A 57,003-nucleotide genomic window follows, 5' to 3' on the forward strand; every position below is an offset into this window, starting at 1 on the left:
TCATCAGATGGATGCGCAGTGTGTGGCGGCTGAATTCCAGCAGGAAGTGCTTGCCCCAACTGCGGACCGCCTTGACCCTTCGGCCCTGCAGCGGCGACAGGTCGATGCGGCTGTTTCCGGAAACGGTGCGGACCACGTGCCCTTTGAAATGGCTAGTGGCTTCGCGCAGCAGTACGATGGAAGGTCCTTCAGGCATGGGCGTTCTCCTGCAGCAGCGCCTGCAGGCGCAGTGCGTTGCCGGTGGCATGGCCCAGTGCTGTATTGTCCAGTACGAACCAGGCCGGCCGTTGCGCATCAGCTTCGCGCCGCAGCCCTTGCGCCAGTTCCGCCAGGGCCTGCTCGCTGTACGCACTGCGATAGATCTGCGGCTGGCCGTGCCAGCGCCAGTAGCTCCACGCACGATCACCGCCGGGAACCGCTGCCGCCGGCACACGTGCCGGATCTGCGGCTACCCGTGCAACACCATGCGCGCTCAGCAGCGCATCCACGTCCGCCGTGAACCAACTCGGATGCCGCGGCTCGCACGCTACATCGGCCTGCGTGCGCGCGCGCAGGCCCCGCAGGAAGGCTTCGGCCGTGGCCGTGTCGTACACCAGGCTGGGCGGCAACTGCAGCAGCAACGGACCGAGCTTTCCACCCAGCTGCAGCACGCCCTCAAGGAACTGTTCGAGCGGCTGCATTGCATCGCGCAGCCGACGCTCATGGCTGATCTCGCGCGGGAGTTTCACCGCGAACCGGAAGCCCTCCGGAACGCTCGCCGCCCATCGCGCGTAAGTCCTGGGCTGGTGCGGTCGATAGAAGGAAGAGTTGATCTCCACCATCGACAGGCGTGTGGCATAGCGCTGCAGTAGGCTGTCGCCCGCGCCGAACGCTTCCTGATCCGCCCGCGGCAGCGACCATCCCGCACAACCGACGCGTGGTGGGCCGGACGCAACCGGGGCGGCTGTGGCCTTCATCGTGCCAGCTGCCCGTCTGGTTCGATGATGCCACCCGCGCTTGCTTCCGTCTGCGATTGCGAAACCGACAGTAGTCGATCCAGGGCACTGGTGCCCGACTGCAGCGCCGACGCGCTGCGCACGAATCCGGTCCAGTCGGAAATGGCGATCTTTCCCAGCGCGAGCTCATCCACCCGCACGCTGCGCATCCGCCAGCGCGGAAACTGTCGGCGACCCACCCTGCCCCGGTTCAGTTCGACGATTCCGCTGTGGCTGCTTGCAGCCAGAATGCGCGTGTACACCGCCTTGACCCCTGCCTCCGGGCCTTCCAGGTACTGCAGGAAGCGCGAGCCATCGAACAGCAATGTGCCGGTGACATCGGCGGACTCGTTGAACTGCACCGCCTCCGCCACGAGTTGCTGCAGCCGCTGTTCCGTCAGGTTGCGGGAGGCTTCACTTACATAGGCAATCGCTCTGAAGGGCATGGCACCACCGGTTGTTGCAGACCGCTCTACCTTAGCCACACCGATCGTACGCGCGGTGAGACCGGTGTGGAGGCTGCGTCGAACTGTGGCGTGTACCTTCCGCATCGCGTTGACGCACGGTTGGGCCGCCGAACGTGTGTCTGCCACTGTGCGCACGCGTGCAGGGATGTTCGTGGAGGCCGGATGAGGAATCAGAGCCTTCCGGATGACGCGACGTTGGCGGTCGTGCCACCGCCGTCTAGCGCCGGATCTGGAAGATGGTCGCTGCCGCCAATGAGGCGGCTGAACCCAAGGAGACTTTCCATGGCCAACCAGAACCAGAACCAGGGCACCAGCAACCGCGGTTTCGCTTCGATGGACGAGGACAAGCAGCGCGAGATCGCCGCCAAGGGTGGACGTGCCGCGCACGAGTCAGGCAACGCCCATGAATTCAGCTCGGAAGAAGCACGCGAAGCCGGCCGCAAGGGCGGCGAAGCAGTGAGCCAGGACCGCCAGCACATGGCTGACATCGGCCGCGAAGGCGGCCAGAACAGTCGCGGTGGTGGCAACCAGGGCGGCAACCAGGGCGGCGGGCAGCAACAGCAGGAACGCGGCGGCGGCAACAACCGCGGTGGCCAGCAGCGCTGATCGGCGCTGAAACCCGTTGCATCCCTTCGTGGGCGGACGTGATGTCCGCCCACTTTTGTACGCCCCACGCGGCTCAGGGGCGTTGCAACCGGAGCGCCGCGAACGGGCGCCCCGGCTTCTTTCACGGCTCGCGTGGCGGCAGGTCCAGTGCACCTGCACCCGGGCCTGCCCCCAGCTCGGCCCCGGTGGCCGGCCGCGCTTCCGGGTCGGAGAGCGTGCGCAGGGTCATGGCCTGCACCGCCGCTTGTTCGCGCGGGTCCAGGTCCACCGTGCCGCCGCCGTCGCCACCATCCACAGCGGCCTGTGCGTCGCGGTCGCTGACCCGCTCCCAGAGCTCGCCGCTGTTCCAGCTGCCCTGCAGATCGTCGGCGCCGTCACCCTGCGACATGTCCATGTACAGGTCGGTGAACGCCGGATCCCCCGGCAGCTTGCCCGGTGGGAAGTTGGGCTGGATGCTGTGCAGCGCTTTCTCGAACGACTTCATGTGCGCGATCTCGCGGGTCATCAGGAAGCGCAGCGCATCCTTGATGCCCGGGTCGTCGGTAACGTTGATCAGGCGCTCATACACCAGCTTGGCGCGCGCTTCGGCCGCGATGTTCGAGCGCAGGTCGGCGGTGGGGTCGCCGATCGAGTCAATGTAGGCGGCTGTCCACGGCACCCCGCTGGAATTGACCAGCGCGGGGCCGCCGCCGTACAGGATCTGTTCGGTGTGGCTGGTGCTGTTCTGGCCCAGCAGCCGCATGTCCTCGGCCTCGGCAAGCCCTTCGGACTGGATCGCCTTGGGCCCGCGGTTGAGCATGGCGATGATGGTGCCGATGATCTCCAGATGACTGATCTCCTCGGTGGCGATGTCCATCAACAGGTCCTTGCGCCCGGGATCGCATTCGCCAAGTCCCTGAGTGAAGTAGCGCATCGCGGCGGCCAACTCGCCCTGTGGGCCGCCGAACTGTTCAAGCATGAGGCTGGCGAGCTGCGGGTTGGATTCGCGGACGCGCACGGTATACATCAGTTTCTTGTGATGAAAGAACATGAGGGCTTCTCCGGTGGCTGGTGTGGGCTGGCTTAGGGGTCAACGCTTGGCTTGGGCGCCGGGCGTTTCGTCACGGTTGAGGAACGCTCCGACCAGCCCGTCCTGGTGGTCCTCCAGCCAGCGCGCCATGGCAACCTCTTCCTGCAGGATCTGGCCGCACACCGCCGCAATGTCGGGCGCGCCGGCGCGCTCGGCAGCGATCACCAGCGCCCTGTACGTGGCGATCTCGGTGTTCTCGAAGCCAAATGAAAGGCCCACGCTCTTGACCACCTCGTCCTCCATCAGCGTGTTGCCGGCGGCGTGGATGGCGGCGGTCATGCTCGCGAACAATCCCTTCGCGGTGGGCACGCTTCCTCCCAGCGCCTCAATGCACTGCCGCAGTGAGGCAGCCTGCCCCTGCGTCTCCTGGACGTGCTGGCTGATGCGTGCGGCAAGCTGGGGATAGTTCTCGATCCGCGAAGCCATGGCCTTCATCATGGTCTCCGCTTCCTGTTCCATGGCGTAGGCGTCCTGCAGCCACTTCAGCAGGCGCTCGCTTCGGGCGGTGTTCTGGTCTGCCATCTCGATCTCCGGTGCGGGGCGACATGCCTCCGGAGACCATCGTGGAGCGAGCGCAATCACCGCGTTGTCGGGCGATGTGAGCCGCCGCAGGTTGGCGTTGCACGCGGCGCTGATGCAGCGATAACATCCGCACCCCGGACTGGACCCGGGGCGCCCTCAGGTCGCCAGGGCGCTCGATGCGACCGCGCCCGCCCTGGGGCCCCGGGGGCGGGTGTTCGAAGCGCCCCCGCCGTCCGCCGCCATCACGGCCTGCATCACGCGGTGTTGAGCGCGGTGCCCACCCCCGTCCACGCCCACGACATAGACAAAACGGCCATCAAATTTGGCCTGTGCGCCTTCAAGGGCATCGTCGGCCTGCAATGCCCGCTTCAGCGACTTCATCCATGTCCGTTCAGGCGTACGGTCCAGTTCCACGACAATGGCGGCGCCGCCACAATCGAGCGGCATGCACTCGATACGCAGCACGCCTGGAGAGGCCGCTTCGTTTCCGGATAGAGGCATGACAGAAACTCCGATACAGGGGTCGGCGGCAGTATCCACAGCGCATGCCAAGAAGCCGTCAACGAGATCCATAAGGCCCTCCACGCCTCCTCCACGAGGTTGGCACGCGCGCAAGGCTTCGCGCCGGACTGACAATGTGCACGCAGGATCTTGATGCAGCACAGCAGAAACTCGTGTTCCCAGGACAACACAGGCATGTACGCATGCAATCCGCAATGAGCCAGCGCAGGTGCAACCTGCTGCTGGTGGAAGACCAACTCGACCTGGCCACACTCATGGAGCACGCCCTTGAGGACGTGGGTGATCAGGTGACGCATGCCTACAGCGTGTTCGACGCTCTCGGGCTGCTGGACACCCAGCGATTCGACGGCGCCGTGCTCGATGTCGAACTTCGCGACGGTGTGGTCTTTCCCGTCGCTGATCGCCTGGCAGAACTCGGCATCCCCTACCTGTTCGTATCTGCGGTCTACGACCAGCTGGTGCCGCAGCGCCACCGGCGCGCAGCCTTCGTTGCCAAACCGTTCCATGTGAGTCAATTGCAGGACACGGTTCGGCGCGTGCTGGGCGATACCTGCGCGCAGCCGCCCCCGCATTGAATCCATGCAACCGTCACCCCAGGTGCGGGGCTACCACCAGGCCCAGCTGGCGCAGCGCGCCACCACGGGAGAGGCCATCCCAGTTGCCGTGCGCGACGCTACGGATCTCGGAGGCCTCAACCCACAGCAACCGCATCGACCAATAGGGAAAGAACCTGCCGGAAACCCTGCCGCGGCCCAGTTCGATCAGCTCGCGATGGCTGCGGGCACTGAGAATGCGGCTGTACACCACGTTGATGCTGTCTTCCGGCCCCTCGATGTACTGCAGGAAGCGGAGCCCGTCATAAAGAAGCACACCCGTAACGCCGGCTTCAAGGTTGAAGCGGGCGGCGGCCCTGGCGAGGTCATCCACATGGTCCATGGAAAGCCCCGATGTCGCCTCACTTGCGTAGGCGACTGCACGGAGGGGCACATTCGTTCCTTCTGGCGCAGGAAATTTCCTGCACTTCAATGATCGCCGCGCTGATGTAGGCAGAGATGAGGTGTTCAATCGCCGGGCTACCAGTGCCCTCCCCCGAGCTGCACGCTGCGATAACGCGTCGGCAGGCGGGAGCTTCTGCGCTCCCGGCCGAGCGGTTCAGCGCCAACAGCGTTCACGGCTGTTGATGGTAATGGGCGCAGGCGCCGGCGGCCACATCACTCGGCTGGAAGCGTGGCGTGCCCATGAATACCCTGTGCGGTGATCCTCACCCGGTCAGCGCGGGCGCCTCGCTCTCGCCCTCACGCACTGGAGAAGCTCCCACAGCCAAGGCAGCACCACCAGGCCAGACGCCGGCAGCAGGACCCACCACCAGATCCCGGGTGCTGCCGGTTCCACACTGAGCGACCATCGAGGATGGGCCTGCCAGGCCACCCAGGCCAACAGGACCCACGGCGCGGCATCCAGCACACTGTGCACATGCTGCTCCGCCGGACTGATGCGTCTGCGGCCGTCTGCGCTGACGGTGTCCAGGTAGCCGGCGATTGCGTGAGCAATGACCAGAAGCGCCAGGAGCGTGACCAGCGACAACGTGTTTTCCAGCAGCAGCCACGCCAGCACGCCGCTGCCGATCAGAAGCAGCTGCACCCCATGCAACAGGCTTTCGCGCATCGCGGAGGTGTGTGGAAGGTCGGTCCGGCGGTGAAAATGGAAGTCCAGCGAACCGGCCAACAACCACAGTGCGTACACACAGCCCACGACAATCGCACTCATGGCGCCACGCTCACGGTGTCAGAACGATCTTGCGGCAGTCGTCATCCTTGGCATCAAACATCGCATAGCCCTGCGCTGCATCGGCCAGGCGCATCCGGTGCGAGATGATGTCACCCGGATCCAGCTTTCCTTCCAAGATGGCGTCGAGCAGCTCCGGCATCAGTCCCTGCACGTGGGTCTGCCCCATCTTGAACGTCAAGCCCTTGTCGAACGCGTCACCCAGCAGGAAACCGTGGATGAAGCCGGCATAGACACCGGGGATGCTGACAACGCCGCCGCGGCGGGCCGCGGCGATGCACTGCCGGATCGCCACCCCGCTGCTGCCTTCCAGTTTCACGGCGGTCAGCGCTGACTCCAGCGCACTCCCTTCGGCCTCGAAGCCTACGGCCTCGATGCAGGCGTCTGCGCCCCGCCCGCTGGTCTGGGTCAGGATGTAATCGGCCGGGTCCTCGATCTCCCTGAAGTCGATGGGGGTCACCCCGTAGGCGCGACGCGCGTAGTCAAGGCGGTAGCGAAGATGGTCCACCATGAAGATGGTCTCGGCCCCCAGCAGCCGGCAGCAGGCTGCGCTCATCAGCCCCACCGGCCCGGCACCGAAGATGGCCACCGTCGAGCCGGGCTTGACCCCAGCGTTCAGCGCGGCCTGGTAGCCGGTGGGCAGGATGTCTGAAAGGAACAGAACCTGCTCGTCGGCCACGCCTTCCGGGATGCGCAGCGGGCCTACATTCGCCTTCGGCACGCGTACGAATTCGGCCTGCCCGCCGGCCACGCCGCCATACAGATGGCTGTAGCCGAACAATGCGGCCGGAGGCAGTATGCCCTTCTGGTTCAGTGCGGCGCCCTTGCCCGGATTGGTGGTCTCGCAGGCGGCATACTCGGCCAGCCGGCAGTGGAAGCACTCGCCACAGGCAATCACAAACGGGATCACCACGCGATCACCGGGTTTCACCTGGGTCACGCCGCTGCCGACCTCTTCCACCACGCCCATGAATTCGTGGCCCAGCACATCGCCATCGTGCAGGTCAGGAATCTTGCCCCGATACAGGTGCAGGTCCGAACCACAGATGGCGGTGGCGGTCACCCTCAGGATCAGATCATCCTCGGCCGCCAGCACCGGGTCCGGCACGGTCTCGACGCGCACATCCCTGCGGCCGTGATAGGTCAATGCCTGCATCGCGGTTCTCCAGAAAGATCGGAACATCAGCATCGCAGGGCTGTCCCCCTGCTGCGGTGACATCCGGGTGTGCGCGGCGTTCATTCCGCGGCGTCGTGGCGTTAACCCGGCGCGGTGCAGGCTTCAGGTTCTCGCCGCAGGAGCTGCTCATGAACGACAAGTTGCCTTTCAATCCAACCACGGACGTGGACGATCAGTCGAAGGCCCACACGCCGGACAAGCGTCGCAACGACCAGGCCAGGTGGAAGGACCACGACATGCCCGACGATGGGGACGGCCCCAAGGCGGTACCTGAAGACTACGAGCGCCCGGATCCTGACCCGACAGGCAAGCGTTGAGCCCGCCTCACATCCTCGATGCGCAGTGATCACGAGCCCTGCCCTCTTGCCCGCGCATGCTTCCGCACGGTCTCTGGAACAGCTGATCGAGGTGTTGCATGTGGAAACGCAACGGTCTCTCGCTGGTGCTGCTTGCACTCACCGTCGTGTTCATCGTTGGGCAGGCAGTTGCGGGGCACCATGTCCACAACCAGGAGTTGACGCAGCACGGGCGCGCGCCGATCGATCTATGGCACTACCTGGCGACCGGCCACTTCGTCAGCGCCACATTCGAGAACTGGGAGAGCGAATTCCTGCAGATGGGCATGTATGTTCTCCTGACCGTCACCCTTCGCCAGCGTGGCTCGGCTGAATCGCGGCCGCTGGATCCTGCACAGGAGCAGAGCCGCGTCGAGCCAGGACCTACGCCCTGGCCGGTGAGGCGTGGCGGCGTCTGGAAGGTGCTGTACGGTCATTCGCTTGCAATCGCCTTCGGGCTATTGTTCCTGTTGAGCTTCACGCTGCATGCGTTGGGAAGCTGGCGAGCCGAGCAGGCCGAGCAGCTGTTGCGGGGCCTGCCCGCACCCGGCTTCCTGCAGCACCTGGCCAGCAGCACATTCTGGTTTGAATCGATGCAGAACTGGCAGAGCGAATTTCTCGCCGTGCTGTCCCTGGTTGTACTGACGATCTTCCTGCGCCAGAAGGATTCACCGCAGTCCAAGCCGGTCGAGGCCCCGCACGCACAGACAGGTGATTGAGCCATGGGACAGGATCCATCGACGGCCTTGCTGATCATCGACATGTTCAGCCGTTTCGACTTCCCCGGCGCGCAGGATCTTGCGCCCGTTGCGGAGCGGGCGGCCAGACAGATCCGGCGTTTGAGAGACCACTTCGATGACCGCAGGTGGCCGGTCATCTATGCCAATGACAATTTCTCCGACTGGAAGCGTGACTTCCGACAACAGGTTGCGCAATGCAGGCGGGACGGGGGCGCAGCCGGGCGGATAGCCGAGCTGCTCTCGCCCCTGCCCGATCACTACTTTGTACTCAAGCCCAAGCACTCGGCGTTCCTCGCCACCCCGCTGCCGGTCCTGCTGGCCAAGTTGGGCGTGCGCCGACTTTGGCTCAGCGGGATGACAGCCGATTCGTGTGTGCTGGCAACCGCGTTGGACGCCAACGCCAGGGAGTTCGACGTCGTCCTGGCAAGGGAGGCCGTGGCGGGCATGCCGTCACAGAAACAGCGGGCAATGGCGCTGCTCGCCGATTCGGGAGCAGCCCGGGTGGCACGAATTGCTTCTCTGGTGCCGGCATGACCAGCGGGATGGAGCAGTATCCGGCTCAAGCCCGGTCTGCGACACCCTTTACACCGGCATGACCGGCGCAATGTGCGCAGCAGAAAATCTGGCCGTTTCCCTCGACACCGTGTCCGATGACGGCGCAATCGCAGTGGGCGCAGCGCGGGGCGAACGCATGGATCGCGCATTCGAACGAATCGAACGTGCCGCTACGCCCGCCTTGCTGTACGGTGAAGCTCTTGTCGTAGTCGTTGCCGCAGACATCACAGGTAGCCATCGGGCACCTCCTGCTCTGGAAGGAGCCTGCAGTGTGGCCATCACGGATGTCGGCGGCAGTGAAAGGACCGTGTCACGACTGTGCAGGATCTTCACGCGGAGAGCGGCATGGCACCTGCCCTGCATCGTCCGTCCGGACCCGTCCAATGAACCGGCACGCCAGCATGATCTGCACGATGCAGTGAGCGCGGGCAGTGCGGGTTGACTGGAACTGCAGGAGATGACTGCTCGCCCGTAGCGTACGTTGGCAATCCCCTTGCGTTATGCGGCAAGGGCGTACGGCTCCACCAGTCCCACCAGCAGATCCATTGCCGATTGCCCACCGGCCGACGTATCGCCACGCTGCACGAAGCCGACCCAGTCCGCGTGGGCCAGCGACTTCAACTGCCCGGGATCTACCGGAAGCCAGCGCATCGGCCAGAACGGCAGGCGCCGGTTGCCCACCCTGCCCCGCTGCAGCTCCACCAGCCCTGCGTGGCTGGTTGCGCCCAGCACACGCGCGTACGCCACCCGCAACCCATCCTCCGGTCCCTCCATGTACTGGAGAAACCGCCCGCCATCAAAGAGAAGCACCCCGGTAACGCCGGCGTCCCGGTTGAAACGTGCGGCGTCGTCGACCAGCTGGTCCAGCCTGTTGCCCTCTTTGCGCCCGTTGTCGCCCACAACAGTTGGGCTGGCTTCGCTGACGTATACCACTGCCCTGATAGGCATCGGTTGCTCCTGTGACGAATCCCCCCAGATTCCGATGGCCTCACCGTAGCCCATCCGAGGACCTGGGATGTTCCCATCGTGTGTATTCCGTGATCCGATCGCCACTATCCGACCAGCGGTGCACCTTTCCTCGGCGTGTTCAGGATCCGCAGCCGGTCGTCCTCCTGTGCCGGCACCGCAGGTTCGGGGAGACGCATGCCAGTGCCAGGCTCACGCCCTGTCCGATGCCCACGCCAGGTCGAACTTCAACGCGAGGCGCTGGCCGGGCTCCAGCCGGTGCGGCGCCAGCGTGAAGCCGTCCGGCGGACCGCTCTGGGGCTCCACACAGGTGGCGTGCGGCGTGCCGTCGTAGACCACCCAATGGTCGTGGTCCGAGCGCAGCCGCAGGCGCTGGCCTCCGCGTATCAGCGTGATGTCACTGTCGGCGATGAAGCAGTCATCCCAGGGACCGGTAGTGGGATCCACACAGGGCAACATGGCAATACCTTCCCCGTCCCGCGGGTACATCGCACGAGGCGTGAACAGCAGCCCGTCAGGCTTCCGGAACCAGGGATGCCAGCCCAGCACCGCCGGCATCGCCTGCTCGCCGGCCTGTACCGAAAGGCGCATCTGCAGGGCGTGAGCCTGCAGCTGCAGGTCCAGCATGGCGATGCCACCGAAGGGCCAGTAGCCGTCGCGCGGTAACGCCAGCGACAACCTGGCTGCCGCCGCATCCAGCCGGTCGATCTGCCACGGTCGCGAGAAGCCCAACCCATGAATGGCATGCCCGTCGAAGTTGAGCGGCAGCCGATGCGGCCTGCCGTCAAAGCAGAACGTTCCATGGCGGATGCGCCCGGCCCAGGGCACCATCGGGTAGCAGCCCCAGGCGATCGCAGCCGCCCCGCCCTCCTGTGGATCCGCCAGCCACTCCACGCCCCGGTAACGCAGGTGCGCCACGCGCCCGCCCGCCCCTGCGGCGAGCGCAACCTCCAGTTCGCCGCATCTCAGCCAGTGCAGTTCACCGGCCGGCAGCGGGGCCAGCGCATCATCCACCGGCAGCATGCGCTCAGGCCCCATACGGATTGATCGTGCGGATGCTTCCGTCCGGCTCCATGTGCAGCGGTGTGCACTTGGCCGAGCGCAGGTGGGTGATGCCGCCGGACATCAGTGCATCGTGATAGAACAGGTACCACTGCCCTTCGAACTGGCAGATGGAGTGGTGGGTGGTCCAACCGACCACGGGGGTGAGGATCACGCCGGCGTAGGTGAACGGGCCATACGGGCTGTCGCCGATGGCGTAGCACAGCTGATGGGTGTTGCCAGTGGAGTACGACAGATAGTAGCGACCCTGGTACCTGTGCAGCCACGGGCCTTCGAAGAAGCGGCGCGCATGGTCGTCCGCACGCAGCGGCTGGCCATGCTCATCCAGGATCTGCACTTCGCGGGTGGGTTCGGCCAGCTCGGTCATGCAGGCGTCCAGGCGGCCCACGCGCGGCCCCAGGGCCGGCGCGCTGCCCTCGGGTTCCTCGTGGGCCTCGCTGTACTGGTTGTCACGATACTTCTGCAGCTGCCCGCCCCAGATGCCGCCGAAGTACAGGTAGTGGCTGCCATCCTCGTCTTCGAACACGGCAGGGTCGATCGAGTACGCGCCCTTGATCGGCTCCGGCTGGGGCACGAACGGGCCCTCCGGCCGCGTGCCGATCGCCGCGCCGATGCGGAACCGGCCCTCGGCGTCCTTGGCCGGGAAGTACAGGTAGTAGCGGCCATCGCGGCAGGCGGCATCGGGGGCCCACATCTGTTTCCGCGCCCAGGGCACGTCGCGCACGTGCAGCGCCATGCCGCAATCCACGGCCGTGCTGTCGGGCGTATCCATCTTCAGCACATGATAATCCTGCATGCCGAAGTGGCCACCTTCGTCGTCGAACGGCTGGCCACCGTCGATGTCGTGCGACGGATAGATGTACAGGCGCCCCTCGAACACGTGCGCCGAAGGGTCGGCGGTGTAGATGTGGGTCACCAGCGGTTGCGAAATGGCGTGTGCGGTGAGCTGCGCAAGACGGGCTTCGCTGGCCTGGCCGTCTTCGCCGGCATGGAGGTCGATCATGGTTGTCATCTTGGCCTTACGCGGAAGCGTCGGCGGAACGGCGACGCAGGTGGAGGTCCTGCTCGATGCGGGTCTCGGTGCGCTTGTCGATCCTGTAGAAGAACAGCAGCGCCACGGCGAGCAGGAAAGGAAGGGAGCAGTAGACGCTTACGGTCAAGCGGATGCCCTGCACCACGCCCTCAGGCTGCTGCGCCAGTCCTGCCTGGTAGCCGTAGTGCGCAAGGATGGCCGCGACCAGCGCGCCTCCGACGCTGAGGCCGATCTTCAGTCCGCACAGCATCGCCGAGAAGATGATCGCGGTCGCCCGCCGATGGTTCTTCCACTCCGAGTAGTCCGCGACGTCGGCGATCATCGCCCACAGCAACGGGATGGTGATGCCATAGCAGAAGCCATGCAGCATGAAGGCAGCGAAGGCCACCGCCACGCCCGTGGGTGGAAACAGGTAGAAGGCAAGCAGGAACAGGGTCGAGACAAACAGGGCGCCACCGAAGACGTCGCGCTTGCCGAAGCGATCCGCCAGCCGTCGTGATGCGCCGATGCCCAGGATCATGCAGAGGATGCCGCACGCGTTGAACAGGCTGAACGCCGAGGTGGCCGCGTCCTTCGGCCAGGTGAACGCCGCGAAGCCGGCGCTGGCCAGGGCAGCATTCAAGGCGCTGATCAGGCCGTTGAAGCCTGAGCCGTCCAGGAAGCCGGCCAGCGCGGCTTCACTCATGTAGTACTGGAAGTAATAGATGTAGGTGCCGCCCTTCAGCGCCAGGTTGATGAATACCAGCACGGTCAGGGCCAGCATCACCTGCCACGGGCGGTTGTGCAGCAGGTCCGACAGGTCCTGCAGTACGCCCCCGGTCTGCTCGCGCGTCGGCACGATGCGTTCGCGGGTGGTGGCGAAGGTGATCAGGAAGAACACCGTGCCGATGATGGCGAATGCGGTCATGACCTGCTCGAAGCCGCGCACCCGGTCGCCATCGCCCAGGATCAGCACCAGCGGCATCAGCAGCACCTGGATGATGAACTGCGCGACCATCACAGCCACGAAGCGGTAGGCCGAGAGGCTGTTGCGCTGGGCCATGCTGCCGGTCAGCACGCCGCTCAGCGCCGAGTACGGCAGGTTGTTCGCGGCGTAGACGCAGACCAGCAGCGCGTAGGTGGCCAGTGCATAGATCACTTTTCCGCGCTCGCCCAGGTCCGGGGTGCTGAACGCCAGCAGTGACAGTACGCCAAAGGGAATGGCTGTCCACAGGATCCATGGGCGGAAGCGGCCCCAGCGGGTGGACGTTCGGTCAGCCGCGATGCCGATCAACGGCGTGAACACGAACGCACCCAGCAGGCCGACCACGAAGATGATCGTGGCCGCGGTGGCAGCTGGCAGGCGGTAGACGTCGGTGTAGAAGAACGCCAGGTACGTGATCAGGGTCTGGAAGATCAGGTTGGCGGCGAGATCGCCCAGGCTGTAGCCGAGCTTCTCGCGTACCGATAGCGCGTGTTCAGTGCTTGCCATGCAGCGGACATCCTTGAAAAGGAATCTGGTCGAAGGGGAATCGATGCCGGCGGGTGCGATCAGTCATGCGCGGGCACCACGGTGAACCTGCCCCGCGCACGTATATCGGCACTGGACGCCCCCACCCTGACCTCGTAGGCACCGGGCTGCACTGCGTACGCCGCACGCGCCTCGTCATAGTGGCGCAGGGCCTGCGCCGCCTCCAGGGTGAACGTCACCGTGCGGCGTTCGCCCGGGGCCAGCTGGACGCGCTGGAAGCCACGCAGTTCCTGCACGGCGTCGCCGCTGCCAGCGTGCTCGCGCCGCACGTACAGCTGTACCACTTCGTCACCGCTGCGCGTGCCCGCGTTGGTCACATCCACCGCCACGCCCAGGCGGCCATCGGCGCGGAGGCTGTCTGCATCGAGGCGGAGCGTTCCATAGTCGAACCGCGTATACGACAGACCGTGACCGAACGGATACAGCGGCGTGCCGCGGAAGTAGCGATAGGTGCGGCCCTCCATGGCGTAGTCGTCGAATGCCGGCATCGCTTCGCCGGCCTTGTAGAAGGTGACCGGCAAACGGCCAGAGGGATTGACGTCGCCGAACAGCGCCTGGCCGACAGCGGTGCCGCCGCGTTGCCCCGGGTACCAGCTCATCAGGATCGCCGTCAGATGCGCCTGCGCCCAGTCCACGGCGATGGCCGAGCCACCGGTGAGCACCATCACCACCGGCTTGCCGGTGCCGTGCAGGGCCTCCAGCAGGGTGCGCTGCGGCGCGGGCAGCCGCAGGTCGGTACGGTCGCCACCGGCAAAGCCCGGGTAGTTGACCGTCATCTCTTCGCCTTCGACATCGCCGGTGAGGCCACCGACGAACACCACCACATCGGCATCGCGTGCTGCATCCAGCGCTTCGTCGAAGGGCGCCTTGGCGCCGGGCATGCGCCACCCAAGGCGCACGCCCGCATCGCGCTGGTCGTCGTAGTACTCCAGTGTCAGCGCATAGGCACGCCCGGCCTGCAGGTCCAGTTCGACGCCCTCGGCATGCAGGCGATCCGTGTTCACCCAGTGATCGATCACGCGCTTGCCGTCCAGATACAGGCGGTAGCCATCATCGCCGGCCACCTCCAGCCGGTAACGGCCGGACACGGGGGGCAGCAGTTGGCCACTCCAGCGGATGCTGAAGCGGTCGTTGGGAATCCCCTGCCCCGGTGCCGCTTCGCCGCGTGCCAGCAGGTTGTCGGTCGGCGAGCCGCGGTCCCAGCGGAAGCCGATCTGCGCGTCGGTACGCACCAGTGCCGGAGTGCCGGACAGGTCGGGCGTGCGGAAGTACTCACCGCGCAGGCCACGCTCGGGCGAGTCCGCCGAGGGCCGCAGGTAGGTCGGCTCGATCAGCGGTGTGGCGCCGGGATCGTCACGGCCTTCCACGAGGTCGACGCCGCGCGCATAACGCACTTCAACGCCCTTGGCCGCCTCGCGTATGCCCTGCAGGATCGTCACCGGCGCGGCCGGTGTGCCGAAGTAGTTGCCGAGCAGCGCCATGGTGTCGTCGGCGGTGGGGCCAACCACGGCAATGCGCTTGGTGTTGCGCGACAGTGGCAGGATGCCGTCGTTCTTCAGCAGCACCAGCGATGCCTGCGCGGCCTTGAGCGCGAGCGCATCATGGGCCGGCGCCTGGTTCACCGAGGCGGGAATGCGCGCCCAGCGCACCCGCTCCGGTGGGTCGAACATGCCCAGGCGCATCCGTGCGGTGAACAGGCGGGTCACTGCATCGTCGATCTCCGCCTCGCTGATCAACCCCTGGCGCACGGCCGAGGGCAATGTGGCGTACTCCTGGCCGCATTCCAGCTCGGTGCCGTTCCTCACCGCCAGCGCCGCAGCGGCTTCGCGCGTGGTGACGATACGGTGGTGCTTCCAGATATCGACGATGGCCCAGCAGTCCGAGACCACGTAGCCCTTGAAACCCCAGTCGCGTCGAAGCACATCGTGCAGCAGGAAACGGCTGGCACTGGCGGACTCGCCGTACACGCGGTTGTAGGCGCCCATGACCGCATCCACTTCGCCCTCCTTCACCAGCGCCTCGAACGCCGGCAGGTAGGTGTCATACAGGTCGCGCCGGCTGGGCCGTGCATCGAAGTGATGGCGGTCGGCCTCCGGTCCGCTGTGCACGGCCAGATGCTTGGCGGTGGCGTCCAGCTTGCGGTAGACGGGGTCGTCGCCCTGCAGGCCACGTACGAAGGCCACGCCCATGCGCGCGGTGAGGTAGGGATCCTCGCCGTAGGTCTCCTGTCCGCGCCCCCAGCGTGGGTCGCGGAAGATGTTGACGTTCGGCGACCAGAAGGTCAGGCCCTGGTAACGGCCATGCGCGCCTTCGCGGAGGAACTGGTGGTGCTTTGCGCGGGCCTCGTCGCTGATGGTCGTGGCCACCTGCCCCATCAACGGTACATCGAAGGTCGCGGCCAGGCCGATTGCCTGCGGAAACACCGTGGCCTGCCCTGCCCGTGCGACGCCGTGCAGTCCCTCGTTCCACCAGTCGTAGGCGGGTACCCCCAGCCGTTCGATCGCCGGCGCGGCGTTCTGCATCTGCGCGGCCTTCTCTTCCAGCGTCATCTGCGCGACGAGTGCCGCGGCCCGTTGCTCGAAGCTGGCCGAAACGTCCAGCCAGGGCCGCGGCGCAGCCGCGGACGCGGCGGCCGCCACACAGGTCAGTACGAACAGGGCGATCCCACCGCGCCAGGTATGGCGGCGGGCCTTGGACGAAATCGACAGCCTCATTTGCTTCTCCCGTTGCGCTCGTCGCGCGCGAAAGGACCCAGCAGTGCGCCCACGAAGCCGCCTGCCCGGTCCGTACTCAGGACGGTGCCGTCCACCTCGCCTGCGAGCAGTTGCCAGCCCTGCCCATCGCCAGTGTCGAACGAGAACGCATAGTTGCCCTCGTTGCCGGCAATCTTCAGGCGCAGTGCTGCAGGCACCGGTACTTCACGGCTGGCCAGCGTCCGCGTGCTGCGGCCACCGTCGCGCGCTTCGAGGAAGAGCGAGAGGCGCCCCCCGCCAAGGTCCCGAACGCCAAGGAAGTACCAGTACGCCTCGCTCTGGAACGCCGCCAGACCGGCGGCAACTCCGGAAGCTGGCGGGGTCATCGCGGTGTTCGCCTCGAAGCGCAGATGCTGCTGGCGCCGGCCGAGAAACGCCGGATTGCGCAGCGTGTCCAGATCCTCGGCGAGCGGGTGCACGGCCAGCATGCCGGGGCGCTTGTGCAGGTCTGCCCAGGCATGCCTGGGCACGCGCACGCGCAGCCACTGGCGATCGAGCGCTGGGCCATCAAAATTGTCGCGCGCTACGAAATTGCCGGTCGACGGGGCCTGGGATGCCTCGCCCTGCATCCATGACGGCGCCTTGGCCACGTAGGGAATGGCCTGGTCGGTCGGCAGGATCTGCGGCCAGCCATCCTGCCAGCGCACCGGCAACAGGTAGGTCTCGCGCCCGGTGTTGTAGTGGCGCTTCTGATAGTTGCGGCTGGCCAGGAACACCGCCCACCACGAGCCATCCGGGCCTTCGACCAGGTCGGCGTGGCCGGCATTGGTGATCGGAAGCGGACGGTCGTCCGGGAGTTCGCGCTGGGTCAGGATCGGATTGCCCGCATAGGGAACGTAGGGCCCCCACACCGCGCGGCTGCGCAGCACCACCTGCGAGTGCTGCGGCCCGGTGCCTCCTTCAGCGTCAGACAGGTAATACCATCCCTCCCGCTTGTAGATGTGCGGTCCCTCGATCCAGATCGGATTCTTCGCCGGCTCCACGCCTCCATCAACCAGTACCCGGCGGGGCCCGACCGGTTTGAACGCCGCCAGATCGATCTGCTGCATCCAGATGGCGCGGTGCCCGTCATAGCGCGGCGGACCGGGCGGTGCATCGTTGTTGATCAGGTACACCTTGCCGTCGTCATCAAAAAACAGTGATGGATCGATGCCATCGATGCCGGGCAGCCAGTGCGGATCGGACCACGGCCCGGCCGGGTCGCGCGCGGTGGCGATGAAGTTGCCACCGCTGTCGGTGGCGGTGGTGGTTACGTAGAACGTGCCGTCGTGGTATTCGATGGTGGGCGCGAAGATGCCGCGCGAGACGCTCAGTCCGTCGAAATCCAGCTGCGTGGGGCGGTCAATCACATTGCCGATCTGCTTCCAGTGCACCAGGTCGCCACTTTCGAACACCGGAATGCCCGGGAAGTAGGTGAAGCTGGAATTGACCAGATAGAACCGGCCGTTCGCGCGCACGACGCTGGGATCGGCATGGAAGCCGGCCAGGACAGGATTGCGGTAGTGGCCGGCCGGCAGCGGGACTTCAAACGCCTGGTCATTGCCGCGGTACTCGAACCAGTCGAAGTACACCGGCGGAGCATCCGGCGGCGCGCTGGCCCGGGTGGTTGCGGCCGACAGCAGGAACAACGCCCCCAGCAGGTGGCGCGCCATCGACCTCAGGCCGGCCCTGTCGCGGGCCAGAGGGGACTGCTTGGACAACGTCATCATCGTCGGGCCTCGGCTTCGGCAATGGGAAGTTCGAACGGGCCGGCCGGCGCCCCGCTGCGGTCGCGCAGCGTGCACACCGGGCCATCGGCCCAGCAGTAGCGCACATGCGTTGCGAGCGTGGACAGCGGGCCGCGCAGCAGGATCCGGCGCGCATCCAGTCCGGCATCGGCGTACTCGCAGTGGCGCGTATGGCCCCTGGCCTCGCACAGTTCAAAGCCGATCGGACGCAGTGCGCCGGTCGCGGTGAGCGCGCCTTCGACATCCTCGAACGCGATGGCCACGCCCGCGGGCGTCCGCACGGCCGTGACCGCCCGCGGACCTGACGGTGTCAGATCCTGCTCGCCGTACACCACATGGCGCGCCACGCGCGCCAGGCGGCGCCCGAGCTCCTGCTTGTTCGGCGGATGGATGTCGTAGGCGTCGCCGATGTCGATGGCAATGGCAAGACCGCTCTGCGCATCCTCGGCCGCGACGCGCCGCTGCGCCTCACGCACCTGCGCCCAGCCGCTGTCGGCGGGCGCAGCCGGCGGCTGGCCGTAGCCGGCCAGTTGTACCAGCAGCAGTGGCGTGCGTGCACCGAACTGACGCCGCCAATCGTCGCGCAGCGCACGCAACCGCGCCGCGTATGCCGCGCCATCACCGGTGTTCGATTCACCCTGGTACCACAGCATGCCGCGCAGCCCGAAACCGCCGAGCGGTGCGATCATTCCGTTGTACAGCGTCGACAGCCCGGTGGCCGCCTGCCACGGGGCAAATGGCGGCGCCTGTTGGCCCGGCGCAACCCGATACATCCACGGTCCCTGCAGTGGCACCCGCTCGCCGGAATCGAACTGCAGGCCGTGTGCCGTTGAAGGACCGGCCAGGCCGCCTTCGCCGTAGGTGTCCAGCACGTTGACCGCAATGCTGTTGGATCCTGCCTTCAGCAGGCCATGTGGCAACGGGTAGCGCCTCTCGCCGGCGCCGTACTGGCTGCCGACGGCGACCCCGTTCACCCAGGTCACGTCCACCTCGTCGGCCGATGCCAGCTCCAGGGTCGCGCCGCGTGCGGCCTGTTCAGCGCTCAGCATCACCTGCGTGCGATACCAGACCATGCCGTTGTAGTCGGCAAGTGCGGGCTCGTTCCACCGCTCCCATGCGCCCAGTGTGGCCGGTGCGCGGGACCATCCGCGGTCATCGGCATCCGCGCGCCATGGTGCGTCACCTGACAGTGCGCCCTCGCGTGAGGCCCACCAGTGCTGCCAGTAGCGACCCCAGCGTGCATGTGCCTCCTGCGGGTCGTGGGCAGACTGAGCAAGGATGTCCAGGGGCTCGTCCATGCCGCCCTGCCCGCGCAGCGCGCCCGCGCTGGTCCAGGCCTCGATCCGGGACCCACCCCACGCCGCCTGGATCAAGCCCATCGGCACGGCAGCCGTGCGCTGCAGCTCGCGCGCGAAATAGAAACAGGCTGCGGAGAAGTCGCGCACCCTGTCGGGGGTTGCCGTTGTCCATGCAGGGTCGCCCTTGAAGCTCTCCTGTGCCTGCGCGGCCCCCTCCTGCGGCACGGTGAACAGCCGGATCCGTGGCATCGTGGCTGCGGCAATCTCGCTGGCTGCGTTGAGCGAGCGCCACACCGGCAGTTCCATGTTCGACTGGCCCGAGCACAGCCACACGTCGCCGACCAGCACGTCGCGCGCCGTTTGCCGGCGCGTTCCGTCGTTTACCTCCAGCGTGTAGGGACCGCCAGCGGCGACCGGGTACAGCATCGCCTGCCAGCGGCCTGCGGCGTCCGCCCGGCTGCTCACCGCCTGCCCCGCAAACGTCACGGAAACCGGCTGCCCAGGGCTTGCGTGTCCCCAGACGGCAATGGGCCGGTCACGCTGCAGGACGGCGTGATCCCTGAACAGCGGATGCAGCAGTCCCGTCGTCTCCCGCGCCGCGGCCGGCATCGCCACTACTGCCGCAGCCATCATCAACAGCACACACCCGACCGCTCCGAACCTGCTCATCGGCCATCCCCCGGTGCGAACGGAAACTGCAATGCCTGGTAGTACGACAATGGCTGCGGCGGTGGCCGTTCGCCGGCGGGCAATGGCCGTCCGCTGAGCGACTGGAAGTACGCCACGCTGGCGTCACGCCACCATTGCGCTTCGTCGTGCTGGATCTGCAGGAACGCAGCAACGTGCCGATGCCGCTGCGGATCGATCCGGTCGCTCAGGCCGGCCCAGGTGTCCTGCATCGACCGCACCTGGCGCACACCCCGCGAATAGCGCCCGACCAGCTCATCCCAGAGCGTCCTGCCCGAGCGCATGCGGTGATCCCACGGCACATGATGGAACCACAGCAGCAGCGACTCGGGCACCCGCTCGGGGTCGCCATAGACCTCGGCGACCTGCGGGGCGTACTGGCCCACGGCGTTGCTTCCGCCGGCGCTGCGGTCAAAACCGATGCCCTGGCTGTCTGCGCGGTGGTAGTACACCGACGTCCAGTCCGCACGCGGGCCTCCGTCCACCCAAGGGCCGGGGCCGTAGTGATGGCCGCGTGCCATCAGGTGGTGCAGGCCCAGCGGCGTCATGTAGTCCACTGCCGCCTCGCGCGAGTCCATCATCATCCGCACGATCGGGCCGGTCACCTGCGGGTCGGGCGAGAACGTCAACGCTGCCCAGTCTTCGGCAATCGCGCGCGCGGATTCCTGCGGGTTCCAGGCCAGTCGGCCGAAGGCGTACCAGTTGGCCTGATCGAAGTGCGAGCCACTCCAGGTGCGGTCCACGCCGATGTTGGCGACGCCGGCGATACCGGTCAGCGCATGACCCTCCAGCGAGCCATCGACGACGCGGGAGACCGTGGAGCCTTCGCCGCGTGCATGGGTGTCGGCCTGCAGCACTTCCTCGTAGAGCGTTCCCAGGTAGACCAGGTGCGTCGCAAAACCCAGGTATTCCTTGGTGATCTGCAGTTCCATCATCAGCGGCGTGCGCGGCATCGCGCCGAACAAGGGGTGGAACGGCTCGCGCGGCTGGAAGTCGATGGCGCCGTTCTTCACCTGCACGATCACGTTGGGGCGGAAGGCGCCGTCCAGCCCGACAAACTCGCTGTATGCCTGCTTGGCGCGATCTTCGGGAACCTCGTGCGAGTACACGAAGGCCCGCCACATCACCACACCGTTGTAGGGCGCCAGCGCGTCGGCCAGCAGGTTGGCGCCCTCGGCATGGGAACGACCGTAATCCTGCGGGCCGGGTTGCCCTTCGGAGTTCGCCTTGACCAGGAAGCCGCCGAAATCCGGAATGCGCGCATGGATCTCATCGACCTTGTCGCGCCACCAGCGCCGCACGCCGGGATCCAACGGGTCAGCCGTCGCCAGGCCGCCGAGCTCGATGGGCGCACTGAAGCGTGCGCTCAGGTAGACCCGGATGCCATAGGGGCGGAACAGGTCGGCCAGCGCGGCGGCTTTGGCCAGATAGGCCGGCGACAGGCTCAGCGCACTGGCGTTGACGTTGTTGAGGACGGTGCCGTTGATGCCGAGCGAGGCGTTGGCACGGGCGTAGTCGGTGTAGCGCGGGTCACGCCACTGCGGCAACGTCTGCCAGTCCCAGAGGGAGCTGCCTGCATAGCCACGCTCGACGTAACGATCCAGGTTGTCCCAATGGTCGAGCACACGCAGTGCGACCCGCGGCGACTCCCGCACGTCCAGCCCCTGCAGCGGCATGCCACGCTGCAACAGGCGCAGCAGATGGAACGTGCCATACAGCACGCCGACATCCCGGCGTGCCGCCACCAGCAGTACATCGCGCCCCTCGATCCGGACCCGCCGGATCAGGAAGCCCTCGTCGCCCAGCGAGGCAACCTCGTTGCCGAACGCGGCGACCAGCGCCGAAGACTGCGGCGTACCCAGCACCAGGGCATGGTCAGTACTGATTGCCGTTCGCATTGGCGGCGCCGTTCCCAGCAATCCAGGGAGGCTGCGCGCAAGCTCGTCGCGGGTAGCGCGCTGCATCGGCGTGCAATCCGGGGCCACCACTTCGGCCAATTGCCGCCGGTAATCGGCAGCGACCGTTGCGGCAACCGGCTGGTAGCGCATCCACAGCCCGTAGCCATCCTCCGCCCGCGCCACGCCAGCACAGGCCAGCAGCACGACCACGGCCCACAGGCGCGTGCCGACAGCACGCAACAAGGGCGTTAACATGCGCCTTTGTAGACTACGTCCGGGCCCGGGGCAGCGCATCATCGTCCTTCGCACCCCCGCGGCAGCGCCACCAAGAACAAAGGGATCGTGCATTGGACAAGCCGAAGAAATCGGTTCGCCGCAGAACCGCAGGCGTGACGATCGACGAGGTTGCGGCCCTTGCCGGCGTTTCGCCGATGACCGTGTCGCGGGTGATCAACCAGGGCAAGGTGCGCGACGTCACCCGCGAGCGCGTGCTGCGCGCCGTGCGTGAGCTGGGCTATACGCCCAATCTTGCCGCCAGTTCGCTGGCCGCCGCACAGCACACGCGCATTGCGCTGATCTACACCAACCCCAGCGGCGCCTACCTGCGCGAACTGCTGGTGGGCCTGCTGCGCGTCGCCTCCAGTTCCGCCATCCAGCTGGTCATCGACTACTGGGACAACCTGGATGCCGAATCCGAACGTAGGGCGGCGCGCGCGCTCGCCGGACGCGTCGACGGGGTGATCCTGCCGCCGCCGCTGTGCGAATCGCAGGCCGCCGTAAGCGAACTGGTCAAGGCTGGCATTCCGGTGGTGGCCATCGCATCGGGGCGCCTGAGCGAGGCCCTGTCCTGCGTCCGCATCGACGATTTCAGTGCGGGCAGGGAAATGACCGAGCACCTGCTCCGGCAGGGACACACCCGCATCGGCTTCATCCGTGGGCGCGATGACCTGAGCGCCAGTGCGCTCCGCTACGACGGCTTCGTCACCGCCCTGCGCGAGGCCGGGCTTGCGGTGGAGCCTGGCCTGGTCCAACACGGTGACTACACCTACCGGTCCGGCCTGGCTGCCGCCGAAAAGCTGTTGTCCCAACGCCGCCCACCGACCGCGATTTTCGCCAGCAACGACGACATGGGCGCCGCCGCCATCTCCGTCGCGCACCGACGCGGGCTGGAAGTGCCGCGCGACCTGTCGGTCGTGGGTTTCGATGACACCTCGGCCGCCACCACCGTGTGGCCGGAACTGACCACGATCCACCAGCCCATCGCCTCGATGGCCAACGCGGCCGTCGACATCCTGCTGCGCACCATCCGCCGTCCGGCGGCGGACGCAACGGTGCTGCGCGATCATGTGATGCCGCATCGGCTGATCGCACGCGGTTCGGTCGCCGCGCCGCCCCGGCGGCGGTAGCGCAGGCATCATGCTCCGCATCCGAGGGTGACCTCGGCTTCGTTCAGCGCACCCAGCGCGACGCGTGACACGGAGATCGTCATCGCATCGCCCGTCACCACCGACCACGGCCGGTCGATCGCGTCCAGCTTGGCGCCCGCCTTGGCCAGGCACTTCAGCGGCACGCCAACACGCTTCCACTGGCCTTGTGGAAGCGCCGCCAGCGACGGCCCGATGGCGATGCGTGCCGAGCAGCCCGCGCCGCAACCGACCGACAGCCACGCCTCCCCCTGCGGCGCAGCGTCGACCCGCAGCGTGGTCAGCAGCATCAGGTCGCCGTTGGATTCGCGCTGCAGGTCCAGCGCCGTGTGCGACTGCAGTGCAGCGACGGCCTCGCCCTTGCCCGACCAGGCCAGGCGTCGCCCATCCTCCTGCGCCAGATGATCCACGCCGGTGATCTTCAGCCGATCATCGGGCAATGCATCCGGCACGCGGGTCACGGTCAGGCCCTGGCCTGCGGCCTGCTCAAGGCGCAGCGCCATGCCGGGGCCTGCATCACCACGCGCGAAGAACACGCCGGTCGCGCTCTCGTTGCCGGTCACGCCCGATGCTTCCGGCAGCGGGGCCAGGTCGCCGTTGTCGGCGTAGGTCAGGCCAAAGCCGAACGCAAACAACGGATCGTAGTCCTTCTGGCCAACGTTGTTGGCGTACTGGGTGGCGGTGCGCGGCCAGCTGAAACTGAGCTTGCCCTTGAAATCGTGCTGCACGCGGCCATCGCTTCCGCGCAGCAGTACATCGGCAATGCCGGCGCCTTCCGAGCCCGGCAGCCATGCAGCCACGAAGGCATCGGCGGCATTGATTTCCCGGTTCACCCAGAGCGGCCGCCCGCTCAGAAAAACCGCAACAACCGGTATGCCTTCGGCCTTGAGCCGCTTGAGCAGCGCCAGGTCCGTTTCGTTGCCGGGCTTGTACGCCAGCGTCGGCCGGTCTCCCTGGAACTCGGCATAGGGGTCTTCGCCAAACACCACCACCGCCACATCGGGCTTCACTGCATAGCGACCGTCAACGGCAAGCACGGCTTCACCACCGGCCGCGCTGGCCTGGCGCGCGATGCCCTCGTAGATCGTGTCCGCATTGGGGAAGTCCTTGCGGGTGGTGCCGGTGCCCTGCCAGTTGAGCGTCCAGCCGCCGGCCTGCTTGCCGACATCGTCGGCTCCGTCGCCGGCCACGAGGATCCGCTGCTTCGGCGACAGCGGCAGGAGGCCGTTCTGGTTCTTCAGCAGGACCAGCGATTCGCGCACGGCCTGCCGGGCAACCGTGCGATGTGCCGGCGCGCCGATCAGTGCGAACTGCCCGCCGACGGCCCGCGTGGATGGCCTGCCGGCCTCGAACAGCCCAAGGCGGAACTTGACCCGCAGGATCCGGCGCACTGCATCGTCCAGCCGCTGCGTCGTGATCCGGCCGTCCTTGACCGCAGCCAGCGTCGTCTCGTAGAAGCCCTTCCAGCTGTCCGAGGCCATCGCCATGTCCAGGCCCGCGATGATGGTGGCCGGGCAGTCTGTGGTGGTGCAGCCCTTGACCTGTCCATGACCATTCCAGTCACCCACCACGAAGCCACCGAAGTTCATGCGACCCTTGAGCACATCGGTGAGGTAATGCCGATGTCCATGCATCTTTTCACCGTTGACGCTGTTGAACGACGCCATTGCGGTCTGCGCGCCGGCGGCGATTGCCGGCGGGTATCCGGCCGCGTGGATGCGCACCAGATCTGACTCGCTGATACGGGTGTCGCCCTGGTCCTTGCCGTCAGTGGTGCCCCCATCGCCCAGGAAGTGCTTCACCGAGGCGATCACATGGCGACCATCGAGGAACTCCGGTGTTCCCACCCTGCCCTGCAATCCCTCCACCATGGCGGCGGCATAGCTGGCCACCACCTCCGGCGATTCGGAGTAGCCTTCGTAGGTGCGTCCCCAGCGATCATCCTGGGGTACCGCAACGGTCGGCGCGAACGTCCACTCCATGCCGGTGACGCGGGTCTCCAGCGCGGTGATGCCACCGATCTGCCGCAGCAGCTCCGGATTGCGCGTGGCGCCCAGCCCGATGTTGTGCGGGAACAACGTGGCACCAATGATGTTGCTCTGCCCGTGCACGGCATCAATGCCGAACAGCAGAGGGATGGCCTTGCCGCCTTTGGAGGTATCCATGGAGGCGTCGTAGAAAGCGTCGGCCAGCGCCAGCCATTCGGCCGGCGAGGCGTCATAGCGGCCGCCGGGATCGGAGTTGCCTCCGGCCAGGATCGAGCCGAGCCGGTAGCGGCGCACGTCATCGGGGGTGACGCTGGCGATGTCGCCCTGCACCAGCTGGCCAACCTTGTCCTCCACCGTCATGCCGGCCATCAGATCGGTGATGCGCTTCTCCAGTGCCGGATCTGCGGCCAGCGGCCAGGTGACCTTCGGCCAGGGATCCTTGTCGGTGGCTGCGGCGGCGGCAGCCCGGTCCTGGCCGCGGCAGCCGAACAATCCCAGCATCAGTGCGGCGACCAGCGTGCCACTGCGGATTACCAAGGCCTGCGATGTCATGGCGCTCATCCTTCCATCTGCTCCAGTTCCTTGCCCTTGGTCTCGTGCACGTGCCGGACCACGAAAATCACCGAGATCACGGCAGCGACGAGGTAGATGCCGTAGGTGGCTGCCAGCCCTGCCGCGGCCAGCAGCATCGGGAACGTCACCGTGACCACGAAGTTGGAGGTCCACTGCGCCGCGCCGGCGACCGCCAGGGCCGAACCGCGGATCTGGTTGGGGAACATCTCGCCCAGCATCACCCACATCACCGGCCCCCAGGACAGATTGAAGAACACGACGTAGGCATTGGCCGCCACCAGCGCCAGCGTGCCCATGCGACCGGGCAGCTGCAGGTGCCCGTCCGCCAGCGAACCGCTGGCAAAGGCCACCACCACCAGTGCAAGCGACAGCGACATCCCTGCCGAGCCGAACCACAGCAGGGGCTTGCGGCCGATCCGGTCAATCAGCAGTACCGTGACAACGCAGGCACCGATGCTCAGCGCGCCGGACAGCACGTTGATCAGCAGCGCGTCGTTTTCGGAAAAGCCGACCGCCTGCCACAGCACGGCGCCGTAATAGAACACCACGTTGATGCCGACCAGCTGCTGGAAGCAGGCCAGCCCGACGCCGACCCAGACAATCGGGCGGATCCGCCCGGTCGCCCGGCTCTTCAGGTCGGACAGTCGAGGGCGATGATGGTCGTTGGACAACGAGGCATCGATCTCCTCGAGCGTGGCGCGGGCCTTGTCGCTACCCAGCAGCCGGGTCAGCACCCGCAGTGCATCGTCCTTGCGCCGCTTTACCACCAGGTAGCGCGGGCTTTCAGGAATGGTCAGCAACAGCAGCAGGAACAGCAGCGATGGCGCGGCCTGCATCCAGAACATCCAGCGCCAGGCGGCCTGCCCGCCCCACAGCGGTTCGGTCGACGCGCCCGCTGCAGCCGCCAGCAGGTAGTTGGACAGGAAGGCAGCGGTGAGCCCGGTGATGATGGCGATCTGCTGCACCGTAGCCAGTCGGCCGCGATAGCGGGCCGGAGCGACCTCGGCAATGTAGGCCGGCGAGATCACGCTGGCCGCGCCGACCGCGAATCCACCCACCACCCGTGCGGCGATGAACCAGCCCGACGACACCGCTGCCCCGGCGCCGAGTGCCGACAGCAGGAACATCACTGCCGACAGGATCAGCACGTTGCGACGGCCCAAGCGGTCGGCCAGCCGGCCTGCACTGAACGCGCCCACCGCACAGCCCAGCAGCATCGACGCGATCTCGAACCCCTGCATCCACTCACCGGACCGGAACGCCTGGTGCAGGCCATCCTGGGTACCGTTGATCACGCCGCTGTCGAAGCCGAACAGAAAACCGCCAATCGTCGCCACCACGCTGATCAGTACGATCAGCCGCGTGTTCTCACCGCTGCCTGCTGCCTGGTTCATCCCCGTCCCCTTGAGTGCGCCGTTGCCGCGCTCAGCGCAGCAGGTACTGGTTGAGCAGGTTTTCGTAACGCTCCTGCTTGCCGCTGGCCTGGCGCGGTTCGCCGAGGCGGGCGGCCAGTGCCGCCAGGTCCGGCAGGCTGAGCGTGCCACGCTCGAACTCCTGGCCGGCGCCACTGTCGAAACTTGCGTAGCGCTCCTTGCGCCATTGCTCCCAGGGAGACTCGGTCAGCAGTGCATGGGCAACCTCCAGGCCGCGTGCGAACGCGTCCATGCCACCAATGTGGGCAATGAACAGATCCTCCAGGTCGGTCGACTCACGGCGCACCTTCGCATCGAAGTTCAACCCGCCCTCCAGCCCACCCTGGCGCAGCACGACCAGCATCGCGCCCACGGTGTCGTACAGATCGCTGGGGAACTGGTCGGTGTCCCAGCCGTTCTGCGCGTTGCCGCGGTTGGCATCGATGCTGCCGAGCAGGCCATGATCGGACGCGACCTGCAGGTCGTGCTCGAAGGTATGGCCGGACAACGTGGCGTGGTTGGCCTCGATGTTGAGCTTGAAGTCCTTGTCCAGCCCGTGTTCCTTCAGGAAGCCCACCACCGTGGCACTGTCGAAGTCGTACTGGTGCTTCATCGGCTCCATCGGCTTGGGCTCGATCAGGAAGTTGCCCTTCAGGCCGATGCTGCGGCCATAGTCGCGGGCCATGGTCAGGAAGCGTGCGAAGTGCTCGATCTCGCGCTTCATCTGCGTATTGGCCAGCGACGCATAGCCCTCGCGCCCGCCCCAGAACACGTAGTGCTCACCACCGAGTTCGACCGTGGCCTCCAGGGCGGCCTTGACCTGCACCGCGGCGCGGGCCACCACGGCGAAATCGGGATTGGTCGATGCACCGTTCATGTAGCGCGGGTGCGAGAACAGGTTGGCCGTGCCCCACAGCAGCTTGACGCCGGTGGCCTCCTGGCGCGCCTTGGCCAGGCCCACCATGTGCGTGAGGTTCTTCTGGTACTGGCCGATATCATCGGCATCCGGCGCCAGGTCGATATCGTGGAAGCACCAGTACGGCACGCCCAGCTTGGTGAAGAACTCGAACGCCGCGTCCACTTTCGCTTCGGCCGTGGCCAGCGGCGAGCCCGCCTCCCACGGGAACTGCCGGGTACCCGGGCCGAACGGATCGTGCCCGGCATTGCAGAAGGTATGCCAGTAGCACACGGCAAAGCGCAGATGCTCCTGCATGGTCTTGCCACCGATGACCCGGTCTGCATCGTAGACCTTGAAGGCAAGCGGATTGTCCGAGCCCTTGCCCTCGAACGGAATGCGGCCGATGCCGGGGAAGTATTCCTTGGCGCCGATGAAGGGCTGCGTGCTCATGGTGCGTGCTCCTGTCGTTGTACGGGGTGGCGTGGAGGAGCCATCAGCCGCGCTGCAGCGGCGTGATGGCATCAAGATGACTGAGGAAGCGTGCGTAGGCCCGTGCATAGGCATCGCTGCGGTCCGGATCCGGGCGCGCGGAGAGCGTGGGATCGACGGTGACGTGCCGTGCGGTGATGTCGCTGATCGAAGTGGCGTTGCCCTGCGCCCTGGCGAGCGACCACAGCGCCTGTAGCGCCGCTCCAAACGCCGCGCCTTCGGCCTGCACCGGGACCTCCACGGGCAGGCCGAACACATCGGCCACCAGTTGACGCCAGGCAGCGCTGTTGCTGCCACCGCCGGTGAGCACGATGCGATCAAACTGCATGCCCGCGCGGACGAAGGCGTCGTAGCCGTACCTCAAGCTGTAGGTCGCGCCCTCCATGGCGGCGCGGTAGAGGTGCGCCGGAGTGAAGTTGGCGGTGTCCAGGCCGGCCAGCACACCCTTGCCGAGCGGCAGGTCCGGCGTACGCTCGCCATTGAGGAAGGGCAGCATCACCAGCCCGCCTGCTCCCGGTGGCGTCGCGCGCAGGTGCGCATCGCCGTCGCGGGTGCTGAAGCCGAAGGCACGGGCCACCTGTTCGGTCGCCACGGTGCAGTTCATGGTGCAGATCAGCGGCAGCCATCCTCCCGTGGACGAGCAGAACGCGGCCCAGGCGCCGTTCGCGTCGATCACCGGCGCGCTGGAATAGGCAAACAGCGTTCCAGACGTTCCCAGGCTCATCGCCAGGCGGCCTTCGGTGACGCAGCCAGTGCCGATCGCGGCCATCATGTTGTCGCCGCCGCCAACGGCCACCTTCACCGCCGCTGCAAGCCCGAGCGCGGCCGCGGCCTTCGGCGCGATATCAAACAGGGCGTCGGGTGCGGCGATCGGCGGCAGGCAGGCGGCAAGATCACGATCAGGATCGGTGGCGCGCAGCAGTTCCTGCGACCAGGTGCGTGTGCGCACGTCCAGCCAGCCGGTTCCGGACGCATCGCCAAGCTCGCAGAACCGCTGCCCGGTCAACACGAAATTCAGGTAGTCGTGTGGCAGCAGGATGGTCGCCAGCCGCGCATAGGCGTCGGCACGGTGGATCCGGGTCCAGGGCAGCTTGGACGCTGTGTAGCCGGCCAGGATCGGGTTGCCCGCCAGCGCGATGGTCCGTTGGAATCCGCCCACGGCGTCCATGATCTGGATGCATTCGGCCGAGGTGCTGGTGTCGCACCACAGCTTGGCCGGCGCCAGTACCTCGCCAGCATCATCAACCGGCACGAACCCATGCTGCTGCCCCGATACCGCCAGTGCGACGATGCGAGCGCGCAGCGAGGGGTCGATCCTGGCAAAGCAGTCGCGCAGGGCCGACACCCAGTCGGGAGGCGCCTGTTCACGGCTGCCGTCGGCACCGCTGTCCAGCGTGAGCGGCGCGCTGGTGACGGCGGCCACCGCTTGCGCCTGCGGGTCGTAGACCAGCACCTTCAGGCTCTGCGTCCCTGCATCGATCCCTGCAACCAGACCCATCGAAACCGCCTCCGATCAACAAAAAGGTAGCGCTAACATTCCGTGGACTCAAAAAGGGGGCGTGCTGTCCGGCCCCCTCGTTGCCACCGCATGCGTCATCGCCTGCGGTGTTCCCGCACTGTAACCAGCTGCAGCAGAAAAAGCGTGCTGCAACGCAAAACCCTGCTATGCGTTTGCTGCCGTCGAACGCCACACGTCAACGCCGGACCTGCAGTACTGCGCGATGAACTCCGCCTGGGTCGGCATCCGCGCCGCGGCGTGATGCACGGGCTGTTGGATGCCCTTCAACAGGGTGCGCAGATCGGCGTCACTCACCGCCCGCGCCAGCGGATGCGGCGGGCCTGGCGGAATGCCCTGCCCGAGCAGCACGCTGGTCCAGGACTCGATGCGGAACAGCTCGCCGGGGTCCTGCCAGGCGTGCGCACGCTCGCGCCACGCCTGCAACCGCTGCTGCAGCGATCCGGGCACGCTCATCTCGCGACACGCCTTCCACATCGGTTCGGTGCGCTGCGTTGCGTGATAGTGCAGGATGATGAAGTCGCGCACGTGCTCCATTTCCTGGCGGCTGACATCGTTGTACAACTGCACCAGCGACGCACGGATGCCGTCGAACGGGAACAACTGGATCAGGCGCACCACCGCGCTGATCGTCAGATGGATGCTGGTCGACTCCAGCGGTTCGATGAAACCGCTGGCCAGCCCGAGCGACACCACGTTGCTGTTCCAGGCCTTCAGCCGGCGCCCGCTGCGGAACGGCACGTTCCATGGGTCGCGCAAAGGTGGAGCCCCTGCATCGCGCAGCAGTTTCGCGGCGGCCTCGTCATCAGACAGATGGCGGCTGTCATACACCAGCCCACAGCCAACGCGGTGCTGCAGCGCGATGTGCCAGCGCCACCCCGCCTCGTGGGCGATCGCCCGGGTATAGGGCACCGGCGGCGCCACCGCTTCGGTCTGCACCGCCACGGCCCGGTCGCACGGAAGCCATTCGTGCCAGTCCTCGTAGCCGGTGCCCAGCGCCTGCTCGATCAGCAGGCCACGGAACCCCGTGCAGTCGATGAACAGATCGCCCTCGATCACCTGGCCGTCGTCCAGTACCAGAGCCTGAACCGAGCCGTCGTGCGCGTGCTGCCTGACCTGGGCGATCCTGCCTTCGATCCGGCGCAGGCCGTTGGCCTCGGCCCTGCGGCGCAGGAACCGCGCATACAGGCTGGCATCGAAGTGATACGCATAGCTGGCCTGCGGCTGGGTGTGCAGCGAGAAGCGGTCGCCGCGCGACGCGATGCTCTCCAGGCAGAAGTCGCCCAGGTCCGAGGGCATGCCGCGGCGCAGGCTGTCCAGCCAGAAGTGATGGAAGGGAGCCGCCCAGGTGCCATGGCCGATGGTGCCGAACGGATGGAAGAAGCGATCCCCCGGCAGCCGCCAGTTCTCGAACGAGATCGACAGCTTGAAGGTGCCGGCCACCGCGCGCAGGAACTCCTGCTCGTCAATCTGCAGGAAGCGATGAAAGGTGCGGATCGGCGGCACGGTGGACTCACCGACGCCGACCGTGCCGATCTGCTCGGACTCGACCAGCGTGATCTGCAGCTGGTCACGGAACTGATGCGCCAGCGCGCAGCCGGCCAGCCATCCCGCTGTACCGCCACCGGCAATGACCACCTTGCGGATGCGCCCTGCAGGCGTGCTCTCGGTATCCAACGCGGTGCCCTCTCTCAACGGTTGAGCCTGCCCAGCAGCATCGCGCGCATGCGGCGGGCGCGCTGCTCGTCGAACGGTGCCAGATCTCCGCGCGCGGGGTCAGGCAGGTGCTGCCCCGCGCGCTCGCCGGGGCCGAATACGTAGTAACGGAAGAGCCCTTCCCAGGCCTGCTTCTCACGCGCTGGCAGGTCGCGCACGGACCACATCGCGTGCTGCAGCGCCGCCAGCGGCGACCCCAGCCAGGCCGGCGAGCTTCGCCACCAGTAGTTCACCAGCACGTTGAACGGCTCCAGGCTGCGTACATGGTGCCACCACATGCTGGGAATGAAGATCGCATCGCCGGGTCCAAGTACCGCGCTGCGTGCATGTGCCAGTGCCTCGCGGAAACGTGGATGCCGATCGAAGTCGGGGCGCTCGAAGTCCACCACGCTGACCACCTGTCCGCCCGGCGTGGGATCGAGCGGGCCCGGATAGAGGTTGTCGATCTGGGCGGGCGGGAACAGCGTGAACTCGCGCTGCCCCACCGCGCAGCAGGCGAGGTTGTCGGGTGTGTCGAAATGGCACGAGGCCGTCACCCGGTTGCCGATCCAGATGCTGGCGGTGGCGTCGATGCCCTGCTTCGCCAGCCCGGCGTCGTTGGCCTGCGCGAATGCCGGCAGCAGTGCACGCTCGATCGGCAGCGAGGCCACGTAATAGGTTGGCGGCCGAGGCGCATGCAGCGTCGTGGCGATCTCTTCCAGCACCTGGGCCAGACCGCCACGCCGCACTTCGAAGTTCAGCCGGGTGAAGTCCGCGCTGTAGAACGGGCGGCCCGCGATCTCGGGACCGCCGAACGAGTACTGGATGGGCGCACCCGCATCGACGCTGCACAGGTACACCATCGCGTCGTGCACGCCGCCCAGTCCGGCCTGGACCAGTGGCCAACCGCTGGCGATGCCGCGCAGTACGACCGGCTCACCGGCGTCCACCAGGTCAGCCAATGGCAACGCGGCAGGATCGATTCCTTCCAGGATCCGCATCGGCAGGCGGGCGTGCACCGGTCAGTTCCTGACCGCCTGCGCGGTGCCGTCCTGGACGCGGAGGCGGCGCTGCTTCTCGGCGATCAGGCGGCGCATGTTATGCAGCGAGGCAAGCATCAGGTACGCACCTTCCAGGTAACCGGCGCGGTTCAACGCAGCCAGGCGCGAACTGTCCAGCGCCGCCAGGCGCTCGCGGTCAATGCCGTGCAATCCGCTCACGCTCACCCGGTGGTGCGGCGCGATCTGCACGTCGAGCGTGACCGGCTGGATGAGGCCGCAGTCGTCGAGCATCGCGAACATTGCGGCCGCGTACGCGCTGCCCTCGTGGATGCCGCGCAGCACGCCGGCGATGTGGTCCAGGTAGGGCGTGTTGCCGCCCTGCGGCAGGAACACCGGCTCACCGGCGCCGGCGGTGACGCGCGGATGGTCCAGGTCCACGTGCATCACCGCATCCTGGGTGAGCAGGCCATCCACGTAGTGCTCCTGGAACCCGATCAGGAACGGCCCTTTGGCGGCCGCACCAGGCAGGTAGGAGGCATTCCAGCGCCCGTCCTGCAGGAACAGGTTCTCGTGTTGTTCGAAACCCAGCAGGGCCACGGACTGCCACGCTTCTGACCCGGTTTCCCTGCGCAGGAAGATCGGATACTCACGCTGCAGTTCAGCGAACTCGCTGGGATAGGCCGGCACCATGCCCACCGCATCGCCGAACTGCGGCCCGAATCCGGTGGCGACCTTCAGGTCCCGATGCGCGATGTTGTTGAGCATTTCGTAGCGGGCCATCAGGGTATCCAGTCCAATGCGGGTTGCTGGCCGGCAGGGTAGCGCAGGCGCGACAGGTGCGGCGACACCGTCCCGGCACGGCACCGCTGGCGGGCAGCGGTGCCGTGCCGGACGCATCGGCAACCAGGTTCAGAACTTGTAGCGGACGCCCAGCATGTAGCGCGGGCTCTGGTCTGCCAGCTTGACGATCATCTGCGACGTGCGCGAGCGCCACCGCACATCCTCACCGGTCAGGTTGATCGCCTCCAGGCTGAAGGACCAGTGGTCATCGAGCGCGTAGTTGACGCTGAGATCCCACTGCTCGTACGGCTCCACATAGTACGGATTGCGGCTGGAGCCCTGGTTGGCCAGGATCAGGTACTGATCGCGCCAGTTCCATGCCAGTCGCACCGACCACCCGTACTTCTCGTACATCAGCATGGCGTTGGCGGTGTCGCTCAGGCCGGTGAGCGAGAACTGGTCGATACCCGGATCGCCGCCGTTGTTGTAGCCGACATCACCTTTCACCACCGTGTAGTTGGCCAGTACGCCGAACCCGGTGTCACCGAAGAAGTACTGCCCGCCCAGCTCCCAGCCGTGCAGCTTGGACTTGTTCTGGTTGATCGGGCGATTGACGTTGAACTGGTACAGCGGATCGTTGGCCTGCCCATACAGATCGTAGGCCGCTTCGGTAGCCAGAACCTGCGCATCGGTTCCGTTGTAGGCGCCCAGGCCAGCAGGATTGTTGCGCAGCAACGCCAGTGCGGTGAACAGCGAGGTGTCGTTGGCCGAGCAGGCGGCCGCGTTGGCCGGCCCGACCTGGGCGACGCAGGCACCGCTGGTCAGGAAGTCCAACGCCGCCCGTGCATCCGGCCCGGAGGTGGGGTCGGTGAGGCCGTACAGGCTTTCCTGGACGACGGTGTTGCCGATGAAGTTGCTGACCGACTTGTTCCAGTAGGTCAATGACACATAGCTGGCATCGGCGAAGTACCACTCCAGCCCCAGGTCGAGGTTGTCCGATTCCAGCGGCTTCAGGCTCGGGTTCTGGGAATTGCCGCTGGCGCGCGAGGAGGGATCGATCAGCACCGAGCCGAACGGCTGCTGGGCCCCGGGTCCTGCATAGAGATTGCCGTACGGCGCGCGGGCGATGCTTTTGCCAAACGACACACGGCCCTTCAGCTCCTCGGTGAGGTCGATGCTGAAATCAAGGTTGGGCAGGATGTAGCTGTACCGCGCCTTCTCCGTGAAGGGCTGCTGCTCATCGGACAGCACGATGCGGAAATCGTTGTTGGCCTGCCACTCGATGGATTCGGGAACGGCAATGACCGAGGTCGACACCACGTCGGTGGTTTCATAGCGCACGCCCAGGCGGGTGTTGGTGCGCATGCCGCCCAGCTCCCCGTCCAGTTCCACCTGGAAGTACGCCGCCTTGGTCTTCTCTTCCACGAAGTTGTCGGCCGCGCGTTGCGGGTTCACACCCAGGCCGACGCCGTACTCGCCCGATGCCCATTGCGCGAGCTGTCCGGCATTGCCGCGCCAGGCCGGCCAGCTGTTGGCACTGTAGTCGTCGAACAGGCCGACGATGCTGACCGGCTGCAGCAGGTCCATCAGGCCTGCGGCGGTATCCCGGTCCACGTTGGCTACGCCCCAGTCGCCCAGGGTCGAGTAGGCCTCAGCGGCCTGGATGCGGTGGGTGGTGGACTTGTTGGTGTCCACGCCGAACTGGAAGCGGCCGTGGTCGAAGTTCCATTCGCCATCGACGCGCGCCTGCTTGATCTCGCTGATCTGGGTCTGCGCGTTGACGCGCAGCACCTGCGTGCCAACCTCGCCTTCCTGGAAGCCCGGGTTGACCACGCCATTGGTCCCGGCGACCGCATCGGCGGTGCTGGGATACCAGACCTGGGTGCCAACCGGCAGGCCATTGTTGAAGTTCAATTCCTGCACCCAGGAGCCGCCACAATGCGGGCCACGGGTGCAGTTGTTGGTGCCGGCGATGCTCATGAAGATCGAACCACCGCCGGTCAGCGGATCATTCGGGCGGCTCTCGTTCTTCGAGTTGTGCGCATCGAAGCTGAGCTTGAAGCGGTCGCTGACATTCCAGACGGCGTTGAAGCCCAGCGAGCCCAGCTTGTACTCCTGCATGCTGCGCTGCTGTTCCAGGCCGAAATCCTTGGTGCCGGCGATTTCACGGATGTAGACCGGCGTCGCGACGGCGCCACTGGTGTCGAACTCGACGTTGGTGTAGTTGCTGTTCTGCAGCCACATGCCCTGCTCGCCACGATTCTCGGTGATTTCGTTGGTCGAGTAGGTGTAATCCACGGTCAGGGTCAGGCTGTCCGTCGGTGCGAACTGCAGCACCGCCTGGCCGTTGACGCGTTCGCGTTCGAATTCGGAGAACGCGTAGCGCAGGTCGTTGGGCCGCGCGTAAAGCTGGCCGACGGCCGGGGCATTGACCACGGTCGGGTTGCCCGGCATCGACCCTGTCCACGGCTGCACGTTCCAGTAGTTCTCCGTGGCCTGCACCGAGCCACCCTTGCGCTTCTGCTGGCTCGCGCTGAGGCTGACGCCAAAGGTCTTTTCCGGATTGCTGTAGCTGAAGATGCCCGACAGCTCCGGTGTCAGGTCATTATCGAACGGCTGGCTCTGGTCGGAGACCAGCTTCGCCCCGGCGTTGGCCACGATGCCGGCGTGATCGAGCGGGCGCGAGGTCAGGATATTGATCGTCGCGCCGATGCCACCGCTGGGCACCTGTGCCTGGCTGGTCTTGTAGACCTCGATGCCATTGATGGCCTCGGCGGCCAGCTGCGCGAAATTGAAGGCGCGGGTGCCGCCGTCGACACCGCCGATGGCGACCTGTCCAGAGGCACCGAATGCATCGGCACCCGGCATCTGCCGACCGTTGAGCGTGACCATGTTGAACTGGGGGCCGAAGCCACGCGCGGTCACCTGCGCACCCTCGCCGTCACGGCGCTCGATGGAGATGCCGGTGATGCGCTGCAACGATTCGGCAAGATTGGTATCGGGGAACTTGCCGATGTCCTCGGCGCTGATGGCGTCGACCACGCCCGCCGAGTCGCGCTTGATGTCCATGGCCTGGCTCAGGCTGTTGCGTATGCCCGTGACCTGCACTGCATCTAGCTGGGTGGGCTGCGACTGGCTCTGCGGCTGCTGCCCGGTCGCCGGTGCTGCGTCCTGCGCAAAGGCAGGATTGATGACCAGGGCGCCACCCACGAAGGTGAACATGGCCCGGGACCGGAACTTCGCGAATGCGCGGCTCATGAGCCGGACCTCGGGGCCAGGGTGCCGCGGAAACTGCAAGTGCTCATGAAAGTCCCCTCTGACATACGATCGAATGGATGTACCGCCCCCTCCCAGGGGCACGCACGGGCGTGGCCCGCATTCCAAACCGAACAGCACGGGTGCTCGGGCACACCGCGACTTACACTTGCTTTTCAAGCCTGCCAGGACAAACACGCGGCAAAGAAGGCAGCCCCTGGACCTTGGATCCCCGTCCGACTGGTAGCGCTACCATCGCGTTGCAGCGGAGAGTAATCACCCCGGTTCGCGCTTGTCACCATGCAGCGCAGCAAACCAGCAGCGCGCGGCACAGCTCATGACCCGGCTGCTGCTGCATCCGGTCAGGCGCACCCGACGTAGGAAGGATGCCCGCACTTGCGGGTCATCCAGAAAGGAACGCACCGTGAACGCTCTTCAGCGCATCGCCGCCGCAGTCGGCTTCGCCCTACTCGTTTCGTCCGGCTCCTCAGTTTTCGCCGCCAACGCCGTCATCGTGGGCGGGGCAGAGATGTACCCCACCAGGACCATCGTCGAGAACGCCGTCAATTCCAAGGATCACACCACCCTCGTTGCAGCGGTCAAAGCAGCCGGCCTGGTCGACACCCTCAACGGCGCCGGGCCCTTCACTGTTTTCGCGCCCACCAATGCGGCCTTCGACAAATTGCCTGCAGGCACTGTCGATACGCTGGTGAAGCCGGAAAACAAGGCACAGCTGACCCGGATCCTGACCTACCACGTCGTCCCGGGCAGCTACAGTTCGGCGCAGCTTCTGGCCGATGCCCGCAAGCACGGCGGCAAGGCCACCCTGAAGACCGTGCAGGGTGAGCCTCTCACCGTGGCGCTCCACGATGGCAAGCTCTGGGTGATCGATGCAGAGGGTGGCAAGGCAGGCATCAGCGTTGCAGATGTCAGCCAGTCCAACGGCGTCATCCACGTGGTCGACACCGTGCTGATGCCCAAGTAGGCGTCCTCATGCAACGGGCATCCGGCGCGATGCCCGTTGCCCGGGCCGGTCATTCCGCCATCAGCATGCGGATGCCCGGCCGGCATGGCGCAGTGGCTACCACACCGGTCCCAGCAGCTTCGTCACTTCGGCCTCCAGTTTTTGCGCGGCCTCGTCCTGGGAGGCGACCTTGATGCACAACCCCGACTGTGCCGGTCCCGGCACCAGCTGGTAGCGGTTGATGGTGCCGCCACCTTCACCGTCCAGCGCTACCCGCGCCACTACCGTTCGGCCATTGGCGTGGAAGGTCCAGTCCTGATAATCAAACATGCTTCAGTAGGTGTGCGGCCAAGATGTCATCCCACTTTAGGCGGCACGACAGTGAAGAACGCTCCAGGAAGATGTTCAGCGCGCGTGGACATGATGGCGACAGGGCCTATTGCAGTGTCCGCGCCAACTGCAGGACATCGGCGAAGAAGGAGGGATAGTCGTCCTGTGGAGCGCTGTGGCTCTCGCGCCGGTGGATCAGGCGCACTGCGACGACACGCTGTTCCGGGATGATCATCATGTATTGGCCCAGGTAGCCGTTGGCGGCGAAGCCGACGACCGGCCCACGTGTGATGTCGTAGAGATCGGCAAGCTTCAGCCCTCGCCCGGAGATCTGGCTGCCGTAACGCTGCGACCAGTCCGCGCCCAACTGATCGGCAAGGAAGGCCACCAGCGCGCTGCGGCTTTCGAATGCACGCCCTGCACTGGCCTGCAGTGCGCGCTGCACGTCGTCGTCCACCCTCCTTTGCACCAGCAGATCCTGTAGCCGGGGCTTGAGCTGGTAGCGTTCCCAGGCCGGTACCCGCCACCACAGCAGCCCGACATCTGGCGCACGGGCGCTTTCGGTCGTCATCAACGCGACCGACTGCTCACTCAGGAGACGTTTGCCATCCGGCGCCACGCCTCCTTCCAGCAACAGTTGCCCGATGGCGGCAAGATCGGCCGCGCGCAGGGACAGCCCGGCCATGCCAAGCGGGGTGCCTGCCTCATCCTTCATCCAGGTGTAGTGGGCAATGCCCAGGGGCTTGAACAGGCGCGCGTCCACATAGGCATCCAGCGGCTCGCCTGCCAGGCGCTCGACAATACCGGGCAGCAGGTTGGTGGCCTTGTTGTTGTAGGAGAACACGGTACCCGGGGCATCGCTCAGCTCGGCGGCCAGTGCCAGCCTGACCAGGTCCGGGGCCCCTTCCAGCTCTTCGCCCGCGTTCGCCACGTTCTGCAGGCCCGAGGTATGGTCCAGCAGCATGCGCACGGTAATGGCGCGCTTCCTGCCCTGCTTCCATTCGGGATAGATCTGGCTGACCGGCGTATCGATCGAAGCCAGCTTTCCTTCGTCCAGCAGCAACGCAATGGCCAGCGCGACGACCGACTTGGTGGCCGACATCAGGTGAACCGATTCCTGCCCCGCGGCGGGCTTCAGCTCAAGCAGCGTCTCCCGGTCGTGCATTACCAGGACCGCATCGGAATGCGCGGCGCGCGCGTTGCGCTCGATCGCGGCAAGGGCTTCGGCACGTGTCGCCGCTTGGGTGGGCCCGGCGATGCCGAACACCAGGGCCAGGGCGCAGGACAACCAGCAGGATCTTGGCATCGCAATCTCGTCCAATGAGCGTGTGTGCAGTTTGACTACATGTGTAGTCAAACTGCAGTGCCTGAAGTCATGCCGCGCTCGAGTGCTGAAGGTGGGCTGGGCGCCGCCCCGGCCCACCTGCAGCGCGGTCGACTGCAGCGGTCGCCATGCCGCGCCGCACGGTATGATGCGGCGACCCGGAACCTGCGATGATTGCAGCGGCCGCCCATCTGCTGATCGCGCGCGCCAGGTCCCCCTGCGCCGGGGTCGCTGCCGGTGCCGCTGAAGCCCCACTCCATGCTCGCCCCCCAAGCCCCCCTCGTGATCTGGGCAGCGGTCGCCGTTGCCACCATCGGCCTGCTGTTCCGTCCTTTCCGCATCCCCGAATATGTGTGGGCGTTGTGCGCTGCCGCCCTGTTGCCGTTGCTGGGCGCGGTGTCGCTGCACACCGCATGGGGCGCGGTGGCCGAAGGCCGCGACGTCTACCTGTTCCTGGTCGGCATGATGATGCTGGCCGAACTGGCGCGGCGCGAAGGCCTGTTCGATTGGCTGGCGTTGTACGCGGTCCGGCATGCGGGCGGATCCGGGCGACGCCTGTTCGACCTGGTATTCCTGGTCGGCACGCTGGTGACGGTGTTCCTGTCCAACGATGCAACGGCCGTGGTGCTGACCCCAGCGGTCTACGCCGCCTGCAAGGCGGCGCGCGCCAATCCCCTGCCCTACCTGTTCGTCTGTGCATTCATCGCCAATGCGGCCAGCTTCGTGCTGCCCATTTCCAATCCGGCCAACCTGGTGGTGTACGGCCAGCACATGCCGCCGCTGCTGCAGTGGCTGGCGCAGTTCGCGCTGCCGTCGGCGGCGGCGATCGGTGCCACCTATCTGGTCCTGCGCTGGGTGCACCGGCGCGAGATCGCCCAGCCGCTGGTGGCCGCGCCGGCGCATCGCCCGTTGACCGACGGCGGCCGGCTGAGCGCACTGGGCGTGCTGTTCACCGGCACCGTGTTGCTGGTCACGTCCGCCTTGAACGGGCCATTGGGCCTGACCACGTTCTGCGCGGGCACGCTGAGTGTGGCGGTGGTGGCGATCCGCCAGCGGCGCAGCCCGCTGCCACTGCTGCGACACGTGTCCTGGGGCGTGCTGCCGCTGGTGGCGGGACTGTTCGTGCTGGTGGAAGCGGTGGCGCAGACCGGTGTCATCCAGAGCGCGGCCAGCGCGCTGCAGGCCGTGGCGCAGGCGTCTCCCCGCCAGGCCAGCTGGCTGGCCGGTGGCGCGGCCGCGCTGCTGAGCAACGTGGCCAACAATCTGCCGGTCGGCCTGGCCGCCGGTTCGCTGGGGCAGATGGCCGACCTGCCGGCGCAGACCCGTGCCGCATTGCTGGTCGGCGTGGATCTGGGGCCCAACCTGTCGGTCACCGGTTCGCTGGCGACGATGCTGTGGCTGGTGGCGCTGCGCCGCGAGGGCGAGCATGTCAGCGCGCTCGACTTCCTGCGTGTCGGCGCGCTGGTGATGCCGCCGGCGTTGATCGGAGCATTGCTGCTGCTCTGATCGGCGCGCGAGCGGCATGCGCTTCTAGAAGGCCACCTGCAGGCGGGTATTGAAGGTGGTGCCTTCATCCCTGCCCTGGCCGGTGACGCTGCGGTTGCGGGTCTGCCAACGGATCGCCTCGAACATCACGCGGCTGAAGTCGTTGAGATACCAGTTCGCACCCAGCGTCCACGCGTGGCCGGTACCGCCACTGGGCAGCTCGGCATAGTCCACATCCTCGTAGCGCCCCTTCAGTTCCCATGCCCCGGCGCCGCCGCGGGTGACAGGATCGGCCACCTTGACCCGGCCCCAGGTGCCGGCCTTGCCCGAATAGGCCGGCCTTGCACCGGCCAGGAACCAGCCAGCCGAAATCGCCCAGGCCTGGTGGTCCAGATCGTAGCGCCCGCTGGCGTCGGCCCCGCGCAGGTTGCGCGTACCCCATTCGCCGGTCGCCCAGGCCGGCCCGAAGAAGCCTGCCAGTTCCGCGCCATGGGCCGTGCTGCGCTCGGCGCCCAGCAGTGTGCCCGGCGCGATCTTGACCAGGTCGTTGAAGTGCCCGGCGATGGCCGAACTGCGGACGACGCCGCTGGCGCCTGCGGCGATCTCCTCGTGGAAGGCCCAGGCCCCCAGGTGCACCGTGACCGCTTCGTTGGCCACCGGGTTCCAATGCACGCGCGTGGCCCAGGTCTGGCTGTCGTTGTCGGTGCCGGTGTTGTTGAGATCGTTGCCGGCCACCGACAGGCTGGCATGCCAGTCCTTGCCGTACACGCGCTCGGTCAGGCCGACACCGAACAGGCCGCGCTGCGGCAGCATCAGCGTGCCGACCACGTTGCGGTCCTGGAACGGCGTGTTGGACGTGCTGCTGGAGCCGTCGATACCCCGGTCGTTGAGGCGGTTGCCCACGGTCAGGTCGGCCGGCAGCCCGAACAGGCGGTGGTCCACGGTGGCGTAGACCGACTTCCACGCCACCGCGTTGTCGGCGAAGTCACCTTCCACCGCCCAGCCGAGGATGCCGTAGCGGCCTTCGGCGCCCAGCCGCACCGAGCGGATCTCGGTACCGGAGATGTTGCGGTCACTCACTGACGATCCGTCTGTGCTGGATGCGTCGACGAACAGGCGTCCGCGCGGACGGAACGCCACGCTGCCATCGGCACTGCTGAACTCCGGTGCGCCCTTGGACCAGGAGACCTTCGGCAGCCTGGACTGGCTGGTTTCCAGTGCGGCCACCCGCGTTTCCAGCGCAGGCGGGGGCGGCGTTGACGGTGCGCCCGCACTGCCCTGCCCGCCCTCGACGGCGCGGAGGCGTGCTTCCAGTTGCTGGATCTGCAGCGCCTGCTGCTGCACCAGGCGTGAGAGTTCGGCCTGGCTCAATGGTGCGGGTGGGGACGAAACAGCCTGGGCGCCAGCATGGCCACTGGCCAACAGCAGGCCGAGCGCGACCGACAGCGCTGCCAGCGGCAGCACGGTGGAATGGTTCATGGGCTCTCTCTCCGGCCAGCCGGCCGCCTGGCCCGGCGCTGGCCTGTTGCGGTGGTGCGGGGGAAGATCGGGGGAGGAAGCGCGCGCCGCCGGATCGGCCCGGCGGCGCGGCAGGCGGGCTCAGCCCGGCCCGGTCAGCTGGTGGCCTGTGCCTGCGCGTTGGGACGCCAGGTGATCAGCTTGTTCTCGACCACGTCCAGCAGCGCGTCGATGACCAGCACGAAGGCGGCCAGGATGATGATGCCGGCGAACACACCCACGGCATTGAAGTTGCCCTCGGCCTGCGCGATCAGGTAACCCAGGCCCGCCGAGGCCCCGAGGTACTCACCGATGATCGCGCCGACCACCGCGAAGCCCACCGAGGTGCGCAGCGAAGACAGGATCCAGCTCGCCGCTGCGGGGAAGTAGACATGGCGCAGCAGGTCGCTGCGGCTCGCCCCCAGGATGCGGGCATTGGCCAGCACCACCGGATTCACCTCGCGCACGCCCTGCATGGCATTGAAGAACGTGGTGAAGAACACCAGCGTGACCGCCAGCGCCACCTTCGACCACAGCCCCAGGCCCAGCCACAGCACGAAAATCGGCGCCAGCACCACGCGCGGAATCGCGTTGAAGCCCTTGATGAAGGGATCGAGGATGCGTGCCGAGCGGCGGCTCAGGCCGAGCCAGACGCCGCCGGCCACACCCAGGCCGGTGCCGATGATGTAGCCCAGCGCGGTTTCGGTCAGCGTGATGTAGACATGCTGATAGAACGAGGTATCGGACAGCCAGGTCCAGGCCTGCTGCACGATCGCTGTTGGCGAAGGGAAGAAGAACGGATCGATCACGCCCAGCGCGATACCGCCTTCCCAGCCGCCGAACACGGCGACCACCAGCGCGAGCTGGATGAATTTGTCAGTCTTGGCGTGCATAGCTCTTCTCCACTTCGCCGCGCAGGCAGGCCCAGATATCGCGGTACAGGTCGGTGAAACGGTCATCCAGCTTGATTTCGGCCACGTTCCTCGGCCGTTCCAGATCCACATCGAAACTGCGCACCACGCGGCTGGCCGGGCCGGAGGACAGCACCACCACGCGGTCGCCCAGGGCGATGGCTTCTTCCAGGTCGTGGGTGATCAGGATCACCGAGCGGCGATCCTCCTGCCACAACCGCAGCAGCTCGTTCTGCATCAGATGGCGGGTGTGGATGTCCAGCGCCGAGAAGGGTTCATCCATCAGGATCACCTTCGGCTCGACGATCAACGCCTGGGCCATCTGCACGCGCTTGCGCTGGCCACCGGACAGCTGGTGCGGGTAGCGATGCTCGAAGCCGGCCAGGCCGACCTTGGCCAGCCAAGCGTTGGCCTTGGCCTTGCGTTCGGCCTCGGGCACACCACGGAAGCGCAGGCCGAGTTCAACATTCTGGTACGCGGTCTTCCACGGCAGCAGCGCGTCCTGCTGGAACAGGTAGCCGACCGACTCCTGCACGCCGCTGACGGCACGGCCATCGATGCTGACCTGGCCCGACGACGGCTTCAGCAGGCCCGCCACGGAATTGAGGATGGTGCTCTTGCCGCAGCCGGTCGGCCCGACGATGGCAAGGAACTCGCCGTCACCCACCTGGATGTCGACATCGCGTACGGCGGTGAATTCGCCGAAGGACATGGTCACCTTGTTGATGGCGACCATGGTCTGTGCAGGCTCCAGCTGCGGCGCGCCATTGAACTGGCGCACGGTGGCATTGAGGGCCATGGGTTACCTCCGCTTACGGTTGGGCAGCCGGCGCCGCAGCGTTGGCACGCTCGACGAAGGCATTGGTGTAGGTCCGGGACAGATCGATATCGGCCTTGGCGACATCCGTGTTGAACTCACGCAGCACCTTCAGCGGTGTTTCCAGATCGGCAGGCGTGAAGTGACCGTCCCGGGTGAAGATCGCGCGCGCGTTCTCCACTGCGCGGGCATAGGTGGCGCGGTCACCGGAGACGTAGCTGTCCGGCAGCGCAGCGACGATGTCTTCAGCACTGTTGTCGGCGATGAACTTCAAGGCCATCTGCTCGGCGCGGGCGATCTTCTCGGCCGCTTCGGGGCGCTTGTCCAGGAAGCTCTGGTTGGCGTACATCACCGAGGTCGGGTACAGGCCGCCATAGACCTGGCGGGCGCCGTCGTCGCTGCGCGCGTCGAGGAGGATCCTGCCGACCTTGCGCTCGGTGATCAGGGTGGCGGCGGGATCATAGTTGACCAGCAGGTCGATCTTGCCCTGCTCCAGCGCGGCCACTGCTGCGGCGCCCGAGCCGACCCCGATCAATGAGATGCTGTCGGCCGGAATGTCGTGCTGGGCGAGGAAGTGACGGACGAAGAAGTCGGACGAGGAGCCCGGTGCGGTGATCCCGACCTTCTGGCCCTTGATGGTCTCCGGGCGCGCCGGATCGAAGGTGGCATCCTCGCGGCCGGCCATCACCAGGCCGGAGTTGCGCGAGAGCAGTACGAAGGCCACCACGTCCTTGCCCTTGGCCTGCATCTGGATGGTGTGGTCGTAGAAGCCGACGGCTACGTCGGTGGAATTGGCCACCAGCGCCTGCAGCACCTTGGAGCCGCCCTGGGCGAAGTTCTCGGTCTTCACCTGCAGGCCGACGTCCTTGAAGTAGCCCTTGGCGTCGGCAATGAAGAACGGCAGGTTGTTGAGGTTGTAGGAGCCGACGCTGATGCGCACCGGTGCGTTGTCGCTGCTGCCGGCGGCCGCGCCTTCCACGCGCCCGCTGTTGCTGCATCCGGCCGCGGCCAGCCCGGCCACGCACAGCGCGGCCATCAAGAACTGCTTGTACATCATCCCTCCCAGGAGTGAAGCATCTACGTTGTAATGGCGGGCATGCGCGTCTACGCAGGCCCGTCCGGGTTCAGATCATGCCGCTGACGTCCATTGGCGGGCTTGGGTGGCACTGGCCGTGGCGGGCGCGGGCGAAGTCGCGTACACGCGCCCCTCGAACAAGCGGCGTGCGGTGCGGACCACACTGGCAATCACCGGCGAATCGCCCGAGCTGCGACTGAGGCCCACCTCCAGGGCCCCGCTCGGATGTTCGAGGGTAATGCTGCCGGGAACGGACCGGCATCCGACCAAAGTGTGGGCCAGCGTGCCCGGCGTGACGGCGGCGGTGGCCAGGCCGACCGCGCCGGTAATGGCCAGTGCGGTGTGGCATTGGTGCGGCATGAAATAGCGCACCTGCAGATCGCCGCCCTGTTGCGGCGCCGACAGCAGCACCGGCTTGGGAATGACCTTGTTGCCGGCGTCGGCGATGCCCATGCGGGCGCCCGCCTCGATGCGCAGCGCTTCCAGCCGGCGCATGAACGCCGCGTCCGCGTTCAGTTCGGCGGGCGAGGCATCACCGCGCACGCCCAGGTCTTCGGCACGCACCAGCATCATCGGCATGGCGCAGTCCACCAGGCTGGCCGGCACGCCATTGATGGTTTCCTGCGCATGCCCGCTGGGCAGCAGCTTGCCGGTGCGGGCGCCTGCCGCATCAAGGAAGGACAGCCTGACCGGCGCGGCTGAGCCCGGCGCGCCGGCAATGCGCGTATCACCGCGGTAGGCCACATTGCCGCCCGGCGTTTCCACCGTGGCGATGATCAACTTGCCGGTGTTGACGTTGTGGATGCGCACTTCGGTCTGCGGATCCTGCGCCTGCACCAGCCCGCGCTCGATGGCATACGGGCCTACGGCCGCCAGCATGTTGCCGCAGTTGGGCGAGGTATCCACCACTTGCTGCTCGACCCGTACCTGGGCGAACAGGTAGTCGACATCGGCGTCCGGGCGGCTGGAGCGGTCGATGATCGCCACCTTGCTGGTCAGCGCGTTGCCACCGCCGATGCCGTCGATCTGCAGCGGATGTCCCGAGCCCATCACTTCCAGCAGCAGGCGATCGCGTTCTGCGGTGTCCGCCGGCAGGTCGCTGGCCAGGAAGAACGGGCCCTTGGAGGTGCCGCCGCGCATGAGCACGCAGGGAATGCTGAGCAGATCGTTGGACATACGTGTGCTAGATTGATGCGTATAGGGGATGAATGACCCCGCTGTGATTCGATACTGGCATGACCCCAATTGATCTGTGAATTGCTGATTTTTGGATGATTGATACCTGATGAGCATCAATTGCGAAATCCTCGATCTGCGTGCGTTCCTGCTGGTGTCCGAGACACGCAGCTTTCATCGGGCCGCGGAAATCCTTCACGTCTCCCAGCCGGCACTCAGCCGCCGGATCCAGAAACTGGAGCAGGCGGTGGGTTCGCCGCTGCTGGAGCGCACCACGCGCAGCGTCAGTACCACCGCTGTCGGCGAGAACCTGCTGCCACTGGTGCGCCGCATGCTGGAGGAATTCGATGGATCACTGTTCTCGCTGCGCGGCCGCGAAGACACCCGCGGCGCGACAGTGACCATCGCCTGCCTGCCAACGGCGGCGTTCTACTTCCTGCCCAGCGTGATGGCGCGTTTCCATGAAGCGCACCCGAACGTGCGCTTCCGCATCCTGGATATCCCGGCCACGGAGGGTCTGCAGGCAGTGGAACGTGGCGAAGTCGAGTTCGGCATCAACTTCATGGGCGCCAACGATCCGAATCTCGATTTCGACGTACTGGCAGAGGACCCGTTCGTGCTGGCGTGCCGTCGCGATCATCCGCTGGCGCGCAAGCGCAAGGTGGAATGGGCCGACTTGGCCGAGCACCAGTTGATCACCGTGCATCGCACCAGCGGCAACCGCACGCTGCTGGATGGTGCGCTGGCGCGCGAGAACCTCAAGTTGAGCTGGCACTACGAAGTGACCCACCTGTCGACGTCACTGGGCATGGTCGAGGCGGGCATCGGGGTGTCGGTGCTGCCGAAGATGGCTACGCCAGATGGGGATCACCCCACCCTGGTGACGCGCGCGATCGGCAACCCGGTGGTGTCACGCACGATCGGCATCGTCCGCCGCCGCGGCGCCCTGCTCTCGCCCACGGCGGAGCGATTCCTGCAGATGCTGATGAGCCAGTGGCGTGGGGAGGCGTGAGCAGCCCCGCAGTTCACGCACCCATCCGTTCCGGCACACGGGGCGCTGACAGGGTCGCCCTTCATGACGAGGCCGCGAAGATCGACGCAATACCTGCAAGCGATCCCACGGCCACCCATGAGAGCGTGGCGAATGCAGTCAGCAGTACCTTCCGGTGGACGGCCTGCGCTTCGTTCTGGGCCTCCGACCGTCGCGCATAGGGCCTGGAGAAACCCAGCAGTTCGCCGGTGACAGTCAACACCCCCATCAGGATCAGTGCGGTCACGCAGAAGCCGAACATGGAGCCTATGAAGGCCAGATGGCGGGTGTCGCCGATAGCCGGCTGAGTCCCGGCCAGGGCTTCCACAAGTTGCCCCGTCCACCGTGCGGGCAGCCAAGCCAGGGCTGCGACAATGCCGAAGTGACTGGCCACGTTGATCCAGAACCAGGATGTGGTCTTCATGACGTCAGCGTTTCCGGTGTTGGCCAGTGGCGGGCATCGTGACGCCTGCGCCAGCCCCGCGCAACGCTGCATGGGGAAGCCGGCCAGCGGCCGGCACTACCCGGGCGATCAGCCTGCGGTTTCCAGCCCCTTGCCTGCCGCATCCACCCGCAGCGAGGCCAGGTACCGGGCGTACTTGCCGACGAAGATGCCAGTGAACCCGCCCGTCAGCAGCAGGTAGGCGGCACTGAAGCCGGCACTGGCGGACAGCGACGGCGACACCGCAAATGCGACTTCGAAGCCGTACTTCACCAGGAAGGTGACCAGCAGCAGCGGCAGCAGGCTGAAGTCCGCGCTGCGCCAGAGCTTGCCGGTGCTGCGATCCAGCGTCAGCTTCAATCGACTCAGCAGCAGCCAGGCAAGCGTCGCGCCCGTGGCGATGCCGGCCAGCCACTCGCTCCAGGCGGCCAGCGACGCGCCGAAGCGATGACTGATCGACCACGCGCCCCAGACGGCGAACAGCGCGGGCACGACCGCCAGTTTGTGCAGCGAGGTTTCTGCAGGCTTCATGGCGGCGATGCCACGGGTGACCAGGAAGGCCAGGAGCAGCCAGACCCAGACCGGCGTCTGCGAGGCGAGTTGCTGGAGCATGTTCATGAGCGGTCCCCTTGATGAGTGGTGGCTGAGTGGTGGCGAGGTGCCCTCGCATTGGCGCTCACTATTCGCTTCCGCCCGGGTTGCAGCCAGTGACAGCTGTCAGCCATCGCGGATGACCCGCCGGCATGCTGCGCGTCCCCGGCAGCTGTCGGGGTGGATTCACCCGGTGCACCCTGCGCGGGCCGGCCCTCAGTCCGCGCTACCATCACCACGACGCCGCTGCGAGCCACGTGCATGTACCACGACCCTGTTCGACGTCGCCTGTGTGCGGCGCTGCTGGCCACTGGCTTCGGCCTGTCAGCACCATCGGCGCTGGCGAGCCGGGCGACGTTGGCGGGATGCGGTTCGCTGACCGCATTGCTGCAGGCCGAACGGCAGCCTGGCATGGCGGCCGTTCTGGTCGATCACGGGCGCATTGACGCGCTGTGCACGACCGGGCGGCTCGATGACACCCGACCTGCACCGATTGATCGCCATACCGTGTTCGAACTGGGGTCGATCACCAAGCTGTTCACGGCCCTCCTGATTTTCCAACTGCAGCAGCGGCATCTGCTCGACGTCACCGCGCCCATCGGCCAGTACGTGGAAGGGTTGCCTTCCGCATGGGCATCCACTTCGCTGCTGCAGCTGCTGAGCCATACCTCAGGCATTCCCAACTATCTGAATGAAGAGAATTTCCTGCGGTTGATGCCGACGAATCCAGCCCCCCGTGGATTGCTCGCAGATGTGGCCGAGCGGCCGCTGGCGTTTGCGCCCGGTGCGCGGCACGCCTATTCCAATACGAACTACATCCTGCTCGGCCTGGCCATAGAGCATGCAACCGGCATGGACTACTGGCGGGTTCTGCAGGAGGAGATACTGTCGCCGCTGGGCATGCGCGATGCGGGACCGCGTCGTGCAGACGATCGGCGCCGGATTGCCCAGGGGCATCTGTTCCAGGATGGCCACTGGCGCGCACCACCGCCCACTGCTCCGGGCTCGGCATGGGCCGCCGGCAGCCTGCTCGCCAGCATCGACGACATGGCGCGCTTTGCTGTGGCGCTGGACCAGCATCGACTGTTGCCCGAGGCGGCCCTGAAGCGGATGTGGTGCGACACACTCCTCGCCAATGGCAGCAAGGCGGGCTGGGGGGCCGGCTGGGAAGTTTCCGATGGCGGAAAGGTAGTCGGCCATGGCGGCGGGACCGCAGGCTTTACCGGGTATCTCCGGCACCGTCCCACCGATCGAAGAACGCTCGTCGTACTGATCAATCGCGCCGGAGACATCAACCCGCAGAGCATTGCAGAGCGCCTCGACCTGGGCATGCGTCGCTGCAATGGGAGGCTTTCCAGGCCGGCGCCTTCGCTGGATCAACCCGGCACCCGGACAACGCGATCCATGCCATGACGCAGATCATCGGCGCTGGCTGATGGAAATGCGCCGCCGGTACTGCGCCACCCACTCCAGCGACGGCGCAACACCGCCGAACGGGAAGAAATGCGGGCTGACCTGGCCATGGGCGCGGGTCAGCCCCTTCACCAGGCGATCGACGAACACCTCCGGCCCTGCCGTGCCGAGCAGCCGGCCGATCGAGATGCCATACCGGGCCAGCATCGATGCACTGGCGCCTACGCCGCACATCGCGGCGTAGCGCAGCAGGCGAGAGACGCTGGCCGGGCCCGGCACGCCGACCAGCACCGGAACGCTGATGCCGCGCGCGCGCAGTGCATCCAGCCAGGCCAGCACGGCATCGGCATCGAAGGCGAACTGGGTGACGATCACAGGCGCCATGCGGCGCGCTTCGATGGCCTGGCACTTGCGTTCGAGTACCTGCCAGCGAGCGTCGCCGCTCATCGCCGGATGGCCTTCCGGATGCCCGCCGATACCTACGACCTTGATGCCGAAACGCTCAAGACGCCCGGTCGCGATGATCGAAGCACTGTCGGCAAACGGCCCGGCAGGCGTCGCGAGGTCACCGGCGATCAGCAGGCAGCGCTCTACCCCGGCTTCGCTGGTGGCGCGCTCCAGGAAGCGTTCAAGCGCTGTGCGTGACCCGATGCGCCGCGCGGAGAGATGCGGCATCGGCTCGAATCCGAGCGCGCGCACGGTGCGCACGGCGGCCAGGCGGGCGTCGTCATCCTCGCTGGCCAGCCAGGGAATGGAGATGACCGTACCGCGCGGGATCCGATCCGCCTCGGCGCGCAGCGCGGGCATGGCCTTCGCGCTGACTTCCAGTGAAAAGGCGTTGATGAAGGCTTCCGCGTGCGCTGAGGTACCGGCCGGCATCAGCGCGCCTCGCGTGCATTGCCGGCAAGCGGCGAGCTGTTGCGGGCCAGTTCGATGAAGGCCTGCAGGTAGTCGATACCGGTATCGGCCTCGCGCGCGCCCAGGTAGATCTGCTTGGGGATGCCCTTGGCGCCCAGCCGTACGGGCACCACGTCCATGCGCGTGGCGTACTCCTCCACCAGCCAGCGCGGCATAGCAGCCACGCCGCGGCCGCTGGCCACCATCTGCATCATGATGTCGGTGGTTTCGATGGCCTTGTGGCGCCGCGGGGTGATGCCGGCCGGCAGCAGGAACTGGTTGTAGATGTCCAGGCGCTCGAACGGCACCGGATAACTGATCAGCACTTCCTGGCCGAGCTGGCGCGGTTTTACGTGGTCCACCTTGGCCAGGGCATGGTTCCCGGCCACCACCAGCACCTGTTCGTAGTCGAACACGGGAATGAACTTCAGGCCCGGCTTCAGCAGCGGGTCGGGGGTAACCAGCAGGTCGATCTCGTAGCCGAACAATGCGCCGATACCGCCGAACTGGAACTTCTGCTTGACGTCCACATCCACGTCCGGCCATGCCGCCAGGTAGGGCGAGACAATCTTCAGCAGCCACTGGTAGCAGGGATGGCACTCCATGCCGATGCGCAGCGCGCCACGCTCGCCCTGCGCGAACTGGCGCAGGCGCTCCTCGGCCAAGTCCAGCTGCGGAAGCACCCGGTTGGCCACTGCCAGCAGGTACTGTCCGGCCTGGGTCAGCCGCAGGCTGCGACCCTCACGCAGCCAGACCTCGGTACCCAGCTGCTGCTCCAGCTTCTTCATGCTGTGGCTGAGCGCCGACTGGGTCAGGTTGAGCACGCCGGCGGCGGCGGTGAGCGAGCCCTGCTGCTCGACCTGCTGCACGATGCTGAGGTGGATGCGCTCCAGCATGACGATGAATCTCACTCATGGATAGGTGAAGTAATACCATTTTACGTCATGGAAAGGCATGACTAGGATCGGGTCATGCCTTCATCCCACCGCCCTCTCCGTATCGTCGCCGTGTCCGGCGGACTGCAGCGCCCCTCGCGGGCCACCCTCCTGGCCGAGCATCTGCTGGGCGTGATCGGCAACGACGTCCATTGCGAACACCATCTGATCGAGCTCGGCGAGCTCGCCCCGCAGCTGGCCGGCGCCCTGTGGCGCTCACAATTGCCCGAGGCTGTCGAGCGCCAGCTGCTTGCCGTCGAGCACGCCGATGTCCTCGTGGTGAGCACACCGGTCTATCGCGGCTCGTACACCGGGCTGTTCAAGCATTTCTTCGACTTCATCCACCAGGATGCGCTGGTCGACACCCCCATCCTGCTGGCCGCGACCGGCGGCAGCGAGCGCCATGCGCTGGTGATCGACCACCAGCTGCGGCCGCTCTTCAGCTTCTTCCAGGCCCGCACCCTGCCGCTGGGCGTCTATGCCACCGACCGCGATTTCGCCGACGGCCGCGTGCACAACGAACCGCTGATCGAGCGCGCTCGACTGGCGGTCCACCGAGCCATGCCACTGCTGGCCCTGGCCCGCCATCCCGTCGCCGCCCTCGAGGCTGCCGCAGCACCCTGAATGCCGGATGCCCTCGCCCGCATCCGGATGTCACCCCGCATCACGGAACGCCGCCCATGACGAACGACACCTTCACCTTCAGCATCACGCGCATCCCCTTCAACGAGGACTACCAGCCCGCCGAGGGCACGCGCATCACCACCAATTTCGCCAATCTGGCGCGCGGCGCTTCCCGGCGGGAAAACCTGCGCAACACCCTCAGCATGATCAACAACCGCTTCAACGACCTGGCGCACTGGGACAACCCGAGCGCCGATCGTTATGCCGTCGAGCTGGACATCATCTCGGTGGAGATGCACATCGACGGCGCCGACGGCAACGATCCGTTTCCGTTGATCGAGGTGCTGCAACCGACCATCGTCGACACGCGGACCGGCGCGCGTACCGAAGGCATCGTCGGCAACAATTTCTCGTCCTACGTGCGTGACTATGATTTCAGCGTGGTGCTGCCGGCCAGCAACGAGGGCAAGGCCACCTTCGGTCTTCCGGAAGGCTTTGGCGACCTGCATGGCAAGCTGTTCAAGCACTTCCTGGGATCGGACGCCTACCGCGCCAGCTTCCGCAAGGGGCCGGTGATCTGCATCAGCGTCTCCAGCAGCAGGACCTACCACCGCACCGAGAATCATCACCCCATCCTGGGCGTGGAGTACCGGCAGGGCGAGTTCTCCGCCACCGACCACTACTTCGACAAGATGGGCCTGCAGGTACGTTACTTCATGCCGCCGGGCAGCGTCGCGCCGCTGGCGTTCTACTTCCAGGGCGACCTGCTGGGCGACTACTCGAACCTGGAGCTGATCGGCACCATCAGCACGATGGAAGCGTTCCAGAAGATCTACCGCCCGGAGATCTACAACGCCAATTCCGTAGCCGGCAAGGTCTACCAGCCCAGCCTGAAGCACCAGGATTACTCGTCCACCCGCATCGTCTACGACCGCGAAGAGCGCAGCCAGCTGGCGGTCAAGCAGGGCCGGTTCACCGAAGAACACTTCATCAAGCCGTACCGCGCCGTGCTTGAGCAGTGGGCTGCGCGCTGATCCATCGATTTCCCCTTCGCATTCCAGGACAACCCGACACCGATGAAGAAACTGCTCCCCACCTCCACCGCCGGCAGCCTGCCCAAGCCGTCCTGGCTGGCAGAACCCGAAAAGCTCTGGTCGCCCTGGAAGCTGCAGGACGAAGGCCTGGCTGAAGGCAAGCAGGATGCGCTGCGCCTGTCGCTGCAGGAACAGCAACACGCGGGCATCGACATCGTCAGCGACGGTGAGCAGACCCGGCAGCACTTCGTCACTACCTTCATCGAGCATCTCAGCGGCGTTGACTTCGAAAAGCGCGAAACCGTGCGCATCCGTAACCGCTACGATGCCAGCGTGCCCACCGTGGTCGGCGCCGTGAGCCGTCCGAAGCCGGTGTTCGTGGAGGATGCGAAGTTCCTGCGCCGCCAGACTGCGCAGCCGATCAAGTGGGCGCTGCCCGGCCCGATGACGATGATCGACACGCTGTACGACGCCCACTACAGGAGCCGGGAGAAGCTGGCCTGGGAGTTCGCGAAGATCCTCAACGAGGAAGCGAAGGAGCTGGAAGCGGCCGGCGTGGACATCATCCAGTTCGATGAGCCGGCCTTCAATGTGTTCTTCGACGAAGTGAACGACTGGGGCGTGGCCGCCCTGGAGCGCGCGATCGAAGGGCTGACGTGCGAGACAGCCGTGCACATCTGCTACGGTTACGGGATCAAGGCCAACACCGACTGGAAGCAGACGCTGGGATCGGAATGGCGCCAGTACGAGGAATCGTTCCCGAAACTGCAGGCCTCCAGCCTCGACATCATTTCGCTGGAATGCCATAACTCGCACGTGCCGATCGACCTGATCGAGCTGGTCCGTGGCAAGAAGGTGATGGTAGGCGCGATCGACGTGGCCTCGAGCGCGGTGGAAACACCGGAAGAAGTGGCCGACACCCTGCGCAGGGCGCTGCAGTTCGTGGATGCCGACAAGCTTTACCCCAGCACCAACTGCGGCATGGCGCCGCTGGCCCGCACCGTGGCCAGGGGCAAGCTGCGCGCGCTCAGCGAAGGGGCCAGGATCGTGCGTGAGGAGCTTTCGGCGTAGCGCTTGCCAGGGCTGTGGGCGTCCTGCCGGGTACCGACCACGCCTGACCCGTTAACTGCCCCAAGGGCCTGGCAGGCTGCCGCGGTGCGAGCGCCTGCTTGATGCGTGCCACCTCCCCTGTCCCGGCCTCGGCCAGGCGGCGCGCCTGCTGGCGCTGCTCCCGTGTGAGCGGCGGCGGCCGCGCCGCGCCTGCCGAAGGCGCGGCGCCCACAAGACAGGCGACCGCGTCGCGCAGCCGCAACCGGGGGCAAAGCCGAGCCGCGCACCAGCGCTCGGCATAGCGCCGGGCTTGCCGCGCATTCACCGCGTGCACCACCTTGGCCGGGGACATCCTGCGTGCATCCAGGTACACCTGGAAGCCGAGCACTGCGTGCGGGACGATGCTGGCCACGATGCGGCCGCTCCACCATAGATCCCAGCGCTCACCGCGTTGCACCCAGCCGGAGGACGCGGGGACTGCCGGGAGACCGCGAAGATCGGAGAAGGAATGCATGCAGGAAGGATACGGGCTGCCGTCGCAAGGGATGAGATTCGAATGGGCACGTAGCCGCGGCCGTGAATCGTTCAATGGAAACGCAACGGTGCAGTATGGTCGCTGCCCTCTCGGCACCGGCATGCATCATTGGCATGACACATCACCGGCGATCACCCGCCGGCATGCTCAACGATGCAACAGCCATTACCCCCGGCGCTGGCCAGGTCGCGGCACGCAGACGCTCGGCCGGTGTCCGCTCCGTCGTTCAGATCCGCGTCGTGGCCAGGAACCGTTCACGATCCTGCTGCGTGCGCCGGCGGATCTCCTCCAGCGCCTGGCTTTCGGTCGCCTGCAGCATGGCCTCGAACAGGCGCTGGAAGTGATGGCGCATCGCATTGCGCGCGGCCACCGGATCACGTGCGCGCAATGCTTCGAAGATGGCCATGTGCTCGTCGGCACGGCTGGCGCCATCATCATGGCAGACCCGCGCATAGACTTCGGTTACCCGCGGCAACTCGCTGCGCATGCGCCAGATCTGCTGCACGAAGAACTCCACCACCGGGTTGCCGGAGAGGCGCGCGATGGTCAGGTGGAAGCGGCGGTCGTACTCGCCGGCTTCCGCGTCGCTCAGGTCGCGACGGCACAGCGCTTCGGCCAACGCCTGAAGCTCGGCAATGCCGGCATCATCCAGATTGCTTGCCGCCAGAGCGGCGGCCTCGGCCTCGAATACCGCGCGGGCAGCGGTGAGGTCGAAGGCGCTGACATCCGGCAGCCCGCCGGACGCCTGCGTCGGGCGCGGCTTCACGTGCACGCCCGAACCGATACGGATTGCAATCCAGCCCTGTGCCTCCAGTGCAATCTCCGCTTCGCGGATGGTGACCCGGCTGACGCCAAACCGTTCGGCCAGCTCGCGCTCGCCCGGCAGCCGCGAGCCCGGCGGGAATTCGCCGTCCTCGATCAGCTTGCGGAGCTTGGCAGCGATGGTCTGGTAAAGGCGGTTGGCGGACATGCGGCTGACCCTTGGCAATTCAATTCCTTCCGGGTCCCTGCCCTGCCACCGCGGCCGGCGAGGGTCCGGTTGGAGCGACGGCGCGGCCACTGGCCGCGCCGCCCTGTTCAGAACTTGTATCGTACACCGAAATACGCACGCCGCCCGTAGGTCACTACTTCGCGGAAGTTCCCATAAAGCGGCTGGTAGGCCACGCGCGGCTCGTTGGTCAGGTTCATCAACTCCAGCGACAGCGACAACTGCTTGTTCACCCGGTAGCGCAGGCGCAGGTCCACGCTGGTGTTGTCATCGTAGTAGCGGTTCTGCTGCGCGGCGTTGCCGGTGAAGTCCTGGTAGTAGTGCGAGCGGAACTTGCCGATGGCCTGGATGTTGAAGCGCCCGACGTCCCAGTAGATCGAGCCGGACAGGACGTGCCGCGAGAAGCCGCTGAGACCGGCCGGCGGCACGATCGCCGGAATGATCGTGCCATCACCGGCCAACTGCTCACCCAGCCGTGAATCCTGGGTCTGGTAGTCGGCATCGGCATAGTTGTAGCTGACCTTGAAGCCCAGCCCGTCGAACGGCTTGGGCAGGTAAGACAGTCGATGGGTGGCGGTCAGCTCGAAGCCGGTCAGCGTACTGTCCTCGTCGGTGGTTACCTGCTGCCGCACCGGCACGGTCACGCTCCGGCCGTCGATGGTGTAGGTCTCAGGCACCAGCGCGGTGGCGGTGCCGCCGTTGAACTGCTTCCAGTACACCGCGCCGGCCAGCATCGTGTCCGGGTTCGGGTACCACTCCAGGGAGAGGTCACCGTTCCAGGACATCAGCGGCTGCGCAGCGGGGTTGCCGCTGGCACTGATGTCATCCAGCGCGTCGGCCAGATTGCCGTAGGTGGCATCACTACTGACGTTGATGGTGCGCCCGGCGCCCAGCGCGGCGATGTCCGGCCGTGACATAGCGCGGTATGCACCGACCCGCAGCAGTACGTCCGGGCGCAGTTCGAAGGCCGCGTTGAGGCTGGGCAGCAGCTTGTCGTTGCCCGCCTTGAACACCTGCGTGCTGTACGCACCGGTGGGTTGCAGGCGGATCGTGCCGTCACCGTTGTCCTCGATACGCAGCCCCGTACGCACGCCTTCGGAGCGAACGTCGGTCTTGACCCAGCGCAGGCCCAGGTTGCCGGTCACCGGCAAGCCGAACAGGCTGCTGC

Annotated in this window: 52 protein-coding genes (2 of these 52 only partly in view); 13 read left to right on the forward strand and 39 right to left on the reverse strand. The window is 66.5% G+C overall.

Translation table 11 applies throughout. The features are described 5' to 3' along the window. The 3 genes in view from AC5P65_RS10030 to AC5P65_RS10040 are tightly spaced (each overlapping or abutting the next) and all read right to left on the reverse strand, a layout consistent with a single transcriptional unit that may run on beyond the window. Positions 1-196, reverse strand: the start of a protein-coding gene (locus tag AC5P65_RS10030) for a DNA-formamidopyrimidine glycosylase family protein (RefSeq protein WP_111098443.1). 539 nt of this gene lie to the left of the window's left edge; the window shows 196 of its 735 coding nt (coding positions 1-196); it begins with the start codon at positions 194-196; its stop codon lies off the left edge, out of view. After that, positions 189-956 carry a DUF72 domain-containing protein gene (locus tag AC5P65_RS10035; RefSeq protein ID WP_111098444.1) on the reverse strand — a complete coding sequence of 256 codons (768 nt, stop codon included), beginning with the start codon at positions 954-956 and terminating at the stop codon, positions 189-191. The genes AC5P65_RS10030 and AC5P65_RS10035 overlap by 8 nt, the downstream gene beginning before the upstream one ends. Beyond that, positions 953-1,420 carry a BLUF domain-containing protein gene (locus AC5P65_RS10040; protein WP_019659714.1) on the reverse strand — a complete coding sequence of 156 codons (468 nt, stop codon included), beginning with the start codon at positions 1,418-1,420 and terminating at the stop codon, positions 953-955. Before AC5P65_RS10040 ends, AC5P65_RS10035 begins: the two co-directional genes overlap by 4 nt. A 303-nt stretch (positions 1,421-1,723) precedes the next feature. Between AC5P65_RS10040 and AC5P65_RS10045 the strand changes: the two genes are divergently transcribed. Then, positions 1,724-2,047 carry a KGG domain-containing protein gene (locus tag AC5P65_RS10045; RefSeq protein ID WP_058982980.1) on the forward strand — a complete coding sequence of 108 codons (324 nt, stop codon included), beginning with the start codon at positions 1,724-1,726 and terminating at the stop codon, positions 2,045-2,047. Positions 2,048-2,168: 121 nt separating this feature from the next. Here the strand turns inward: AC5P65_RS10045 and AC5P65_RS10050 are convergent, their stop codons facing one another. The 3 genes from AC5P65_RS10050 to AC5P65_RS10060 form a co-directional block, all read right to left on the reverse strand. Then, complete coding sequence (locus AC5P65_RS10050) at positions 2,169-3,077, reverse strand: manganese catalase family protein (RefSeq protein WP_019659716.1); 909 nt, start codon at positions 3,075-3,077, stop codon at positions 2,169-2,171. A gap of 39 nt (positions 3,078-3,116) precedes the next feature. Further along, complete coding sequence (locus tag AC5P65_RS10055; RefSeq protein WP_111098445.1) at positions 3,117-3,638, reverse strand: ferritin-like domain-containing protein; 522 nt, start codon at positions 3,636-3,638, stop codon at positions 3,117-3,119. Between the two features lie 156 nt (positions 3,639-3,794). Next, positions 3,795-4,211: a hypothetical protein gene (locus AC5P65_RS10060; RefSeq protein ID WP_227844341.1), complete on the reverse strand. Its 417-nt coding sequence runs from the start codon at positions 4,209-4,211 to the stop codon at positions 3,795-3,797. A gap of 131 nt (positions 4,212-4,342) precedes the next feature. Here AC5P65_RS10060 and AC5P65_RS10065 point away from each other — a divergent pair, with 131 nt between their 5' ends. After that, entirely contained in the window at positions 4,343-4,735 is a 393-nt protein-coding gene (locus AC5P65_RS10065; protein ID WP_111098446.1) for a response regulator, read from the forward strand. Positions 4,736-4,748: 13 nt separating this feature from the next. On the opposite strand, the gene AC5P65_RS10070 is transcribed toward AC5P65_RS10065, so the two are convergent. The 3 genes from AC5P65_RS10070 to AC5P65_RS10080 form a co-directional block, all read right to left on the reverse strand. Further along, positions 4,749-5,147, reverse strand: a complete 399-nt coding sequence (locus tag AC5P65_RS10070; protein WP_111098447.1) for a BLUF domain-containing protein — start codon at positions 5,145-5,147, stop codon at positions 4,749-4,751. A gap of 282 nt (positions 5,148-5,429) precedes the next feature. After that, complete coding sequence (locus tag AC5P65_RS10075) at positions 5,430-5,927, reverse strand: hypothetical protein (protein ID WP_111098448.1); 498 nt, start codon at positions 5,925-5,927, stop codon at positions 5,430-5,432. A 10-nt stretch (positions 5,928-5,937) separates the two neighbouring features. After that, positions 5,938-7,101 carry a zinc-dependent alcohol dehydrogenase gene (locus AC5P65_RS10080; RefSeq protein WP_019659722.1) on the reverse strand — a complete coding sequence of 388 codons (1,164 nt, stop codon included), beginning with the start codon at positions 7,099-7,101 and terminating at the stop codon, positions 5,938-5,940. Positions 7,102-7,250: 149 nt separating this feature from the next. Here AC5P65_RS10080 and AC5P65_RS10085 point away from each other — a divergent pair, with 149 nt between their 5' ends. The 3 genes from AC5P65_RS10085 (at position 7,251) to AC5P65_RS10095 (ending at position 8,731) form a co-directional block, all read left to right on the forward strand. Further along, positions 7,251-7,439, forward strand: a complete 189-nt coding sequence (locus tag AC5P65_RS10085; protein WP_019337695.1) for a hypothetical protein — start codon at positions 7,251-7,253, stop codon at positions 7,437-7,439. Positions 7,440-7,537: 98 nt separating this feature from the next. Further along, a complete protein-coding gene (locus AC5P65_RS10090; protein WP_021202411.1) occupies positions 7,538-8,176 on the forward strand; it encodes a DUF6766 family protein in 639 nt (212 codons plus the stop codon). Between the two features lie 3 nt (positions 8,177-8,179). Beyond that, positions 8,180-8,731: a cysteine hydrolase family protein gene (locus AC5P65_RS10095; RefSeq protein ID WP_019659724.1), complete on the forward strand. Its 552-nt coding sequence runs from the start codon at positions 8,180-8,182 to the stop codon at positions 8,729-8,731. Between the two features lie 25 nt (positions 8,732-8,756). Here AC5P65_RS10095 and AC5P65_RS10100 read toward each other — a convergent pair whose 3' ends face one another. The 9 genes from AC5P65_RS10100 to AC5P65_RS10140 form a co-directional block, all read right to left on the reverse strand. Then, positions 8,757-8,990 (reverse strand): metallothionein, encoded by a 234-nt coding sequence (locus AC5P65_RS10100; RefSeq protein WP_111098449.1) that lies wholly within the window; start codon positions 8,988-8,990, stop codon positions 8,757-8,759. Positions 8,991-9,250: 260 nt separating this feature from the next. Next, positions 9,251-9,700, reverse strand: coding sequence for a BLUF domain-containing protein (locus AC5P65_RS10105; RefSeq protein WP_031269501.1), 450 nt, complete (start codon positions 9,698-9,700; stop codon positions 9,251-9,253). 210 nt (positions 9,701-9,910) lie between these two features. Next, entirely contained in the window at positions 9,911-10,756 is an 846-nt protein-coding gene (locus tag AC5P65_RS10110; RefSeq protein WP_495215555.1) for an aldose epimerase family protein, read from the reverse strand. Further along, positions 10,746-11,783, reverse strand: coding sequence for a glycoside hydrolase family 43 protein (locus AC5P65_RS10115; RefSeq protein WP_021202407.1), 1,038 nt, complete (start codon positions 11,781-11,783; stop codon positions 10,746-10,748). The genes AC5P65_RS10110 and AC5P65_RS10115 overlap by 11 nt, the downstream gene beginning before the upstream one ends. 16 nt (positions 11,784-11,799) lie before the next feature. Next, on the reverse strand, positions 11,800-13,284 hold the full coding sequence (locus tag AC5P65_RS10120) for an MFS transporter (RefSeq protein WP_134734834.1): 1,485 nt from the start codon (positions 13,282-13,284) through the stop codon (positions 11,800-11,802). Between the two features lie 59 nt (positions 13,285-13,343). After that, positions 13,344-16,037 (reverse strand): glycoside hydrolase family 3 protein, encoded by a 2,694-nt coding sequence (locus AC5P65_RS10125; RefSeq protein WP_111098452.1) that lies wholly within the window; start codon positions 16,035-16,037, stop codon positions 13,344-13,346. After that, positions 16,034-17,728, reverse strand: coding sequence for a glycoside hydrolase family 43 protein (locus AC5P65_RS10130; RefSeq protein WP_111098453.1), 1,695 nt, complete (start codon positions 17,726-17,728; stop codon positions 16,034-16,036). The genes AC5P65_RS10125 and AC5P65_RS10130 overlap by 4 nt, the downstream gene beginning before the upstream one ends. A gap of 53 nt (positions 17,729-17,781) precedes the next feature. Continuing rightward, positions 17,782-19,734 (reverse strand): sialate O-acetylesterase, encoded by a 1,953-nt coding sequence (locus AC5P65_RS10135; RefSeq protein WP_111098454.1) that lies wholly within the window; start codon positions 19,732-19,734, stop codon positions 17,782-17,784. Positions 19,735-19,766: 32 nt separating this feature from the next. After that, positions 19,767-21,941: an alpha-glucuronidase family glycosyl hydrolase gene (locus AC5P65_RS10140; protein ID WP_277817662.1), complete on the reverse strand. Its 2,175-nt coding sequence runs from the start codon at positions 21,939-21,941 to the stop codon at positions 19,767-19,769. Positions 21,942-22,033: 92 nt separating this feature from the next. Between AC5P65_RS10140 and AC5P65_RS10145 the strand changes: the two genes are divergently transcribed. Continuing rightward, positions 22,034-23,092 (forward strand): LacI family DNA-binding transcriptional regulator, encoded by a 1,059-nt coding sequence (locus tag AC5P65_RS10145; protein ID WP_180833033.1) that lies wholly within the window; start codon positions 22,034-22,036, stop codon positions 23,090-23,092. Between the two features lie 8 nt (positions 23,093-23,100). Here AC5P65_RS10145 and AC5P65_RS10150 read toward each other — a convergent pair whose 3' ends face one another. The 8 genes from AC5P65_RS10150 to AC5P65_RS10185 all read right to left on the reverse strand — a co-directional run bounded on the left by AC5P65_RS10150 (position 23,101) and on the right by AC5P65_RS10185 (position 36,720). Then, positions 23,101-25,659, reverse strand: a complete 2,559-nt coding sequence (locus AC5P65_RS10150; RefSeq protein WP_111098455.1) for a glycoside hydrolase family 3 protein — start codon at positions 25,657-25,659, stop codon at positions 23,101-23,103. After that, positions 25,656-27,065 (reverse strand): sugar porter family MFS transporter, encoded by a 1,410-nt coding sequence (locus tag AC5P65_RS10155; RefSeq protein ID WP_010485699.1) that lies wholly within the window; start codon positions 27,063-27,065, stop codon positions 25,656-25,658. Before AC5P65_RS10155 ends, AC5P65_RS10150 begins: the two co-directional genes overlap by 4 nt. 31 nt (positions 27,066-27,096) lie before the next feature. Continuing rightward, a complete protein-coding gene (xylA, locus tag AC5P65_RS10160; RefSeq protein WP_111098456.1) occupies positions 27,097-28,431 on the reverse strand; it encodes a xylose isomerase in 1,335 nt (444 codons plus the stop codon). Positions 28,432-28,474: 43 nt separating this feature from the next. Beyond that, positions 28,475-29,968: a xylulokinase gene (gene xylB / locus AC5P65_RS10165; protein ID WP_111098457.1), complete on the reverse strand. Its 1,494-nt coding sequence runs from the start codon at positions 29,966-29,968 to the stop codon at positions 28,475-28,477. A gap of 165 nt (positions 29,969-30,133) precedes the next feature. Continuing rightward, positions 30,134-31,663 (reverse strand): tryptophan halogenase family protein, encoded by a 1,530-nt coding sequence (locus AC5P65_RS10170; protein ID WP_111098458.1) that lies wholly within the window; start codon positions 31,661-31,663, stop codon positions 30,134-30,136. Positions 31,664-31,677: 14 nt separating this feature from the next. Then, a complete protein-coding gene (locus tag AC5P65_RS10175) occupies positions 31,678-32,700 on the reverse strand; it encodes a cupin-like domain-containing protein (protein WP_111098459.1) in 1,023 nt (340 codons plus the stop codon). Positions 32,701-32,703: 3 nt separating this feature from the next. Next, positions 32,704-33,462, reverse strand: a complete 759-nt coding sequence (locus AC5P65_RS10180; RefSeq protein ID WP_111098460.1) for a SapC family protein — start codon at positions 33,460-33,462, stop codon at positions 32,704-32,706. A gap of 129 nt (positions 33,463-33,591) precedes the next feature. Then, positions 33,592-36,720, reverse strand: a complete 3,129-nt coding sequence (locus AC5P65_RS10185) for a TonB-dependent receptor (protein ID WP_111098461.1) — start codon at positions 36,718-36,720, stop codon at positions 33,592-33,594. A gap of 421 nt (positions 36,721-37,141) precedes the next feature. Here AC5P65_RS10185 and AC5P65_RS10190 point away from each other — a divergent pair, with 421 nt between their 5' ends. Then, positions 37,142-37,702: a fasciclin domain-containing protein gene (locus AC5P65_RS10190; RefSeq protein WP_111098462.1), complete on the forward strand. Its 561-nt coding sequence runs from the start codon at positions 37,142-37,144 to the stop codon at positions 37,700-37,702. 96 nt (positions 37,703-37,798) lie between these two features. On the opposite strand, the gene AC5P65_RS10195 is transcribed toward AC5P65_RS10190, so the two are convergent. Continuing rightward, entirely contained in the window at positions 37,799-38,011 is a 213-nt protein-coding gene (locus AC5P65_RS10195) for a hypothetical protein (protein WP_010485683.1), read from the reverse strand. A gap of 106 nt (positions 38,012-38,117) precedes the next feature. Then, positions 38,118-39,299, reverse strand: a complete 1,182-nt coding sequence (locus AC5P65_RS10200) for a serine hydrolase domain-containing protein (protein ID WP_111098463.1) — start codon at positions 39,297-39,299, stop codon at positions 38,118-38,120. Between the two features lie 294 nt (positions 39,300-39,593). On the opposite strand from AC5P65_RS10200, the gene AC5P65_RS10205 reads away from it, so the two are divergent. Then, positions 39,594-40,841: an arsenic transporter gene (locus tag AC5P65_RS10205; protein WP_111098464.1), complete on the forward strand. Its 1,248-nt coding sequence runs from the start codon at positions 39,594-39,596 to the stop codon at positions 40,839-40,841. Positions 40,842-40,865: 24 nt separating this feature from the next. Here the strand turns inward: AC5P65_RS10205 and AC5P65_RS10210 are convergent, their stop codons facing one another. The 5 genes from AC5P65_RS10210 to AC5P65_RS10230 all read right to left on the reverse strand — a co-directional run bounded on the left by AC5P65_RS10210 (position 40,866) and on the right by AC5P65_RS10230 (position 46,296). Beyond that, positions 40,866-42,299, reverse strand: a complete 1,434-nt coding sequence (locus tag AC5P65_RS10210) for an OprO/OprP family phosphate-selective porin (protein WP_111098465.1) — start codon at positions 42,297-42,299, stop codon at positions 40,866-40,868. A 134-nt stretch (positions 42,300-42,433) separates the two neighbouring features. Then, positions 42,434-43,210 carry an ABC transporter permease gene (locus AC5P65_RS10215; protein WP_005409726.1) on the reverse strand — a complete coding sequence of 259 codons (777 nt, stop codon included), beginning with the start codon at positions 43,208-43,210 and terminating at the stop codon, positions 42,434-42,436. After that, positions 43,194-44,027, reverse strand: a complete 834-nt coding sequence (locus AC5P65_RS10220) for an ABC transporter ATP-binding protein (protein ID WP_014647218.1) — start codon at positions 44,025-44,027, stop codon at positions 43,194-43,196. The genes AC5P65_RS10215 and AC5P65_RS10220 overlap by 17 nt, the downstream gene beginning before the upstream one ends. Before the next feature lie 13 nt (positions 44,028-44,040). Further along, positions 44,041-45,099: an ABC transporter substrate-binding protein gene (locus tag AC5P65_RS10225; RefSeq protein ID WP_111098466.1), complete on the reverse strand. Its 1,059-nt coding sequence runs from the start codon at positions 45,097-45,099 to the stop codon at positions 44,041-44,043. A gap of 75 nt (positions 45,100-45,174) precedes the next feature. Then, the gene (locus tag AC5P65_RS10230) at positions 45,175-46,296 is read right to left on the reverse strand and encodes a 4-oxalomesaconate tautomerase (protein ID WP_019659747.1); all 1,122 of its coding nucleotides are present in this window, start codon (positions 46,294-46,296) and stop codon (positions 45,175-45,177) included. 109 nt (positions 46,297-46,405) lie between these two features. On the opposite strand from AC5P65_RS10230, the gene AC5P65_RS10235 reads away from it, so the two are divergent. Continuing rightward, positions 46,406-47,308 (forward strand): LysR family transcriptional regulator, encoded by a 903-nt coding sequence (locus tag AC5P65_RS10235; RefSeq protein WP_010485668.1) that lies wholly within the window; start codon positions 46,406-46,408, stop codon positions 47,306-47,308. 61 nt (positions 47,309-47,369) lie between these two features. On the opposite strand, the gene AC5P65_RS10240 is transcribed toward AC5P65_RS10235, so the two are convergent. Both AC5P65_RS10240 and AC5P65_RS10245 read right to left on the reverse strand, forming a co-directional pair. Next, positions 47,370-47,750: a hypothetical protein gene (locus AC5P65_RS10240; RefSeq protein WP_019337724.1), complete on the reverse strand. Its 381-nt coding sequence runs from the start codon at positions 47,748-47,750 to the stop codon at positions 47,370-47,372. A gap of 108 nt (positions 47,751-47,858) precedes the next feature. Next, complete coding sequence (locus AC5P65_RS10245; RefSeq protein ID WP_111098467.1) at positions 47,859-48,386, reverse strand: DUF6622 family protein; 528 nt, start codon at positions 48,384-48,386, stop codon at positions 47,859-47,861. Positions 48,387-48,620: 234 nt separating this feature from the next. Between AC5P65_RS10245 and AC5P65_RS10250 the strand changes: the two genes are divergently transcribed. Next, positions 48,621-49,772: a serine hydrolase domain-containing protein gene (locus AC5P65_RS10250; RefSeq protein ID WP_111098468.1), complete on the forward strand. Its 1,152-nt coding sequence runs from the start codon at positions 48,621-48,623 to the stop codon at positions 49,770-49,772. Positions 49,773-49,778: 6 nt separating this feature from the next. Here AC5P65_RS10250 and AC5P65_RS10255 read toward each other — a convergent pair whose 3' ends face one another. Then, a complete protein-coding gene (locus tag AC5P65_RS10255; RefSeq protein WP_111098469.1) occupies positions 49,779-50,651 on the reverse strand; it encodes a methylenetetrahydrofolate reductase in 873 nt (290 codons plus the stop codon). Further along, a complete protein-coding gene (locus tag AC5P65_RS10260; RefSeq protein WP_021202382.1) occupies positions 50,651-51,565 on the reverse strand; it encodes a LysR family transcriptional regulator in 915 nt (304 codons plus the stop codon). Before AC5P65_RS10260 ends, AC5P65_RS10255 begins: the two co-directional genes overlap by 1 nt. A gap of 75 nt (positions 51,566-51,640) precedes the next feature. Between AC5P65_RS10260 and msuE the strand changes: the two genes are divergently transcribed. The 3 genes from msuE to AC5P65_RS10275 are packed head-to-tail and all read left to right on the forward strand — an operon-like array spanning position 51,641 to position 54,333. Next, on the forward strand, positions 51,641-52,228 hold the full coding sequence (msuE, locus tag AC5P65_RS10265) for an FMN reductase (protein WP_111098470.1): 588 nt from the start codon (positions 51,641-51,643) through the stop codon (positions 52,226-52,228). A gap of 56 nt (positions 52,229-52,284) precedes the next feature. Beyond that, on the forward strand, positions 52,285-53,262 hold the full coding sequence (locus AC5P65_RS10270) for a DUF1852 domain-containing protein (protein ID WP_111098471.1): 978 nt from the start codon (positions 52,285-52,287) through the stop codon (positions 53,260-53,262). Between the two features lie 42 nt (positions 53,263-53,304). Beyond that, positions 53,305-54,333 (forward strand): methionine synthase, encoded by a 1,029-nt coding sequence (locus tag AC5P65_RS10275; protein WP_019659754.1) that lies wholly within the window; start codon positions 53,305-53,307, stop codon positions 54,331-54,333. Positions 54,334-55,073: 740 nt separating this feature from the next. On the opposite strand, the gene AC5P65_RS10280 is transcribed toward AC5P65_RS10275, so the two are convergent. Together AC5P65_RS10280 and AC5P65_RS10285 are read right to left on the reverse strand one after the other, a co-directional pair. Continuing rightward, complete coding sequence (locus tag AC5P65_RS10280) at positions 55,074-55,817, reverse strand: FadR/GntR family transcriptional regulator (RefSeq protein ID WP_021202377.1); 744 nt, start codon at positions 55,815-55,817, stop codon at positions 55,074-55,076. A 107-nt stretch (positions 55,818-55,924) separates the two neighbouring features. After that, positions 55,925-57,003: the 3' end of a TonB-dependent receptor gene (locus tag AC5P65_RS10285; RefSeq protein ID WP_111098473.1), read on the reverse strand. The gene runs 1,813 nt beyond the window's last position; only the last 1,079 of its 2,892 coding nucleotides appear in the window; its start codon lies off the right edge, out of view; the stop codon is at positions 55,925-55,927.

The organism is Stenotrophomonas sp. YJH_SMC_48-3 (assembly GCF_059369375.1).

Coding starts and splice junctions, on each gene's coding strand:
- AC5P65_RS10040 (WP_019659714.1), bottom strand. CDS start 1,420: ATGCCCTTCAGAGCGATTGCCTATGTAAGTGAAGCCTCCCGCAACCTG.
- AC5P65_RS10080 (WP_019659722.1), bottom strand. CDS start 7,101: ATGCAGGCATTGACCTATCACGGCCGCAGGGATGTGCGCGTCGAGACC.
- AC5P65_RS10235 (WP_010485668.1), top strand. CDS start 46,406: ATGAGCATCAATTGCGAAATCCTCGATCTGCGTGCGTTCCTGCTGGTG.
- AC5P65_RS10125 (WP_111098452.1), bottom strand. CDS start 16,037: ATGAGGCTGTCGATTTCGTCCAAGGCCCGCCGCCATACCTGGCGCGGT.
- AC5P65_RS10180 (WP_111098460.1), bottom strand. CDS start 33,462: ATGGCCCGCTACGAAATGCTCAACAACATCGCGCATCGGGACCTGAAG.
- AC5P65_RS10120 (WP_134734834.1), bottom strand. CDS start 13,284: ATGGCAAGCACTGAACACGCGCTATCGGTACGCGAGAAGCTCGGCTAC.
- AC5P65_RS10185 (WP_111098461.1), bottom strand. CDS start 36,720: ATGAGCCGCGCATTCGCGAAGTTCCGGTCCCGGGCCATGTTCACCTTC.
- AC5P65_RS10280 (WP_021202377.1), bottom strand. CDS start 55,817: ATGTCCGCCAACCGCCTTTACCAGACCATCGCTGCCAAGCTCCGCAAG.
- AC5P65_RS10075 (WP_111098448.1), bottom strand. CDS start 5,927: ATGAGTGCGATTGTCGTGGGCTGTGTGTACGCACTGTGGTTGTTGGCC.
- AC5P65_RS10225 (WP_111098466.1), bottom strand. CDS start 45,099: ATGTACAAGCAGTTCTTGATGGCCGCGCTGTGCGTGGCCGGGCTGGCC.
- AC5P65_RS10110 (WP_495215555.1), bottom strand. CDS start 10,756: ATGGGGCCTGAGCGCATGCTGCCGGTGGATGATGCGCTGGCCCCGCTG.
- AC5P65_RS10205 (WP_111098464.1), top strand. CDS start 39,594: ATGCTCGCCCCCCAAGCCCCCCTCGTGATCTGGGCAGCGGTCGCCGTT.
- msuE (WP_111098470.1), top strand. CDS start 51,641: ATGCCTTCATCCCACCGCCCTCTCCGTATCGTCGCCGTGTCCGGCGGA.
- AC5P65_RS10270 (WP_111098471.1), top strand. CDS start 52,285: ATGACGAACGACACCTTCACCTTCAGCATCACGCGCATCCCCTTCAAC.
- AC5P65_RS10155 (WP_010485699.1), bottom strand. CDS start 27,065: ATGAACCAGGCAGCAGGCAGCGGTGAGAACACGCGGCTGATCGTACTG.
- AC5P65_RS10085 (WP_019337695.1), top strand. CDS start 7,251: ATGAACGACAAGTTGCCTTTCAATCCAACCACGGACGTGGACGATCAG.
- AC5P65_RS10090 (WP_021202411.1), top strand. CDS start 7,538: ATGTGGAAACGCAACGGTCTCTCGCTGGTGCTGCTTGCACTCACCGTC.
- AC5P65_RS10240 (WP_019337724.1), bottom strand. CDS start 47,750: ATGAAGACCACATCCTGGTTCTGGATCAACGTGGCCAGTCACTTCGGC.
- AC5P65_RS10250 (WP_111098468.1), top strand. CDS start 48,621: ATGTACCACGACCCTGTTCGACGTCGCCTGTGTGCGGCGCTGCTGGCC.
- AC5P65_RS10215 (WP_005409726.1), bottom strand. CDS start 43,210: ATGCACGCCAAGACTGACAAATTCATCCAGCTCGCGCTGGTGGTCGCC.
- AC5P65_RS10220 (WP_014647218.1), bottom strand. CDS start 44,027: ATGGCCCTCAATGCCACCGTGCGCCAGTTCAATGGCGCGCCGCAGCTG.
- AC5P65_RS10045 (WP_058982980.1), top strand. CDS start 1,724: ATGGCCAACCAGAACCAGAACCAGGGCACCAGCAACCGCGGTTTCGCT.
- AC5P65_RS10100 (WP_111098449.1), bottom strand. CDS start 8,990: ATGGCTACCTGTGATGTCTGCGGCAACGACTACGACAAGAGCTTCACC.
- AC5P65_RS10095 (WP_019659724.1), top strand. CDS start 8,180: ATGGGACAGGATCCATCGACGGCCTTGCTGATCATCGACATGTTCAGC.
- AC5P65_RS10130 (WP_111098453.1), bottom strand. CDS start 17,728: ATGGCGCGCCACCTGCTGGGGGCGTTGTTCCTGCTGTCGGCCGCAACC.
- xylA (WP_111098456.1), bottom strand. CDS start 28,431: ATGAGCACGCAGCCCTTCATCGGCGCCAAGGAATACTTCCCCGGCATC.
- AC5P65_RS10140 (WP_277817662.1), bottom strand. CDS start 21,941: ATGTTAACGCCCTTGTTGCGTGCTGTCGGCACGCGCCTGTGGGCCGTG.
- AC5P65_RS10255 (WP_111098469.1), bottom strand. CDS start 50,651: ATGCCGGCCGGTACCTCAGCGCACGCGGAAGCCTTCATCAACGCCTTT.
- AC5P65_RS10260 (WP_021202382.1), bottom strand. CDS start 51,565: ATGCTGGAGCGCATCCACCTCAGCATCGTGCAGCAGGTCGAGCAGCAG.
- AC5P65_RS10230 (WP_019659747.1), bottom strand. CDS start 46,296: ATGTCCAACGATCTGCTCAGCATTCCCTGCGTGCTCATGCGCGGCGGC.
- AC5P65_RS10115 (WP_021202407.1), bottom strand. CDS start 11,783: ATGATCGACCTCCATGCCGGCGAAGACGGCCAGGCCAGCGAAGCCCGT.
- AC5P65_RS10135 (WP_111098454.1), bottom strand. CDS start 19,734: ATGATGGCTGCGGCAGTAGTGGCGATGCCGGCCGCGGCGCGGGAGACG.
- AC5P65_RS10245 (WP_111098467.1), bottom strand. CDS start 48,386: ATGAACATGCTCCAGCAACTCGCCTCGCAGACGCCGGTCTGGGTCTGG.
- AC5P65_RS10065 (WP_111098446.1), top strand. CDS start 4,343: ATGCAATCCGCAATGAGCCAGCGCAGGTGCAACCTGCTGCTGGTGGAA.
- AC5P65_RS10150 (WP_111098455.1), bottom strand. CDS start 25,659: ATGAGCGCCATGACATCGCAGGCCTTGGTAATCCGCAGTGGCACGCTG.
- xylB (WP_111098457.1), bottom strand. CDS start 29,968: ATGGGTCTGGTTGCAGGGATCGATGCAGGGACGCAGAGCCTGAAGGTG.
- AC5P65_RS10195 (WP_010485683.1), bottom strand. CDS start 38,011: ATGTTTGATTATCAGGACTGGACCTTCCACGCCAATGGCCGAACGGTA.
- AC5P65_RS10210 (WP_111098465.1), bottom strand. CDS start 42,299: ATGAACCATTCCACCGTGCTGCCGCTGGCAGCGCTGTCGGTCGCGCTC.
- AC5P65_RS10050 (WP_019659716.1), bottom strand. CDS start 3,077: ATGTTCTTTCATCACAAGAAACTGATGTATACCGTGCGCGTCCGCGAA.
- AC5P65_RS10055 (WP_111098445.1), bottom strand. CDS start 3,638: ATGGCAGACCAGAACACCGCCCGAAGCGAGCGCCTGCTGAAGTGGCTG.
- AC5P65_RS10035 (WP_111098444.1), bottom strand. CDS start 956: ATGAAGGCCACAGCCGCCCCGGTTGCGTCCGGCCCACCACGCGTCGGT.
- AC5P65_RS10060 (WP_227844341.1), bottom strand. CDS start 4,211: ATGGATCTCGTTGACGGCTTCTTGGCATGCGCTGTGGATACTGCCGCC.
- AC5P65_RS10275 (WP_019659754.1), top strand. CDS start 53,305: ATGAAGAAACTGCTCCCCACCTCCACCGCCGGCAGCCTGCCCAAGCCG.
- AC5P65_RS10105 (WP_031269501.1), bottom strand. CDS start 9,700: ATGCCTATCAGGGCAGTGGTATACGTCAGCGAAGCCAGCCCAACTGTT.